The organism is Streptomyces polyasparticus (genome assembly GCF_014493765.1).
Taxonomy (GTDB): Bacteria; Actinomycetota; Actinomycetes; order Streptomycetales; family Streptomycetaceae; genus Streptomyces; species Streptomyces polyasparticus.
Map to the genome: position 1 here is coordinate 397,134 of NZ_JACTVJ010000011.1, position 55,887 is coordinate 453,020.

Consider the following 55,887-nt stretch of genomic DNA (forward strand, 5'->3'; position numbering starts at 1 on the left):
TCCTGCGCCGCGACGGGCGGATCGTCGAGTCCGGGCCGATCAAGGGCACGGGCCGCACCGAGGCGGACCTTCTGGAGAAGGACCACGCCGAGAACGTGATGATCGTCGATCTCGTCCGCAACGACCTCGGCCGCGTCTGCGCCACCGGCACGGTGACCGTGCCGGAACTGTGCGTGGTCGAGAAGCACCCGGGACTCGTACACCTCGTCTCCACCGTGCGCGGTGAACTGGCCGAGGGCGCCGGCTGGCCCGAGCTGTTCGCCGCCACCTTCCCGCCCGGATCGGTCACGGGGGCACCCAAGTCGAGTGCGCTCAGGATCATCGAGGAGCTGGAGACCGCGCCCCGCGGCCCGTACTGCGGAGGCATCGGCTGGGTGGACGCGGACCGGGGGACGGGCGAACTGGCCGTCGGGATCCGCACGTTCTGGATCGACCGCGCCGAAGGCGTCCTGCGCTTCGGCACCGGTGCGGGCATCACCTGGGGCTCCGACCCCGAGCGCGAGTGGCGGGAGACCGAGCTGAAGGCGTCCCGGCTGCTGGCCGTAGCATCGGGGACGTACGAGGCAAGCGGAGGGAACCACGCGTGAAGATCTGGCTCGACGGTGCACTGCAGGAGCATGACGAGGCACGGGTCTCGGTCCTCGACCACGGACTGACCGTCGGCGACGGCGTCTTCGAGACCGTGAAGGCGGTCGAGGGGGAGCCGTTCGCGTTGACCCGCCATCTCGACCGGCTCGCCCGCTCCGCCCGCGGCCTCGGCCTGCCCGAGCCCGACTTCGACGAGGTGCGCCGTGCGTGCGCCGCCGTGATCGAAGCCAACCCGATGGCGCTCGGCCGGCTGCGGATCACGTACACCGGCGGCATCTCGCCGCTCGGCTCGGACCGGGGCGACGTGGGCCAGACGCTCGTGGTCGCGCTCGGCGAGACCTCCCGGCGTCCCGACAGCACCGCGGTGATCACCGTGCCGTGGACCCGCAACGAGCGCGGCGCCCTCACGGGCCTCAAGACCACCTCGTACGCGGAGAACGTCGTCGCCCTGGCCCGCGCGCACGAACAGGGCGCCAGCGAGGCGCTGTTCGCGAACACCGTGGACCGGCTGTGCGAGGGCACGGGCTCCAATGTGTTCGTCGTCCTCGACGGTGAGATCCACACCCCGCCGGTCGCCTCAGGCTGTCTCGCCGGCATCACCCGGGCCCTCGCCGTCGAGTGGACCGGCGCCAAGGAGACCGATCTGCCCTTCGACGTGCTCGCCGAGGCCGACGAGATCTTCCTGACCTCGACGCTGCGCGACATCCAGGCCGTCCACCGCGTCGACGGCCGTGAACTGGTGCCCGGGCCCGTGACGGCCAAGGCGATGCGCGTATTCGACGAGCGCGCGGCCGACGACCTGGACCCGTGAACCAGGGCATTGCTCGCTGAAGCGGCGCGGCGGAGAGCGGCCGGGGGATGACGCAGCGCCCCGGTCATGGGTAGAACTCCTGTGATGACCACGACCCTGCGGCCCACCGCGCCGCTCCACCGCAGCGCCGACGGCGCCCGTTCCCGTCCGTATCAGGTCTGCGTGAACAGCCGTCCCGTGGGCGCCATCGAGCTCGCCGCCGATCCCGCGAAGGGGCCGGGCGTGGGCCAGATCCGTTCGCTGTACATAGAGGAGCCCGACCGCAGGCGCGGGCGCGGCACCGTGGCCGCGCTCGCGGCCGAGGAGGTGCTGCGCAGCTGGCGCTGTACGCAGGTGGAGGCGCAGATACCGGCAGGCACGGACGCGGACACAGCACGCCGTCTGGCCACCGCCCTCGGCTATGTCGAGCGCAACCGCGCGATGGCCAAGGATCTGGCCGGCCCCGCGCCCACGCTGCCCGAGGGGTGCAGCGCGCGTCCGATGGCCGAGGAGGAGTACCCGGCCTGGCTCGAGGACACCAAGGCCAAATACGTCAGGATGTGGATCGAGCGCGGTCTGTCCGAGGAGGAGGCGTACGCCAAGTCGGAGCAGGACCACGCACAGCTCCTGCCGGACGGCCTCGGCACCCCGGACATGTGGATCACCTGCCTCCTGGACGGCGGGGAGGTGGCGGGCACGATCTGGGTCGCCGGCCAGGAGGGCAGCCGATATGTGTACTGGGTGCAGGTGACGGAGGAGTTCCGCGGCCGCGGCCACGGCCGCACCCTGATGAACCTCGCGGAACGCGACGCACGCGCCGCAGGCGTCGGACGCCTGGCGCTGAACGTCTACACGCACAACACCTCGGCCGTGCGGCTGTACGAGTCCCTCGGCTATCAGCCGGTCTCGTACACCGTGTGCAAGCCGCTCTGACGGACGGGCACCCGGTCGGAGCTCCCGACGGGTGCCCGGTCAGGCAGTCTCGAACGGCGCCCGGTCAGGCAGCCTCGGCCAGGAGCCGGTCCACGATCGTCTCGATGCGCTCGCGCAGCCCCTCTTGGCTCTGACCGCCGTCGAGCCGCTCGCCGTCGATGACATACGTGGGCGTGCCGGTCACGCCGATCGCCTTGCCCTCGGCCTGGTCGGCGTCGACGATCAGGGTGTGCCGGCCGTCGATCAGCGCGGTGTCGAACTCGTCGGCGTCCAGGCCCAGTTCACGCGCCACGTCGAGCAGCAGCTGCTCGCCGGCCGAGTCGAACTCCTCGACCCGGGCGAGCACGGCCGCCACGTACGGCCAGCCCTTCCCCTGGTCGACCGCTTCCTCGGCGGCCTGCGCGGCGGCGTACGCGTGCTTGTGCTTGTCCAGCGGGAAGTGCCGCAGACGCACCTCGAGCCGGTCGCCGTAGCGCTCGCGCAGGGCGCTGACATCGTCGAGGGCGGTGCGGCAGTCGGGGCACTGGAGCTCGCACCAGACGTCGAGCACGGGGCGGGCGGGGCTTGCGGGGGCGGAGTCGCTCATGGGGCCAGTCTCCCAGCCGCCGGCCCGCCGCCCCAACCCGGACCTGCGGAGGAGATGAACCCCGAGTTCTCCCTGAGGTCACTCCGGAACATGGCCCGAAGGCGCCGAAGCGGTGCACGATGGAGGACATACCGCCGAAGAACGCACCCATCGCTGGAGGGCCGGATGCTTGCCGAGACCATCTGTTCCGCCGTGTCCGCGGCAGGCCTGGGCATCGCCGCGATCACCGCGTACCGCAAGCGTTTCCTGGCCGCGACCAGAATCGCCGCCTACTCGCTCGTCCCGGTGGGCCTGGTGATGACGGGCGTGGTCGAGTGGGTCTCCGACCTGGTCTTCAAGCCGTCCACCTGGGTCGGCGTCGGCATCCTTGGCCTGTCCTGGGTGCTGTTCATGACCAGCCGCGCCGTCGAACGGCGCGCGGGCGTGGGCGGCCGCAAGGAGCGCAAGGCCGCGAAGCAGGGCCGCCGCGAGACGGCCGTCGAGCCCAAGGCCTCGGCGCCTTCGCTCGGCCAGGGCCGCACCGGCACGCAGCCGGCGGCCCGCCCGGGGGCCGCGCAGCCGGCGGAGGACTTCAGCGACATCGAGGCGATCCTCAAGAAGCACGGCATCTGACGCGTACGCCCCCGCTCGCTCCCCGCTTGCCCCCGTTCGCGCCGGACACGGGTGCGCGCCCAGGAGTACGCGAATCGGCGAACTCCCCACACAAAAGGGTGTGTTGGGCCACGCGCGCCCAGTGAGTGCGTCATCATCGCCCCGAGATGAACACCACCCAGGGCCAGGCCCCCGCACCACCCACGAACCCGCCGACGGCTCCCGCCCCCGCCTCGGAACAGCGCGGCTGTCTGTTCGCGCTCTCCCAGCCACCCCTGATGATCTTCCTGGGCGTGATCGGCTGTCTGCTCCTGGCCGCGGCCATGCACGACCTGTTCCTGCTCTGACCCCCGGCCCGTGGGCCGGGCCTCAGCCCGCCGCTTCCTTGCGCCGGGCACGGTAGGCGGCCACATGCAGGCGGTTCCCGCAGGTACGGCTGTCGCAGTAGCGCCGTGAGCGATTGCGGGACAGATCCACGAAGGCCCGCCGGCAGTCCGGCGCCTCGCAGCGCCGCAGCCGCTCCTGCTCGCCCGCGACCACGAAGAACGCCAGCGCCATGCCGCAGTCCGCCGCGAGATGGTCGGCGACCGAGGCGCCCGGCGCGAAGTAGTGCACGTGCCAGTCGAAGCCGTCGTGGTCGGTCAGCTGCGGAGTCGTGCCGGCCGAGGCGACCAGCTCGTTGATCAGCGCCGCCGCCCGTGCCGCGTCCTCGGCCGCGAACACCTCGCAGAACCGGTCCCTGATCCCTCGTACCGCCTCGAGATCCCGCTCGGTCAGCACACCCACGTCGCTGATGTCGTGCTCCCGCACGAACTCCTCGAGATCGGTCAGCAAGGACAGAGCGTCGACCCCGTCGGCGCCCTCGTCATCGGGTGCCGTGTTCACGAGATCGACCACGGCGTCCAGCGCGCACCGGGTGTCGTGGGTGATCAGCACATTCGCTCCCTGCACATGATGGCCGGACCGCTGCCCGCCAATTGCTGGCCGATGCTAGCGGCTGTCCCGCAGCGGGCCCCTGCCCACCTGCCCAGGCCCGCTCGAGACATGCACTGTGCCTGGATATCTCGAGACGTGCGCTGTGCCTGGACATGGGGGCTTGTGCCAACAAACAACGGTGCCGTCGCCGCGGAGGTTCCCGCGGCGACGGCACCGGTCACTGCCTGTATGCGGTTGTCTTGGCCCGGACCGTCTCCCCGAGTGGACGGCGCCGGGCTGCTCCCTGCTGGCTCAGTTCTCGGCCAGGATGTGCGAGAGCTCCGTATCGAGATCGAAGTGGCGGTGTTCGGTGCCCGGGGGCACAGCGGCGTCGGTCCTCTTCAGGAACGACTCCAGGGCCCGCGCCGGGGCCTCGAGCAATGCCTCTCCTTCCGGGGAGCTCAGGGCGATGCAGACGACGCCCTGTCCGTGGCTGCGGGACGGCCAGACACGGACGTCACCGGTGCCTGTGGGGCGGTGCAGCCCCTCGGCGAGAAGATCGCGGGCGAAGACCCACTCGACGGTCTCCTCCGCTCCGGTGTGGAAGGTTGCGTGCACGGCGTAGGGGTCGGCCGTGTCATACCGCAGTCCTGCGGGTACAGGCAGTGAGGACTCGCTCGACACAACGAGGCGCAGGTGCAGCTCGCAGCTGACCGTGGTGTTCATAAGCGCCAGGGCCTTTCGCTCAGTGTGCGCTCGGGGATTCGCACGTCGGCGAAATCGACATGCCACCTACGGTGCCGTTGTAAACCCCTCTGAGGGATTTGAGTCGGTTTTGGTAGCTCGTACAGCGGAGTCCGTCTTCGAGCGATAGAGCCATTCCGGTGAACGGTTTCTGTCCGGTAATGTTTGGCGGCATGAATACGGGGAGTAGCGGGCCGGACGAGACCGTCGGCACCGCGGCAGACAAGGACACCGAACACGAGGTGCTCGGGACGACCGTGACCGAGGAGGGGCTCGGTTCCAAGGCGCCGGAGTTCATCAAGGCGCGCAGGGTGCTGCACCTGAGCTGGCAGGTGGGCATCTTCATCGTGGGGCTCGCGGTGGTCGTGGTCGGCATCATCATGCTGCCGCTGCCGGGTCCCGGATGGGTCGTGATCTTCGGCGGCATGGCGATCTGGGCGACCGAGTTCGTCTGGGCGCAGCTGGTGATGCGCTGGACGAAGCGCAAGCTCACGGAGGCGGCGCAGCGTGCGCTCGACCCGAAGGTGCGCCGGCGCAACATCATCCTGACGAGCATCGGCCTGGTGATCATCGGCGTGCTGCTCGGTATCTATCTCTGGAAGTACGGCTTCGTGATGCCGTGGAAGATCGGCGAGTGAACCGCTGACCGCGGGGGTGGTCCGGGACGCCCCTGACGTGCGGTAAAGTTCTTCCTGCGCCCGGGCGATTAGCTCAGTGGGAGAGCGCTTCGTTCACACCGAAGAGGTCACTGGTTCGAACCCAGTATCGCCCACCCGGACAAGAAGTCCGCGAGATTCCGTATCTCGCGGACTTCTTGCTTTTGCGGGGTAGTTGGCGCTTTTCGCGCACATTCCGACGATGCCGGTGCACACAGTTCTCCTGTCAGTGCATACGGCCCACAAGTTCCCTTAGCCGACGGGCATTTCGCAGTCGTTGTTCGTAGGTCGCGCCGAGGGTGAGCAGCAGTATTGCGGCAGCGGCGGGCGGCAGCCAGCGGGGGAGTGCGCCGACCACCTGCACTGCGTACGGGGCGAGTTCGTGCAGGGCCACCAGGGCGAGCGTGACCCCGCCGAGCGTGAGCGGGGCCTGCAGGCGGTGGCGGGCGCCGAGCAAGGTGACGAGCAGAGCCGCCGAGCCGAGCAGGAGCGGGCGCAGCCAGTGCTCGTCGCCCCAGGCCGCGGCGAGGCTGGGCAGGAGCGTCACCGCGAGGCCGGGGCCGTATGCCGTCCAGGACGAGGCCTCCGCGTCGCGGCGGCGGCGAAGGAGTCCGATCGCGAGGGCGGGGACGGTCACCGGGAGGGTGTACGCCTCGGGGGTGGTGATCTCCGATGCCGCAAGGCGGACCCAGGTGGCGAGCAGGAAGAGGGCGCCGGCGGTGTAGGCCGCGAGCGGGCGGCGGTCGGCGCGCAGGGCCGTGCCGGAGGCGATGACGCCGGTGAGGGCGAGCGCCAGGGACAGGGCCGGGGTGTGCGTCGCGGTGAGGCCGAGAGCCAGGGGCGCCGTGGCCGCGCCGGCCAGTTCCACGGGCAGTGCGTACGGCTTCGCGCGCAGCCGGGCGCCGAGCACGGCGGTGGCCGCCGGGATGACCAGGAGCGCGAACGCGGCGCGGTGTGCGGGCAGTTCGAGCGCGAAGGGGAGGGCCAGGGCGAGGCCGGCCGCGGCGGCGACGGCGGTGACGGCGAGCGTCGACTGGCGTGCGCCGGTCGGGTGCAGGGCCGTGGCGGCGACGGTCAGGGCCAGGAGGACGCCGAGTGCGGTGAGCGTGGCGCCCTCCGTGGCCAGGGCGAGCAGTGAGGCCGTGAGTGCGGAGGCGTAGAAGCAGGCCAGGGCCGTGACGGAGACGGCGCGGGCGGTGCCCATCCGTGTGCCGGTCGCGGGGCCCGTCCCCGTGCCGGTGGCTGTCTTCGCGTCGGGCGGGGCCTGTGAGGCCTCCGGCTCCGGGCGCTCTCCGGTGTCCGTACGCGGTGTCCTGCGGGCCGCGTGGACGGCCACGGCGAGGGCGAGCGCGGCCACGGACAGGTGGGCGGCCAGCTCGGCCGGGCGGGAGAGGTGCAGAGACAGAGGGAGCACGGCGAGCGCGGCCCAGAGGGCGGCAGTGGTGCCGGCGGCGGCGTGTACGCGCCACGCGCGGCCCGCGCCCAGGCGGTACGCACCCCAGAGCGTCACGGCGACGATCAGGAGCGCCGTCATCACGGCGAAGCCGTCCGCACCCGGTGTGGCCTTGCGGCCGGCGGCGCCCGACCACACGGCGTGGAGCTGCTCGGCCGCACCGAGCACGGATGTGCCGATCGCGGGCAGCGTCCAGGCCAGGACCAGGGCGCCCGCCGCGGCGGAGGTCCCGGCAACGCCCAGCCGTACCGGTCGCGGCAGCGAGCTTCGTACGAGCGTCAAAAGCGCGGCGGCGCAGAGGAGTTCGGCCACCACGGACCAGTCGTCGGGCAGGGCGGCGCGCAGGACGCCGGCCGTCGCGACGAGGACGGCGAGCGCGGCCACCGCCGCCGCGCCGGTCGCGAGCTCGGTGCGCGGAGTGCGCCATGCCGGGTACAGGGCGATCGCGGCCGCGCACAGGAGGTGGGCGGCCGCCTCGGCGGCGGCCGCGGGCGTCTCGGCGGTGAAGGCCAGGCCGGTGGCCGTGAGCAGGCCGACCATTCCGGTCGTGGCGGCGCCCGCGCCGGCTGTCGCGCGGACGGCCAGTCGGGTCAGCCGCAGGGCGGCGGCCGTGGCGGCCGCGGAGGTGACGAGGAGGGCGGCGCTGAGGAGATGCGGGCCTGCGTCCGAGGCCGCCCACCACAGCAGAAGGGGGAGTTGGGCGGTGGCGACGCCGGCCGGCAGGGGGAGGTGCAGGTCCTGCAGGAACAGGCCGTACGCCGTCCAGAGCGCGGCGAGTACCGCACAGGCGACGGCCGCGTAGGAGATCGGGTCGGTGTCCGGCAGGGCGGCGGTGTGCAGGGCGTACGCGTCCAGGACCGTCAGGAGCAGTCCGACCGCCGCGATCGCCTCGGCCGTCGAGGACAGGCCGCGGCGCAGCAGGACGGCCGGCAGGGCCAGCGCGCCGAGCGTGATCGTGGCGAGCACCGCGCTGCGGCCGCCGATGCCCATGGAGCCCCAGCTCACGACGGTGAAGGCGATGGCGCCGATGGCGAGCAGGATGCCGCCGAGGACGAGCAGCACGTTCTGGACACCCAGGGGAGCCGTCTCGCGGGGCCGGGGTGTCGGTGCGGGGCCGTTCCAGGCCCGCGCGGCCGGGGGTGCGCTCTGCTGCAGGACGCTGACCAGCCAGGCCCTGCGGGCCAGCAACTGGGCGCGGCGGGCGTCCAGTCGGGCGAGTTCGTGGTCGATGAGGCGCAGCTCGTCGGCCGGTGGCGGAATGCTCGTCATGTCACGGAGTGTGGTCCGCGTCATACGGCGGCGGATGCGCGCACGTACTCATCTCCCGCTGAGTACGTCCTGGGGCGACACTTGGGGCATGGACTGGAGTCACTACCGCTTCCGGAGTGTCTGGGATCTGCCGGCCGCGCCGGATGCGGTGTTCCGGGTGCTCGAGGAGGTGGAGGCGTACCCCTCCTGGTGGCGGGAGATCCGCGAGACGATTCCGCACGACGAGGAGACCGGGGTGGTGCGGATCCGGTCCTTCCTGCCGTACGAGCTGCTGGTCACCGTCCGCTCCGTACGGCGTGATCCCGTCGCCGGAGTGCTCGAAGTGGCCGCGAGCGGGGACCTCCTGGGGTGGGCCCGGTGGACCGTCTCCTCGTACGACGGCGGCGCGCGGGCGCTGTACGAGCAGGAAGTGCGGGTGCAGCGGGGGCTGATGCGGCGGTTCGCGGTGCCGGGACGGCCGGTGTTCCTGCTCAACCACGCGCTGATGATGCGCAATGGGAGACGTGGGCTGCGGGCCCACCTGCAACGAGTTTGAACGAGACCCGCCTCGACCTGTATGGTTCAGTGCGTTCCCGGGCGATTAGCTCAGTGGGAGAGCGCTTCGTTCACACCGAAGAGGTCACTGGTTCGAACCCAGTATCGCCCACGCTACGGGAGTAGGGAGTCGTGTCCGCGGAAAGCGCGGACCGGCTCCCTTCGCCGTTTCTGCGCGGCTTCGCCGCGCGTAGCGGGGGCTTCGCCACCCGCACCCCCTCGCTGTAGCCGGGCGTGGCCGGAAAATCAGGCCGCGGCCGGGAGCTCCGGGCGCAGGGGCCAGGCCGGGTCGACCGCCTCCATGGTGCCGGTGCGGGCGAACCAGGCCTGCAGGCCGCGGGTCTGCGCCGCGTGCCAGACCGCCTGGAGCGAGTGCAGCTCGGCAGGGTTGAGACGTTCGAGACGGGCCGCGAAGCGGCGTCCGATCTGGCGGATCACATCGAGGGACGCCCGGGCGTCGGCGGCCGCGTCATGGGCGCCCGCCAGCTCCACGCCGTAGTGCTCGCACAGGTCCGTCAGGGTGCGGCGGCCCTTGCGGTAGCGGTCCAGGTGCTTGTCGAGGACGCGCGGGTCGAGCACGCACAGCGGGTTGTTCTCCAGATAGCGGCCCAGGGACGACGCGCGGTGGCGGCGTAACTCCCGGTCGAGCAGCGTCAGGTCGAACGGTGCGTTCATGACGACCAAGGGCCGTCCCGACGCGTTGAGTTCGGCCAGCTCGCGGGCTATCTCCTCCATCACGGGGGAGGGCCAGCGGCCGTTGCGCTGCAGATGGTCGTCGGTCAGGCCGTGTACTTCCGTGGCGCCCGCGGGCACCGGTATCCCCGGGTTGACCAGCCAGCGGATCGTCCGCGCCCGCGCTCCCGCGGAGTCCTGGACCACGATCGCGGCGGACACGATGCGGTCGGTTTCCACGTCCACGCCGGTGGTTTCGGTGTCGAATGCGGCCAGGGGTCCCTCGTACCAGCACGTCATAGTGATGCAACTCCCTGTTCATTCCTGGCAGATGATGCGCTACCCCTGCCCCGACCTGGTGATGCCCGGCCCGTTTGCGGCGTATGCCGACCGGTCACAACACAAGTGACGGAAACGGCAGTTGACCGCCCGTCACGGGAGAATCTTTACTTTTCGATCACCTCGGCCCGCCCTGCGGGGCCGGGGTTCGGTCCCACCGGAAGGCTCGTCGACCATGGCGCTCGCGCAGCCCGAAAACAGTGGGCTGCTGCCCGAGCGGACCGCACCGCTGCGCGGCACCCTTGCCACCACCGCCTGCATGGAGACCCTGCAGGTGGGATATCTGCACGCCGTCGCGGCCGCCGCCGGGTGCTCCCTGTCGCAGCCCTTTCCGGACAACGGGATCGACTGGCACGTCAGCCACAGCGCACCCGGGCACGCGATCGACGACGAGGTCACCATCAAGGTGCAGCTCAAGGCCACGTACCAGACGGCGCCCAACCCCCCGGGCTCCGCCTTCTCGTTCACGCTCGACAACGAGCATCTGGCGAAGCTGGCCCGTACTCCCGTATCGGTGCACAAGATCCTGGTGGTGATGCTCGTGCCGCGTTCGCGGGAGGACTGGCTCAGAGCGAGCCATGACCGGCTCGATCTGCGGCACTGCTGCTACTGGGTCAACCTCGCCGGACACCGGATCACCGGCCGGCGCCGGACCACCGTACGCATACCGACGGCACGGATATTCGACGACCGGGCGCTCTGCGAGATCATGACGCGGGTCGGGACGGGAGGCAGGCCGTGATGCAGCACCGACCGACCGACGAACCGTTGAGGCCGCACCCTGTCGACGGGTTCGAGGCCGCCCCCGCTACGCGGGTAGACCCCGCCGTGCTGCGGGAGTTGCTCGACCGGCACGGCTGGCGGCGGCGTGGTGGCGCCGCCGGGCGCTATGCGCGCTGGACGCCGCCGGGCGGTTCCTCGACCACGAGTCTGCTCGTGCCCGAGAGCCGCGCCTTCCCCGACAGCGAGGATCTGCTCGACGAGGCGCTGCTCGCGCTGTCCCGCAGCGCCGCGCCGTCCGCACGCGAGGTGCTCGTGGCGCTCGCGCTGCCGAGCGACGAGGTGCGCTGGTCGCGCGATGTGCCGGCCGGGCCCGCGGGCACCGCGCCCTGGGCGGTGGAGGAGGAACTGCGGGGCGCGGCAAGGAGGATGCTGATCGCCGGGGCGCTCGCGCTGCGCGGACGCGCCGGGTACTACGGGGCCCGGCACCGCCGCCCCGCCACCGGTTCGCTCCGGGAGCTTCTGGTCGGACCCGCGCCCGGCGGCCGCGAACTGACGGCGTTCGTGCCCGTCGAGACTGGCCGCTCTCTTGTCGTACGGCTGCATCATGCGCTGTACGCGGCCAGGGAGGCCATCGACTATCAGCGGGCCACCGGTGGGATGGAGGCCTTCGACACGGCGATCGAGGCCGGCGTCAGCCAGGAGCTGACCGAGGCGGTCGTCGCGCTGGTGCGCGGCACCGAGGGCGCGCGCGTCACCTTCGCCTGGGCGCCCGCGGCCGGGGTGCCCGAGGGGTGCGCGCCGCGGCCCGAGGCCGTGGAGTTCTCGCCCGGTGATCTTCCGGTGCTCCGGGAGGCGGGTGCGCGCTACCTGCGCGAGGAGCCCGCCCTTCCCGTACGGATCACCGGCACCGTCGTACGGATGCGGCGCAACGGGCCGCGGGGCATGGGCACGGTGCGGCTGAGGGTCATCGCGGGCGCGGACGTGCCGCATGTGCGCCTCAGCCTGGACGAGGAGGCGTACCGGATCGCGGGCAGCGCGCACCTGGTCGGGCTGCCGATCCGGGTCAGCGGGCGCCTGGAGAGCAGGGGCGGGTTCCGGCGGCTCACGGGGGCGTCGGATGTGGTCCCGGTGCAGGTGGATGAGGCGGTGCGGGATCGGATGATGAAGTCGCTGCAGGAGAACCTGGACTTCTTCGAGGAGGCCTGCGCCGGCGAGGACGGGGACTGAAGGGCTTCGAGGACGGGGACCGAGGGGGCGCGTGGGCGGGTGCCGGGCGGCCCGTGGCCGGGGGCTGCGGGGGGCCGGGTAACCGTTTCGCGATCGGTGGGGTCGGCTCGGTACGATTCGATCTGCGTGGCCATTCGTACGGCGACGCCACCCCTTCAGCTAGGAGAGACCCGTGTCTGACGTCCGTGTGATCATCCAACGCGATTCCGAGCGGGAAGAACGCGTGGTGACTACGGGCACTACGGCCGCGGAGCTCTTCGCCGGCGAGCGCACCATCGTCGCCGTCCGGGTCGCGGGCGAGCTCAAGGACCTCGCGTACGAGCCGGCCGACGGCGACGAGGTCGAGGCCGTCGAGGTCTCGTCCCAGGACGGTCTGAACATCCTGCGCCACTCCACCGCGCACGTCATGGCGCAGGCCGTGCAGGAGCTGTTCCCCGAGGCCAAGCTCGGTATCGGCCCGCCCATCAAGGACGGCTTCTACTACGACTTCGACGTCAAGGAGCCCTTCACCCCCGAGGACCTCAAGCGCATCGAGAAGAAGATGCAGGAGATCCAGAAGCGGGGGCAGCGCTTCTCGCGCCGTGTCACCACCGACGAGGACGCTCGCGTCGAGCTCGCCGACGAGCCGTACAAGCTGGAGCTCATCGGCCTCAAGGGCAATGCCGCGCAGGCTGCCGACGGCGCGGACGCCGAGGTGGGCGCCGGCGAGCTGACCATCTACGACAACCTGGACGCCAAGACCGGTGACCTGTGCTGGAAGGACCTCTGCCGCGGTCCCCACCTGCCCACCACCCGTGTCATCCCCGCGTTCAAGCTGATGCGCTCGGCCGCCGCGTACTGGCGCGGCAGCGAGAAGAACCCGCAGCTGCAGCGCATCTACGGCACCGCGTGGCCGTCGAAGGACGAGCTCAAGGCGTACCTGGACTTCCTGGCCGAGGCCGAGAAGCGCGACCACCGCAAGCTGGGCGCGGAGCTCGATCTGTTCTCCTTCCCGGAGGAGCTCGGCCCCGGTCTCGCGGTGTTCCACCCCAAGGGCGGTGTGATCCGCAAGGTCATGGAGGACTACTCGCGCAAGGCGCACGAGACCTCCGGCTACGAGTTCGTGAACACCCCGCACATCTCGAAGGAGAAGCTCTTCGAGATCTCGGGTCATCTGCCGCACTACTCGGACGGCATGTTCCCGCCCATCGAGTTCGACGAGCAGAACTACCGCCTCAAGGCGATGAACTGCCCGATGCACAACCTGATCTTCAAGTCCCGCGGCCGCTCGTACCGTGAACTGCCGCTGCGGCTCTTCGAGTTCGGCACCGTGTACCGGTACGAGAAGTCGGGCGTCGTGCACGGGCTGACCCGCTCGCGCGGCTTCACCCAGGACGACTCGCACATCTACTGCACCAAGGAGCAGATGCCGGACGAGCTCGACACGCTCCTGACCTTCGTGCTCGACCTGCTGCGCGACTACGGTCTGACCGAGTTCGAGCTGGAGCTGTCCACTCGCGACGACTCCGACAAGTTCATCGGCACCGACGAGGACTGGGCCGAGGCCACCGAGGCGCTGCGGCTCGCGGCCGAGAAGCAGAACCTGCCGCTGGTCGCCGACCCGGGTGGTGCCGCGTACTACGGGCCGAAGATCTCCGTGCAGGTCAAGGACGCGATCGGCCGGTCCTGGCAGATGTCGACCATCCAGGTCGACTTCAACCAGCCCAAGCGCTTCAACCTCGAGTACACCGCGGGCGACGGTTCGCGTCAGCAGCCGGTCATGATCCACCGCGCGCTGTTCGGTTCGATCGAGCGGTTCTTCGGTGTGCTCCTTGAGCACTACGCGGGTGCGTTCCCGGCGTGGCTGGCCCCCGTGCAGGCCGTCGGTATCCCGATCGGGGACGCGCACGTGGAGTACCTGGAGGAGTTCGCGTCCAAGGCGCGTGCGCAGGGTCTGCGGGTCGAGGTCGACTCCTCCTCGGACCGTATGCAGAAGAAGATCCGCAACCAGCAGAAGGCCAAGGTGCCCTTCATGGTCATCGCGGGCGACGAGGACATGAACGCCGGTTCGGTGTCCTTCCGCTACCGCGACGGCTCGCAGGAGAACGGCATCCCGGTCGACGAGGCCATCGCGAAGATCGCGAAGGTGGTCGAGGAGCGGGTGCAGATCTGATCTGCTGCGCGTTCCGTACGAGTTGGCTGTACGAGTTGTTCCGTACGAGGCCCCGGGCGTGCTGCCCGGGGCCTCGTGCCGTCGCGGGGGTCAGCGCCTGTTGCGGGCCCGGCGCTTGGCGTCCTCAAGCGTGAAGACCTGGATCAGCCAGGACGAGAACGAACCGGTCACCGCGCCGAGCAGGCCGAGGCCGCAGGCCATCAGGGCGACCGCGACGAGACGGCCCACGGGGGTGACGGGGGCCTTGTCGCCGTAGCCGACGGTCGAGAGCGTGCTGCAGGTCCACCAGACCGCGTCGCCGAAGGTGGTGATGTTCGCGCCGGGTGCGAGGCGTTCGTGGTGGTAGACGGCCAGGGCGCCGGCGAAGCCGAGCAGCAGAACCGAGAGACCGGCGTAGACCATGACGCGGGCGTACAGGCTCAGGCGGGGTTCGCCGTGCCGCATCTGGATGGCCTCGTAGAGGCGGACCACGCGCAGCGGGCGCAGGAGCGGCAGGAGCAGGACCAAGGTCTCCAGCCAGTGCGTGCGGATGTACTTCAGGCCGCGGCCGCTCATCCGCCAGCGCACCCCGTAGTCCACGGCGAACAGGGCCCAGGCGCCGAGGACCACGGCGAAACAGACGTGGCGCCAGACCTGGGGCATGTCGTGCACGAGGACCTGGGCGGCGTAGGCGCCGAGGAACAGCATCGAGCCGACCGCGAGCGGGATTTCGGTGCGCCTGCGCCAGCGCTCCTGCGGGCTGTCGTGATCCATCCGGTCAGCTTCGCCGCAGGGGTCGCCGGGAGGGCCCCGGCGACACGCTGCGAACGGGCGAAGCCATATGCTGCACAGCATGACGAGTGAGCCGGAGCAGCAGATCGGAGTGGGGACCAAGGACGCGTTCCAGCGCCTGTGGACGCCCCATCGGATGGCCTATATCCAGGGCGAGAACAAGCCCACGGGGCCGGGCGCCGACGACGGCTGCCCCTTCTGCTCGATCCCGGGCAAGTCCGACGAGGACGGCCTGGTCGTGGCACGCGGCGAGCAGGTGTACGCGGTGCTCAATCTGTATCCTTACAACGGCGGCCATCTGATGGTCGTGCCCTACCGGCACGTGGCGGACTACACCGAGCTGACCGGTCCCGAGACCGCCGAGCTGGGCGAGCTCACCAAGCAGGCGATGAGCGCGCTGCGCACCGCTTCGGGTGCGCACGGGTTCAACATCGGGATGAACCAGGGGACCGTGGCCGGCGCCGGGATCGCGGCCCATCTGCACCAGCACATCGTGCCGCGCTGGGGTGGCGACACCAACTTCATGCCGGTGGTCGGGCACACCAAGATCCTGCCGCAACTGCTCGCCGACACCCGCAAGATGCTGGCGGACGCCTGGGTCGTGGGCTGATCTCCGTCTCGGTCGTGGGCTGAACGGCATGAGAGGCGGGCCCGGTTGCCGATGCGCCGGGCCCGCACCCATGATCACGCGTCGTACACATCCGCCTTGCGCGGCGTCGGGTCCTGGACCAGGCCGCTGAGGATGAGCGAGCGGTTGTCCCAGCGCTCGGTGTCCACGCCGTTCTCCTTGAGGACCTTGAGCGTGGCGGCGTGCACCACCCGCAGCACCGGTGTCGCCGTGCGCAGGGCGTCGTCGGCCATGAAGCGGTGCCGCCAGGGCTTGTCGGCCCAGGCGTGCCGCAGTCCGAAGGGCTCGGGCAGGACCAGCTTGCCGCCGAGGAAGTCGAGGATCGGCGGATACCAGGTGAAGGGCGCGCGGGCCGCGAGCCGCACCACCTCGGAGGCGCTCACGAGCGGCTGGCTGACCTCCTTGACCTCCCAGAACCTGATGGTCTTGGCGACTTCCTTGACCTTGGGCTTCGGCTTCGTGGTGAACAGGGAGTGGACGGGGCCCAGCGCATGGCCGGTGACTTCGACCCGGAGCGTGTGGTGGAGGACCGTCACAGTGATCAGCATGGTGATCACCAACTGGCCGTCCCACAGCCGGAACTGCACACCCAGGTAGTGGCGGTCACCGCTGCCGAACTGCTGCTCATTGCAGATCCGCTGTATCTCGTGGCCCTTGATCTGATACGCCTCGACATCCGTGCCCTTGGGGCGCGCGACCTCCTTGGCGTTCTCGCCGACGGGCGTGACGATCCAGTGGCGTATCGAAGGGGTGGGGAAGCCGCCCGTGTGCAGCGGGCCGCGCTCCAGGAGCCGCAGCTGGTCGTGGACCGCGCGGATGACGTCCCAGCTGCGGAAGGGGTGGATCTCCGCGTCCGGGTCGCGTGCGGTCAGCTCCTCGGCGAGCTGCCAGCTGCCCCACCGCGTGCCCATGCCGAGGATGCCCTTGGGGCCCGCATAGAACACCGAGTTGGACTGCTGCTCGGCGGTGAGCCGGGCCAGGCCCTGGCGCAGCCGCTCGGCCGCCGTCTCGTTGGGGTTGGTGGGCACCGCCTCGGGGATCTTCGCGCCGATGCCGCCGCCGGCGAGCAGGCTCTCCCAGCGCAGGCGCAGATCCTTGGCGGTGCGCTCGCAGATCTGCTTGGCGAGCAGCCAGCCGATCACCGGGGCCACGATCATGGCGCGCAGATAGATGCCGGCGAGGCCGGTGAACGGCAGCCGGATCAGGAAGAGCAGCAGCAGACCGCCGCCGGCGACGAGGATCGCCGTGGACAGGGCCTGGGTGCGCTTGTCCTTCTGGTCGCCGATCCACTTGCGGGCCTGGAAGATCAGCAGCCAGATCAGCAGGCCGGGCAGGAAGAGGACCCCGAACACGCCCATCACCACGGTGAGTTGGGCGTCCCGCTGCTTGCGGATCCCGGTCGCGGCGAGGCAGTGCTCGACCACGGCCTGCGGCTCGGTGCCGAACGACTGGATCAGCGGCTTGCGCGCACCGCCGAGCGTGCGCACCTGCACGGCGCGTGAGAAGGCCTCGCCCAGGTCCGGCTTGAAGAGCGACAACTTGCCCTTCTTTATCTCGGACTTGTGCCACTCGCTGTTGGCCTTGAGTATCTCGTCGACCTCGGTGTCCCGGTACGCGGCCGAGGCCAGGGCATGCGTCGCCGCGGTCTCGCCCGCGGCGCCCGAAAGCGGCACCTGGGCACCCGGCCTGAAATCGAAGCCCGAATCGAAATCGTTCGCCACTGCCGCCCCCATCGCCGCAACGTCGCTCCTGCGGCCTTTCCCGACTTCCGTACCCGGCACACCTTTTGGCTGGCTCTCAGCCCGCGGCCCGGGGGCCGGATGCGCAGATCGACAATGTATCGGGCGGCAGCGAGAGGCGTCCGGGCCTGTGGAAAACCGGTCGGGAAGGTTATCCACAGGCCCCGCATGCGCTAGCTCGAACTCCCCGCCTCCTCCCGCAACTTGGCGGCCTGCTGCGGCGGCATCGGCTCATGCCGCGCATAGCGCCTGCTGAAGCGTCCGGTGCCGTGCGAGAGCGAGCGCAGATCGACCGCGTACCGTCCGATCTCGATCTCCGGCACCTCGGCCCGTACGAGCGTGCGCCCGCCCGGCGACTGTTCGGTGCCGATCACGCGGCCGCGCCGCCCGGAAAGATCGCTCATCACGGCGCCCACATAGTCGTCCGCGACCAGGATCTGCACCTCGCTGACCGGCTCCAGGAGATGGATCGTCATCCCCGAGGCCGCCTCGCGCAGCGCAAGGGCGCCCGCCGTCTGGAACGCGGCGTCGGAGGAGTCCACCGAGTGCGCCTTGCCGTCGAGCAGCGTGACGCGCACGTCCACCAGCGGATACCCCAGCGCGACGCCGCGCGTGGCCTGTGCCCGTACACCCTTCTCGACCGACGGGATGAACTGCCGCGGCACCGCACCGCCGACGACCTTGTCGACGAACTCGATACCCGCGCCGCCCGGCAGCGGCTCCACCTCGATCTCGCAGATCGCGAACTGGCCGTGCCCGCCGGACTGCTTCACATGCCGGCCGCGCGCCGCCGCCTTGCCCGCGAACGTCTCGCGCAGCGACACCTTGTGCGGGACGACGTCGACCTGCACCCCGAACCGGTTGCGCAGGCGCTCCAGAGCCACATCGGCATGGGCCTCGCCCAGGCACCACAGGACCACCTGATGGGTGTCCTGGTTCTGCTCAAGCCGCATCGTCGGATCCTCGGCGACCAGCCGCGACAGGCCCTGCGAGAGCTTGTCCTCGTCCGGCTTGCTGTGCGCCTGGATGGCCAGCGGCAGCAGCGGGTCGGGCATGGTCCACGGCCGCATCAGGAGCGGATCGTCCTTGGCGGACAGCGTGTCCCCGGTCTCGGCCCGGCTCAGCTTCGCCACACAGGCCAGGTCTCCCGCGATGGCCTTGGTGAGGGTGCGCTGCTGCTTGCCGAACGGTGAGGACAGGGCCCCGATCCGCTCGTCCACGTCGTGGTCCTCGTGTCCGCGGTCGGCCAGACCGTGGCCCGACACATGCACGGTCTCGTCCGGACGCAAGGTCCCCGAGAAGATCCGTACGAGAGAAATCCGCCCCACGTACGGATCTGAGGAGGTCTTCACGACCTCGGCGACCAGCGGTCCCTCCGGATCGCACGCGGCCACCTCGCGCGGTGCGCCGGACGGGGTGGTGACCTCGGGTGCCGGGCGTTCCAGGGGAGTGGGAAAGCCGCCCGTGATCAGTTCGAGGAGTTCCACCGTGCCCAGGCCCTGCTTGGAGCCCTCGGCGGCGGGCGCCGCGGCGAGCACCGGGTGGAAGATGCCGCGGGCCACCGCGGTCTCCAGATCGCCCACGAGGGTCTTGAAGTCCAGTTCCTCGCCGCCCAGATAGCGGTCCATGAGGGACTCGTCCTCGCTCTCGGCGATGATCCCCTCGATGAGCCGGTTGCGGGCCTCCTCGATCAGCGGCAGCTCCTCGCCGGACGGCGGGCGCTCCTTGCGCTCGCCGGAGGAGTAGTCGAAGACCTTCTGCGAGAGCAGCCCGATCAGACCGTGCACCGGCGCGTGCCCGTCGGCCCCTGCCTCGCCGTGCAGCGGCAGGTACAGCGGCAGTACGGCATCGGGGTCGTCCCCGCCGAAGGTCTCGGCGCAGGCCCGGGTCATCTGCTCGAAGTCGGCCCGTGCCGCTTCCAGGTGCGTGACCACGATGGCCCGCGGCATGCCGACCGCCGCGCACTCGTCCCACACCATGCGGGTGGCGCCCGAGATGCCCTCTGTGCCCTCGGCCGCCGAGACAACGAAAAGGGCCGCGTCCGCTGCTCGCAGACCGGCCCGCAGTTCCCCGACGAAATCCGCGTATCCCGGAGTGTCGAGGAGGTTGATCTTGATCCCGCCCCATTCGACGGGGACGAGGGACAGCTGGACCGAGCGTTGCTGGCGATGCTCGATCTCGTCGTAGTCGGAGACGGTGCCGCCGTCCTCCACACGGCCCGCCCTGTTCACCGCCCCCGCGGTGAGTGCGAGGGCCTCCACCAGAGTCGTCTTGCCGCAGCCGCTGTGGCCGACCAGCACCACATTCCGTACGGACGCGGGATGGTCGGCCGTCAGAGCCCTGCCGGCGGCCCCAGGGTGTGCATTTGCCTTGTCGCCCATGCCTTGCCTCCCGGTTTCATGCGCGGTGAGGAGTAGGGCGCGGACACGCGGAAACCGCGTGCTGGGATCAGGCTCGAAATGGGCCGGCGGCTTCGGCGACGCCCGCGGTCATTCGAGCTTTCCACTCAGGTCCCTCCCCGTCCATACGTCGTACGGGATCGCCCGGCCGCACGTACGGGATCGCCCGCCCGCGCGTACGGGATCGCCCGGCTGCACCCGCGGACAGGGGCTGAGCGGGTGGACCCGACTGCTCCGTGGCTACGATGGGCCCGCCGGTGGCCGCTGGGGCCGCGCGGCCCGCCACCCCCCTTGGGAAGAGGCTCGAAGGCCATGCTGAACAAGTACGCGCGTGCGTTCTTCACGCGTGTTCTCACGCCGTTCGCCGCGTTTCTGCTCCGCCGGGGGGTCAGCCCCGACGCGGTCACCCTGATCGGGACGGCCGGTGTGGTGGCGGGTGCGCTGTACTTCTTCCCGCGCGGGGAGTTCTTCTGGGGCACCATCGTCATCACCCTGTTCGTGTTCTCCGACCTCGTGGACGGGAACATGGCGCGCCAGGCCGGGATCTCCAGCCGCTGGGGCGCCTTCCTCGACTCGACGCTGGACCGGGTCGCCGACGGAGCGATCTTCGGCGGCTTCGCGCTCTGGTACGCGGGCAAGGGCGACGACAACATCCTGTGCGCGGTCGCCATCTTCTGTCTGGCGAGCGGCCAGGTCGTCTCGTACACGAAGGCACGTGGCGAATCGATCGGCCTGCCCGTCGCGGTGAACGGTCTGATCGAGCGCGCCGAGCGCCTGGTGATCTCGCTGGTCGCGGCCGGTCTCGCGGGCCTGCACACGTTCGGGGTGCCCGGTATCGACGTCCTGCTGCCGATCGCGCTGTGGATCGTGGCCGTGGGCTCCCTGGTCACCCTTGGCCAGCGGGTCGTGACGGTGCGCCGGGAGTCGGCCGAGGCGGACGCGGAAGCCGCTGCCGCCGCAGCCGCCACGGAGCAGGGGAGCGCGGCGACCGACAACGAGAGTGCGGCACGGGGGAGCGAGACGGCCTGATGAGCAAGACAACGGAGAAGCTGACGGACGCGCTGTACGGACTCGGCTGGGGGACGGTCAAGAAGCTCCCCGAGCCGGTCGCGGTCCGCCTCGGCCGGACCATCGCCGACATCGCGTGGAAGAAGCGCGGCAAGGGCGTGCAGCGTCTGGAGGCCAACTACGCACGGGTCGTTCCTGACGCGAGCCCCGAGCGGCTCGCGGAGCTGTCCAAGGCGGGCATGCGCTCGTACATGCGCTACTGGATGGAGTCCTTCCGGCTGCCGGCCTGGTCCGAGGACCGCATCCGCAAGGGCCTGGTCATCAAGGACGTCCACCGCCTGACCGACGCCCTCGCCTCCGACAAGGGCGTGGTCCTCGCGCTGCCGCACCTGGCCAACTGGGATCTGGCCGGCGCCTGGCTCACCACCGAGATGAAGACGCCGTTCACCACGGTGCAGGAACGGCTCAAGCCGGAATCCCTGTACGACCGGTTCGTGGCGTACCGCAGCAGCCTCGGCATGGAGGTCCTGCCGCACACCGGAGGGTCCGCCTTCGGGATCCTCGCCCGGCGCCTGCGCGCGGGGGGTGCGGTGTGCCTGGTGGCGGACCGTGATCTGTCCTCCTCCGGTGTCGAGGTGAAGTTCTTCGGCGAGACCACCCGGATGCCCGCGGGCCCCGCGATGCTGGCCCAGCAGACGGGGGCGGTGCTGCTTCCGGTCACCCTTTGGTACGACGACACCTCGGTGATGAAGGGCCGTATCCACGCGCCCGTCGAAATCCCCGAGACAGGTACCCGGCCCGAGAAGACGTCCTCGATGACGCAGGCCCTGGCGGACGCCTTCGCCACGGGCATCGCCGATCACCCGGAGGACTGGCACATGCTGCAGCGGCTGTGGCTCGCGGACCTTGATCCCGAAAAGGCCCCACGCCCCCAGAAGGGGACGCAGTGAAGATCGGCATCGTCTGCCCGTACTCCTGGGACGTGCCGGGCGGCGTCCAGTTCCACATCCGCGACCTCGCCGAGCACCTGATCCGGCTCGGCCACGAGGTGTCCGTGCTCGCCCCGGCCGACGACGACACCCCGCTGCCGCCGTACGTGGTGTCGGCGGGCCGCGCCGTTCCCGTGCCGTACAACGGGTCGGTCGCGCGTCTGAGCTTCGGGTTCCTCTCGGCGGCGCGCGTACGGCGCTGGCTGCACGACGGCACCTTCGACGTGATCCACATCCATGAGCCGGCCTCGCCCTCGCTGGGTCTGCTGACCTGCTGGGCCGCGCAGGGCCCGATCGTCGCCACCTTCCACACCTCGACCGCACGGTCGCGGGCGATGGTCGCCGCGTATCCGATCCTGCAGCACGCCCTGGAGAAGATCAGCGCGCGGATCGCGGTCAGCGAGTACGCGCGCCGCACGTTGGTCGAGCACCTCGGCGGCGACGCCGTGGTCATCCCCAACGGTGTCGACGTGGACTTCTTCGCGCGGGCCGAGCCCAAGGCCGAATGGCAGGGGAACACCCTCGGCTTCATCGGCCGGATCGACGAGCCCCGCAAGGGACTTCCCGTCCTGATGAAGGCGCTGCCGAAGATCCTCGCGGAGCGCCCCGAGACCCGGCTGCTCGTCGCGGGCCGCGGCGACGAGGAGGAAGCCGTCGCGTCGCTGCCCTCCGAGATGCGCTCGCGCGTCGAGTTCCTCGGCATGGTCAGCGACGAGGACAAGGCGCGGCTCCTGCGCAGTGTCGATGTGTACGTGGCACCCAACACCGGCGGCGAGAGCTTCGGCATCATCCTCGTCGAGGCCCTGTCCGCGGGCGCACCCGTGCTCGCCTCGGACCTGGACGCGTTCGCCCAGGTACTCGACCAAGGCGCGGCCGGCGACCTGTTCGCGAACGAGGACGCCGACGACCTGGCCGCCTCCGCCCTGCGCCTGCTCGGCGACGCCGACCGCCGCGCGGGGCTCAGCGAACGGGGCAGCGCCCATGTGCGCCGCTTCGACTGGTCGACGGTCGGCGCGGACATTCTGGCCGTGTACGAGACGGTGACGGACGGCACGACCTCGGTCGCGGCGGACGAACGGGCCACGGGGCTGCGGGCGCGGTTCGCGCGGGCGCGGGACTGAGGGCGGTGGGCTGAGGGCGCGGGACCGAGAGCCCAGGACCGACCGCTCGCGAACGAGGGGCCGGTCCTCCCCGGACCCGTCTACCTGGGCGTGAGCAGCGGCCACACCTCCCCGTCGGCTTGCTCTCCCCAGACCGGATCCCCATGCGCGTACCCCGGTACGACCTGGAAGGTGACGTGCCGGTTGCCGCCCCGGCGGATCAGCTCCGCGCCCAGCGGGAAGCCGCCGCGGCCGAGCTCCATGTTGACCCAGACGACCTCGGCGCCGATCCGGTCCCAGGCGATGACGTCGTCGCCGGCCCAGACGGCGCACAGGTCCCGCAGCAGGGCATGCGGAATCAGCCCGCTGCCCAGGGCCGCCGTGGCCTCGCCCCACACCGCCAGCGGGCTGTGCGCCAGCGTGAAGCGGTCCTCTGCGGGGGAGGCGCCGAAGGTGTACGTGCCCGCGGCGTGGCCCTGGCGGTAGATCCAGTTGGCCGGCCCCGGCAGGGTGGCGGTGCGGATCAGGGCGTAGTGCGCGAGGCCCGCATGCGTGAACCGGGTCGCCGGATCGACCGGCCGCGGCACCGGGCTTGCGCCGTCCGGATCGGACAGCGCACGGGCGAGCAGCCCCTTCAAGCCCGGGTCGTTGACGTACGAGCCCTGGTCGATCAGCGCCTGGAACGCATCGCGTGCCTGCCCCGCGCGCACCGCCAGGTCCCCCTCGTACGGGCCGGTGGTGTCGAGCACGACGACCCGCTCAAGTCGCTTTCCGACGCCGTGACTTGCGAGGTCGAGCGCGAGCGCGGCGCCCGCCGAGTGGCCGATGAGCCGGTACGGGAGACCTAGCGCGGCGTCCACGGCGTCGATCACGCGGCGGGCATCCGCACGGTGCGCGGCCAGGCCCCGGTCGGCGGTGATGTCGGCGGCCGTCGCGAGGTCCTCGCGGGGCGTGATGCCGATGACGAGGTGGCCGAGCCGGCGCAGATGGTGGGCGAGGTTGCGCTCGCGCGGAGTGAAGAAGTTCGCCGTGAAGTTCAGGCCGCCGCCAGGGAGCAGGTAGGCGACGGACTGCGGCCGCTGTGCCGTGTCGGCGAGGACGTCCACCGCATAGGGCACACCGCCGTCCTCGACCAGGAACCTGGTGCGCGTCCAGCCGATGCCCCGGTCCACCGGAGTGGCTGTTGCGCCCAGCGCACCGGCCAACTCCCCGAGTGCGCCCGCCGATCGACCGGCCGCCGCCGCCCCGCCTCCCAGCGCCGCCGTCGCGACCCCCGCCGCGCCCGCGGCGAGTACCCGCCGTCTGTCCATGATTCCCCCCTGAGGTCGGCCGGGCCGCGGACGTGAAGGCGCGACGCCCAGGTCCCGGTAGCCTTTCCGCCCGTGACCGTAACGCTGATCTGGATCGCCGTAGCCCTGTTCGCCATCGGCTTGTATCTGAGCTGGACCGCCGGACGCCTCGACCGGCTGCACGCCCGGATCGACGCGGCGCGGGCGGCACTTGACGCCCAGCTCCTGCGCCGGGCCTCGGTCGCACAGGAGCTGGCCACGTCGAATGTGCTCGATCCGGCGGCTTCGATCGTGCTCTACGAGGCGGCGCACGCCGCGCGTCAGGCCGAGGAGGAGCAGCGCGAGGTCGTCGAGAGCGACCTGAGCCAGGCGCTGCGCGCGGTGTTCGGGGACGCCGACCAGGTCGAGGCCGTACGCGAGGCGCCCGGTGGCGCGGAGGCCGCGGAGGAGCTGGCGCAGGCGGTCCGCCGCGTGCCGATGGCGCGGCGCTTCCACAACGACGCTGTCCGGGCGGCGCGGGCGCTGCGGCGCCATCGCAAGGTGCGGCTGTTCCGGCTCGCGGGGCACGCGCCCTTCCCGATGGCCTTCGAGATGGACGACGAACCGCCGGCCGCGCTGGCCGACAGGCCTGGCACCTAGGCGGACCGGCCCGGCGGCGTAAGCCCCTGACCAGGCGGTACGGCACCCCCGTACCGGAAAATGAGCCACCGGCTACACATTGGCCCTTGTTGTGGACTGCTCCGGGGAAGAGGCTCGGAGCATCACAGTCTTCATTCACTTCAGTGAGGTCATCCGTGGCTAGCACCAACACCCCCGAAACCCCCGCGACCGGCACCGCACGCGTCAAGCGCGGCATGGCCGAGCAGCTCAAGGGCGGCGTCATCATGGACGTCGTCAACGCCGAGCAGGCGAAGATCGCCGAGGACGCGGGCGCGGTGGCCGTCATGGCCCTGGAGCGCGTGCCGGCCGACATCCGCAAGGACGGCGGCGTGGCCCGGATGTCCGACCCCAACATGATCGAAGAGATCATCGAGGCCGTCTCCATCCCGGTCATGGCCAAGTCCCGGATCGGCCACTTCGTCGAGGCGCAGGTCCTGCAGTCCCTGGGTGTCGACTACATCGACGAGTCCGAGGTCCTCACCCCGGCCGACGAGGTCAACCACAGCGACAAGTTCGCGTTCACGACCCCGTTCGTCTGCGGCGCCACCAACCTGGGCGAGGCCCTGCGCCGTATCGCCGAGGGCGCGGCCATGATCCGCTCCAAGGGCGAGGCCGGCACCGGCAACGTCGTCGAGGCCGTCCGCCACATGCGCCAGATCAAGAACGAGATCGCGCGCCTTCGCGGCTACGACAACAACGAGCTGTACGCCGCCGCCAAGGAACTGCGCGCCCCGTACGAGCTCGTCAAGGAAGTCGCCGAGCTCGGCAAGCTCCCCGTCGTGCTGTTCTCCGCCGGTGGCGTGGCCACCCCGGCCGACGCCGCCCTGATGCGCCAGCTCGGCGCCGAGGGTGTCTTCGTCGGCTCCGGCATCTTCAAGTCGGGCGACCCGGCCAAGCGCGCCGCCGCCATCGTGAAGGCCACCACCTTCTACGACGACCCCAAGATCATCGCGGACGCCTCCCGCAACCTGGGCGAGGCCATGGTCGGCATCAACTGCGACACCCTGCCCGAGACCGAGCGTTACGCGAACCGGGGCTGGTAATGCCCACTCCCGTGATCGGAGTGCTCGCACTCCAAGGTGATGTACGGGAGCACCTCATCGCCCTGGCCGCGGCGGACGCCGTGGCCAGGCCGGTGCGGCGCCCCGAGGAGCTCGCCGAGGTCGACGCCCTGGTCATCCCCGGCGGCGAGTCCACCACGATCTCCAAGCTGGCCGTCCTCTTCGGCCTGCTCGAGCCCCTGCGTGAGCGCGTACGCGCCGGAATGCCGGTCTACGGCACCTGCGCGGGACTGATCCTGCTCGCCGACAAGATCCTCGACCCGCGTTCGGGTCAGGAGACGATCGGCGGCATCGACATGATCGTGCGCCGCAACGCGTTCGGACGGCAGAACGAGTCGTTCGAGGCGTCGGCGGACATCAAGGGACTCGGCCCTGTCGAGGGCGTGTTCATCCGCGCCCCGTGGGTGGAGTCCGTCGGCGCCGAGGTCGAGGTGCTCGCGGAGCACGGCGGCCACATCGTCGCCGTACGCCAGGGACATGTGCTCGCGACGTCGTTCCATCCGGAGCTCACGGGCGACCACAGGGTGCACGGGCTGTTCGCCGAGATGGTCCGGGAGAAGGCTGCTGCCGGATCCCGGTAGGATCTCTGTCGTTCGTACAGAGATTGGTTACGCGAAGGAGACAGGCAGATGTCCGGCCACTCTAAATGGGCCACGACTAAGCACAAGAAGGCCGTGATCGATGCCAAGCGCGGCAAGCTCTTCGCGAAGCTGATCAAGAACATCGAGGTCGCCGCGCGTACGGGCGGCGCCGATGTCAGCGGCAATCCGACGCTCGAAGACGCCATCCAGAAGGCGAAGAAGAGCTCGGTCCCGAACAAGAACATCGACTCCGCGGTCAAGCGCGGCGCGGGCCTCGAGGCCGGCGGCGCCGACTACGAGACGATCATGTACGAGGGTTACGGCCCGAACGGTGTCGCGGTGCTCATCGAGTGCCTCACCGACAACCGCAACCGTGCCGCCTCGGACGTCCGCGTCGCCATGACGCGCAACGGCGGCTCGATGGCCGACCCGGGCTCCGTCTCGTACCTCTTCAACCGCAAGGGCGTCGTGATCGTCCCCAAGGGCGAGCTGTCCGAGGACGACGTGCTCGGCGCGGTGCTCGACGCGGGCGCCGAAGAGGTCAACGACCTGGGTGAGTCCTTCGAGGTGCTCTCCGAGGCCACCGACCTGGTCGCGGTGCGCACCGCGCTCCAGGAGGCCGGCATCGACTACGACTCGGCCGACGCCAACTTCGTCCCGACCATGCAGGTCGAGCTGGACGAAGAGGGCGCGCGCAAGATCTTCAAGCTGATCGACGCGCTCGAGGACAGCGACGACGTGCAGAACGTCTTCGCGAACTTCGACGTCTCCGACGAGATCATGGAGAAGGTCGACGCCTGATCCGTACCGAAGCGGCGGGCCGACGGGACACGTTCCGTCGGCCCGCCGCTTTGTCGGTGCCACGGGATAGCCTGCACGAACAGGCGAACTAAGGGGTGGTGGCGGTGCGGGTCTTGGGAGTTGACCCAGGGTTGACCCGGTGCGGTGTCGGCGTCGTCGACGGTGTGGCGGGCCGGCCGCTCACCATGGTCGGCGTCGGTGTCGTACGGACGCCCGCCGACGCCGAGTTGGGCTCGCGGCTCGTCGCCATCGAGCAGGGCATCGAGCAGTGGTTGGACGAGCACCGGCCCGAATTCGTCGCAGTGGAGCGGGTGTTCAGCCAGCACAACGTACGGACGGTGATGGGCACCGCCCAGGCCAGCGCCGTCGCCATGCTCTGCGCCGCACGCCGCGGCATCCCGGTCGCCCTGCACACACCGAGCGAGGTCAAGGCCGCCGTCACGGGCAGCGGACGGGCCGACAAGGCCCAGGTCGGCGCCATGGTGACGCGGCTGCTGCGGCTCGACGCACCGCCCAAGCCCGCGGACGCCGCCGACGCCCTGGCCCTCGCCATCTGCCACATCTGGCGCGGCCCCGCCAATAACCGCCTGCAGGAAGCGGCCGCCGCCCAGACCCGCCTCCAGCAGGCCGCGGCCGAAAGCCGTCCGCTCAATCGCCTCCAGCAAGCCGCAGCACTGCACGCATCGAAAGGCCGTACCTCATGATCGCCTTCGTCAGCGGCCCCGTCGCCGCCCTCGCCCCTGACGCCGCCGTGGTCGAGGTCGGCGGCATCGGCATGGCGGTGCAGTGCACGCCGAACACCCTGTCCGGCCTGCGCCTGGGCCAGCAGACCAAGCTCGCGACGTCCTTGGTCGTACGGGAGGACTCGCTCACGCTGTACGGCTTCGCGGACGACGACGAGCGGCAGACGTTCGAGCTCCTGCAGACCGCGAGCGGCGTCGGACCGCGCCTGGCGCAGGCGATGCTCGCGGTGCACTCGCCGGACGCCCTGCGCCGAGCCGTCTCGACCGCCGACGAGAAGGCCCTGACCGCGGTGCCGGGCATCGGCAAGAAGGGAGCGCAGAAGCTGCTCCTCGAACTGAAGGACCGCCTCGGCGCCCCGCTCGGCACGGCTCCCACGGTCGGCGCCCAGGCCACAGCATCCTGGCGCGACCAGCTGCACGCCGCCCTGATCGGCCTCGGATACGCCACCCGCGAGGCGGACGAGGCCGTCACCGCGGTCGCCCCGCAGGCCGAGGCCATGGACGGCACCCCGCAGGTCGGCCCGCTGCTCAAGGCCGCGCTGCAGACGCTGAACCGCACGCGCTGATCCCCGTACATCTGTCATCACGAACGAACTGGCGAGGCACTCCACCGTGAACTGGGACGACACCGCACAGCCGGCCGACGACACCACGGGCCGGCTCGTCGGATCCGCCGCGGACGGCGAGGACCAGGCCGTCGAGGCGGCCCTGCGCCCCAAGTCGCTGGCCGAATTCGTCGGCCAGGAGCGGGTGCGCGAACAGCTCGACCTGGTGCTCAGGGCGGCCCGCCAGCGCGGCGCCACCGCCGACCACGTGCTCCTGTCCGGCGCTCCCGGCCTCGGCAAGACCACGCTCTCGATGATCATCGCGGCCGAGATGGAAGCCCCGATCCGCATCACCAGCGGCCCCGCCATCCAGCACGCCGGAGACCTGGCCGCGATCCTCTCCTCCCTCCAGGAGGGCGAGGTCCTCTTCCTCGACGAGATCCACCGGATGTCGCGGCCCGCCGAGGAGATGCTCTACATGGCGATGGAGGACTTCCGCGTCGACGTGATCGTCGGCAAGGGTCCCGGCGCCACCGCCATCCCGCTCGAACTCCCGCCGTTCACCCTGGTCGGCGCCACCACCCGCGCGGGCCTGCTGCCGCCGCCGCTGCGCGACCGCTTCGGCTTCACCGCCCATATGGAGTTCTACGAGCCGGCCGAGCTGGAGCGCGTCATCCACCGCTCCGCCGATCTGCTCGACGTCACCATCGACACCGCGGGCGCCGCCGAGATCGCCGGCCGCTCGCGCGGCACGCCACGTATCGCCAACCGCCTTCTTCGCCGCGTACGGGACTATGCGCAGGTAAAGGCCGACGGCCTGATCACCCAGGAGATCGCCGCGGCCGCGCTCGGTGTGTACGAGGTGGACGCGCGCGGTCTCGACCGGCTCGACCGCGCCGTTCTGGAGGCGCTGCTCAAGCTGTTCGGCGGTGGACCCGTCGGCTTGTCGACTCTCTCGGTGGCCGTGGGGGAGGAGCGCGAGACCGTCGAGGAGGTGGCCGAGCCCTTCCTCGTACGGGAAGGACTCCTGGCCCGCACGCCGCGCGGCCGTGTCGCCACTCCCGCGGCCTGGGCGCATCTGGGATTGACGGCGCCGCAGAGTTTCGGAGGCGGCGGATCCGGACAAGGTGACCTGTTCGGGGCGTGACGGCCAGGGTGCTCGCTCAGCGTGGAACCCCGGTGCCATGCTGAGCGTTGTTCCATCCGTGCGGACTCGCTTAGACTCCGCCGATGCCGCCCTTGTGGGCGGTGTGCCCACCCCCATCCAACAGGCCGCCTCATCTGGGCGGCTGTGCGAAGGAAACCCGTCCCGTGAATATCTTGAGCCTCCTTCCGTTCATCTTGATCATCGGGGTCATGTTCCTGATGACCCGTTCTGCCAAGAAGAAGCAGCAGCAGGCGGCCGAGATGCGCAACCAGATGCAGCCCGGCACGGGTGTCCGCACGATCGGGGGCATGTACGCGGTCGTCAAGGAAGTAGCCGACGACGCCGTCACTCTCGAGGTGGCTCCGGGCGTGCACGCGATCTACGCGAAGAACGCGATCGGCGCCGTCCTCGACGACGACGAGTACAACCGCATCGTCCACGGCATCACCCCCGAGGACGTCGACGCCCCGGACGTTCCGGACGACGCCTCCTCCCTGACCCAGGCCGACGAGCCCGCCGACGCTGACGTGTCGGTCGATTCGCCCATCGACCTCGGCAAGAAGGACGCCGACGGCGACGCCGCGCCGAAGAAGACCGAGGGCGAGGGCGACGCGAAGTAGCCACGACCGGGGACCGCGGCGCGCCCAGGCGCGGCGCGGTCCCCGGAACGTGTGACTTCGCGTGGCCTCCCGACACCACTTCATGGCCGCCGAGGGTCCGCTGACCGGCTTCGCGCCGGCTGCCCAGGCGGTTGGACAGGGAGAAACGAGAAGGTGGCAGCACCGAAGAAGGCCAGGAGGCAGAGCGGCCAGCCCAAGCCGGGACGCGCTCTGGCCCTGATCGTGATCATCATGGTGGCGCTCACCGGGGGCATGTTCCTGTCCGGGCACACCACCCCGCGACTGGGCATCGACCTCGCGGGCGGCACGAGCATCACGCTCGAGGCCAGGCCCGAGCCGGGCGGCGAGAACGCTGTCAACCCGACCAACATGAACACCGCGGTCAGCATCATCGAGCGCCGTGTCAATGGTCTGGGCGTCTCCGAAGCCGAGGTTCAGACTCAGGGCGACAAGAACATCATCGTCAACATCCCCAAGGGGACTGACGAGGAGCAGGCGCGCGAGCAGGTCGGCACGACCGCTCAGCTCTACTTCCGCCCGGTGCTCAACCTCGCGGCCGGAGACCCGAAGGCCGACCCGGCCGGCACCCCGTCGGCCACGCCTTCCGCCTCCGAGAGCGGCAAGAAGGACGACAAGGACGCAAAGGACAAGGACGAGAAGGCCAGCCCTTCCGCCAGCTCCAGCTCCACCCCGCAGGGCCGTGCTGTCACGGACGCCCTGAAGGACACCACTCCTTCGCCCAGCGCGAGCGAGTCCGGCGACCCGAAGGCTTCCCCGAGCCCCAGCGCCAGCGAGTCCGTGGACCCCGCGACGAAGGATCTGCAGACCAAGTTCGCCGCGCTGAACTGCACGGACGAGAAGCAGCGCACGGACGTCGCCAAGGGCACCAAGCCCACGGACACCATCGTGGCCTGCGGCAAGAACAACCTGGACCAGTGGGAGAAGTACATCCTCGGTCCGGCGGCCGTCGCCGGTAAGGACGTCAAGGACGCCAACGCGGAGATCGACCCCCAGACGGGCGCCTGGAAGGTCACGATGGACTTCACGGGCGGCGGCTCGGACAAGTTCGCGAAGATCACCGGTGAACTGTCCAAGCAGCAGCAGCCGCTGAACCAGTTCGCGATCGTCCTCGACAACAACGTCGTCTCCGCGCCGACCGTCAACCAGACGCTGAGCAGCAACGCCGAGATCACTGGTTCCTTCAACCAGGACTCGGCCAACGAGCTGGCGAACATGCTGAAGTACGGTTCGCTGCCGCTGACCTTCCACGAGCAGAGCGTCGACACCGTCACCGCCGCGCTCGGCGGCGACCAGCTGGAGGCCGGTCTGATCGCCGGCGCCATCGGTCTCGCCCTCGTCGTGATCTACCTGGTGGTCTACTACCGGGGTCTGTCGCTGATCGCGCTCCTGTCGCTCGCAGCCTCCGCGATCCTCACGTACACGCTGATGTCCCTGCTCGGCCCGACGATCGGCTTCGCGCTGAACCTGCCGGCCGTCTGTGGTGCGATCGTGGCGATCGGTATCACCGCGGACTCGTTCATCGTGTTCTTCGAGCGCATCCGGGACGAGGTGCGCGAGGGCCGTACGATCCAGCCGGCCGTCGAGCGTGCCTGGCCGCGTGCGCGGCGCACGATCCTCGTGTCCGACTTCGTGTCGTTCCTGGCCGCCGCGGTGCTGTTCATCGTGACTGTCGGCAAGGTGCAGGGCTTCGCTTTCACGCTGGGTCTGACCACGCTGCTCGACGTCGTCGTGGTGTTCCTGTTCACCAAGCCGCTGATGACGCTCCTGGCGCGCAAGAAGTTCTTCCGCAGCGGTCACCCGTGGTCCGGGCTCGACCCCAAGCGTCTGGGCGCCAAGCCCCCGCTGCGCCGCTCCCGTCGTGCCACCGCTCCTGCCGCGGGCACCGTCGACCCGAAGGAGGCGTGAGATGTCGAAGCTCGGCAACCTCGGCGCCAGGCTGTACCGCGGCGAAGTCGGCTATGACTTCATCGGCAAGCGGTTCATCTGGTACGGCGTCTCGGTCCTGATCACCATCACGGCCGTCGTGGCCCTGGCGGTGCAGGGCCTCAACATGGGCATCGAGTTCAAGGGCGGCGCGGTCTTCACGACGCCGAAGACCTCGGCCTCGGTCCAGGAGCTCACGGACGTGGCCGAGGAGGCCTCGGGCCACCAGGCCATCGTCCAGAAGCTCGGCAACGGCACGGCCCGCATCCAGATCGCCGGGGTGGACGTCAAGAAGTCCGCCGAGATCAAGCAGGCGATCGCGGAGGACATCGACGTCCCCGCCAAGCAGATCAACGCGGAGCTGGTCGGCCCGAGTTGGGGCGAGCAGATCGCCAACAAGGCATGGACCGGCTGCATCGTGTTCATGATCCTGTGCGTGATCTATCTGGCGATCGCGTTCGAGTGGCGGATGGCGGTCGCGGCCCTCGTGGCCCTGATCCACGACATCACGATCACCGTCGGGATCTACTCCCTCGTGGGCTTCGAGGTCACCCCGGGCACGGTGATCGGTCTGCTCACGATCCTCGGTTACTCGCTCTACGACACGGTCGTCGTCTTCGACTCCCTCAAGGAGGGGTCGAAGGACATCACGAAGCAGACGCGCTACACGTACAGCGAGATCGCCAACAAGTCGATCAACTCCACGCTGGTCCGCTCCATCAACACCACCGTCGTGGCGCTGCTCCCGGTCGCGGGTCTGCTGTTCATCGGTGGTGGCGTCCTGGGCGCCGGCATGCTGAACGACATCTCGCTCTCGCTGTTCGTGGGTCTCGCCGCCGGTGCGTACTCCTCGATCTTCATCGCCACCCCGCTCGTCGCCGACCTCAAGGAGCGCGAGCCGGCGATGAAGGCCCTGAAGAAGCGGGTGCTCGCCAAGCGCGCGGCCGCGGCCGCCAAGGGCGACTCCACGGGTGAGCCGGTGGACGCCGACGAGTTCGAGGACGAGGTGCCCGCCGACGCGGCCCCCGCCGTGGTCGGCCCGCGTGGCGGTGCCTCCCGTCCGCAGCCCTCCGCGCGCTCGCGCGGCAAGGGCCGTCCCTCGGGGAAGCGCCGATGACCGGGGCCGCTGAGCTGCTGCTCAGCCGCATCCGGGACGTGCAGGACTATCCGAAGCCCGGAGTGGTGTTCAAGGACATCACGCCGCTGCTCGCGGACCCGGCTGCGTTCACCGTCCTCACGGACGAGCTCGCGGAGCTCTGCGTACGGCACGGCGCGACCAAGATCGTCGGCCTGGAGGCGCGGGGCTTCATCCTCGCGGCTCCGGTCGCGGTCCGCGCGGGCCTCGGCTTCATCCCCGTACGCAAGGCGGGCAAGCTCCCCGGAGCGACGCTCAAGCAGGCGTACGACCTGGAGTACGGCAGCGCCGAGATCGAGGTGCACGCCGAGGACCTGGCCGCGGGCGACCGCGTCATGGTCATCGACGACGTCCTCGCCACCGGCGGTACGGCCGAGGCCTCGCTGCACCTGGTGCGGCGGGCGGGAGCCGAGGTCGCCGGTGTGGCCGTCCTGATGGAGCTCGGTTTCCTGGGCGGCCGGGCCCGCCTCGAGCCGGCTCTGAAGGGCGCCCCGCTGGACGCGGTGCTCGTCGTCTGACCCAGCTGCTTCAGTCCCTGCGAGGGCGGTTTCCGGAGACTTCCGGGACCCGCCCTCGCGGCGTTTTCACCAGGCGCCCGTTGCGTTCTCGCCCGGTGTGGGGAACGTGCGACGGACCACAGCGTGAACGGTCGGGCACGAGCGGAAGCCCCAGGGTCGATACCATGGCAGTCCGGACCTGATCGGGGGGCCGGATTCTGCATGAGGAGCGCTCTTGCCAGACGAGGCCCGACAGCCACTCACCGCCGCGAAGTCCCAGGCCGACCAGCCTGCCGACCCCAAGGCCGCGGCGGCCGCTGCCCTGCCCGCCAAGAGTGACCCGGCGGCCGAAAAGCACCACCCGAAGCCGGCGCCCGTCGAGCGCCCCGCTGCTCCGCCGATGCGCCCGGCCGGCGCCGCGCCCGCGCGTACGGGCTCGACCGCGGCCTCCGGCGGCTCCCGCTCGAATTCCTCGTCGAATCGCGTACGGGCCCGTCTCGCCCGCCTCGGCGTACAGCGGTCCAACCCGTACAACCCGGTGCTCGAGCCCCTGCTGCGGATAGTGCGCAGCAACGATCCCAAGATCGAGACCTCCACGCTGCGCCAGATCGAGCGCGCGTACCAGGTCGCCGAGCGCTGGCACCGGGGTCAGAAGCGCAAGAGCGGCGACCCGTACATCACGCACCCGCTCGCGGTCACCACCATCCTGGCCGAGCTCGGCATGGACCCGGCCACGCTGATGGCGGGACTGCTGCACGACACGGTCGAGGACACCGAGTACGGCCTGGACACGCTGCGCCGTGACTTCGGCGACCAGGTCGCCCTGCTCGTCGACGGCGTGACCAAGCTGGACAAGGTCAAGTTCGGCGAGGCCGCGCAGGCCGAGACCGTGCGCAAGATGGTCGTCGCGATGGCCAAGGACCCGCGCGTCTTGGTCATCAAGCTCGCCGACCGCCTGCACAACATGCGCACGATGCGCTACCTCAAGCGCGAGAAGCAGGAGAAGAAGGCCCGCGAGACGCTGGAGATCTACGCTCCGCTGGCGCACCGCCTGGGCATGAACACCATCAAGTGGGAGCTGGAGGACCTCGCGTTCGCGATCCTCTACCCCAAGATGTACGACGAGATCGTGCGCCTCGTCGCCGAGCGTGCCCCCAAGCGTGACGAGTATCTGGCCATAGTGACCGACGAGGTCCAGGCGGATCTACGGGCGGCCCGCATCAAGGCCACGGTCACCGGCCGGCCGAAGCACTACTACAGCGTCTACCAGAAGATGATCGTCCGCGGCCGTGACTTCGCGGAGATCTACGACCTGGTGGGCATCAGGGTCCTGGTCGACACCGTCCGGGACTGCTACGCGGCGCTCGGCACGGTGCACGCGCGATGGAATCCGGTCCCCGGCCGGTTCAAGGACTACATCGCGATGCCCAAGTTCAACATGTACCAGTCGCTGCACACGACGGTGATCGGCCCCAGCGGCAAGCCGGTCGAGCTGCAGATCCGTACGTTCGACATGCACCGCCGCGCAGAGTACGGCATCGCCGCGCACTGGAAGTACAAGCAGGAGGCCGTCGCCGGCGCCTCCAAGGTGCGCAGCGATGTACCGAAGAAGACCGGCAAGGACGACCACCTCAACGACATGGCGTGGCTGCGCCAGTTGCTCGACTGGCAGAAGGAGACCGAGGACCCCAGCGAGTTCCTGGAGTCCCTGCGCTTCGACCTCTCGCGCAACGAGGTCTTCGTCTTCACGCCGAAGGGCGACGTCATAGCGCTTCCGGCGGGAGCGACCCCGGTCGACTTCTCGTACGCCGTGCACACCGAGGTCGGCCACCGGACCATAGGAGCACGGGTCAACGGGCGGCTCGTGCCGCTCGAATCCACCCTGGACAACGGCGACTTGGTGGAGGTCTTCACCTCCAAGGCGGCCGGCGCGGGCCCGTCCCGCGACTGGCTCGGCTTCGTCAAGTCGCCGCGGGCGCGCAACAAGATCCGCGCGTGGTTCTCCAAGGAGCGCCGCGACGAGGCGATCGAGCAGGGCAAGGAAGCCATCGTCCGCGCGATGCGCAAGCAGAATCTGCCCATCCAGCGGATCCTGACCGGCGACTCGCTCGTGACGCTCGCGCACGAGATGCGCTACCCGGACATCTCCTCGCTGTACGCGGCGATCGGCGAGGGCCATGTGGCCGCGCAGAACGTCGTACAGAAGCTGGTCCAGGCGCTCGGCGGCGAGGACGCGGCCAACGAGGACATCGCCGAGACAGCGCCGCCGACCCGCGGTCGCTCCAAGCGCCGTTCCAGCGCCGACCCCGGTGTGGTCGTCAAGGGCGTGGACGACGTCTGGGTGAAGCTGGCGCGCTGCTGCACCCCGGTGCCCGGCGACCCGATCATGGGCTTCGTGACGCGTGGCAGCGGTGTCTCCGTACACCGCAAGGACTGCGTCAACGTGGACTCGCTCTCGCAGCAGCCCGAGCGGATCCTCGAGGTCGAATGGGCGCCCACCCAGTCCTCGGTCTTCCTGGTCGCCATCCAGGTCGAGGCTCTCGACCGCTCGCGCCTGCTCTCGGACGTCACGCGCGTGCTGTCCGACCAGCACGTCAACATCCTGTCCGCGGCGGTGCAGACCTCCCGCGACCGGGTGGCCACCTCGCGCTTCACCTTCGAGATGGGCGACCCCAAGCACCTGGGTCACGTCCTGAAGGCGGTACGGGGTGTGGAGGGTGTGTACGACGTGTACCGCGTGACATCGGCGCGGCGCCCCTGAACTAGCCTGGTGGAACGGGCAGTTCAGGGGGAGGGCGCGTGAAGCACGGCGAACTCATCGCGGGGCGCTACCAGTTGTTACGGCTCCTCGGCCGCGGCGGCATGGGCGAGGTCCACGAGGCGGAGGACCTCAGCCTCGGGCGGCGCGTCGCGGTCAAGGCGCTGACCTCCGTCGGCGGAATGGCGCCCGGGAACAGGGCGTTCGACCGGTTCATGCGGGAGGCCCGCGCGCTGGCGCGGGTCGAACACCCCTGTGTCGTCACGCTCTACGACACGGGGGAGCACGAGGGCACCCCATATCTCGTCATGCAGGTGCTCGACGGGCGGAACCTCTCCCAGCTGGTGCAGTTCACGGGACCGCTGCCCGTGCCCGCCGTGTGCTGGGTGATGCGCAGCATGGCCGAGGCGCTCGCCACCGCCCACGCCGCCGGTGTGCTGCACCGCGACGTCAAGCCGTCCAATGTGAGCGTGACCAAGGACGGGCGGGTCGTCCTGCAGGACTTCGGCCTTGCCAGGCTGATGGGCGAGGGCGCCCTCACCACCGCCGGGGTGGCTCATGGTTCGCCCCACTTCATGCCGCCGGAAGTGATCCGCGGCGGCCTCGCGGAAGCCGCCGCCGACCTCTACGGGCTCGGTGCCTGCGCCTACTTCATGCTCACCGGCGAGAGCCCGCTCGGTAAGGTCTTCGACATCGGGGCGGTGGTGGAGCGCGCGCTCGGCAGTGGAATCCCGCGCCTGACCGCCATCCCCTCGGCGCTCCCGAAGGAACTTGCGGAGCTGGTCGACCGGCTGTGCGCACAGGACGCGGCCGACCGTCCCCAGGACGCGGCCGAGGTGGCGGAGGTACTCGTACCGATGTCCGCCGGCGGGCAGGCCTCGGTCGCGCGGCTGCTGGGCGGGGTGCTGCGGGAACAAGCCGTACGGCAGACCTTCCCCGCCCCGGCGGATCTGCATACGGGCGCACAGCGGGTCCACCATGACACCCCCGGCGGGTCGCCCGACGCCGAAGGGCCGGAGTACGACTGGGCGGAGCTGCGCCAGTCCGGCCCGGCCCTCGACGACCCGGCGCGGCTCTGGGCACCCCGCGCGCCCGTGCTCAGCGATGTCACCCGGCGCCTCGTGCTCAGCAGCATGTCCCACCAGACCGCGCTGTCCCGCCAGCGCGAGGCGGTCAATCTGGTCCAGCGCGGTGAACTGGAGGAAGCCGCAAGGATGTTGGCGGCCGTCGCGCCGGTCTGCCTGGCCCGCCTCGGTCCCGACCATCCGACCACGCTGACCATCCAGTACTGGCAAGCTGTATGTCTGGCACGGATGGGCGCGGGGGCCGAGGCCGTGGAGCTGCTGTCCCGCGTGAACAGATTTCTCGACCGGCACGGGGGGAACGGCAAGTGAGGGAAGTACTAGTCGAGTTGGCCGATCCCGGCCACGAAGCCGACCCGGAGGAAACCCTCCGCTCCCTGCTGCGGTGGGTACGTGACGACGAGTCCCTCACCGCGACCGTACGTGCGGACTTCGCCGCGGGTGCCCGGACCGCGCCGGGGCAGATGGGCGGCGGCGCCTTCGACCTGGTGCAGTTCGCCGTCACCGGCGGCCTGTCCACCGCCTCGCTCGTGCTGTCCGTACTCCAGTGGCAGGTCGCACGCCGCAGGGCACCCGCACTCGTCCTGCGGCGCGGCGAGCTCACGGTCGAGGTCACCCCGGAAGGGGCACGGGACGAGGAAACGGTGCGCAAGGTGATCGCGCTCCTCGATCAGCAGCACACCGCGGCCGCGGTCACCGGCGGAGACGGTGATGGCGGCGCTGCCTGACCCGGACCGTTCGCGCGCCGTCCTCATCGGCACCAGTTCGTACCGACATCTGCCCCAACTGCCCGCCGTCGAGACCAACCTGGTCGATCTCGCGGCCGAATTCTGCGATCCCACCGTGTGGGGCCTGCCCGTCGAGCACTGCACGATCGTCGCGGATCCGGTCGGCGTGCCCGCACTGCTCGACCCCGTGCATCAGGCGGGCAACGAGGCCACGGACACGTTCCTGGTGTACTACGCAGGCCACGGCATGCGGGACACGGACTCGGCGGACCTGTATCTGGGCCTGAGCGAGTCCCGCGACAACATGGGCTACACCGCCGTCGCGTACCAGCATCTGCGCGCTGCGGTCCGCGCCTCGCGGGCCCGCCGCAAGATCGTGATCCTCGACTGCTGCTTCAGCGGACGCGCCGCGAGCGCGCTGGGCGGTCAGGCGATCCTTGCCGCCGAAGCCGCGGTGGACGGCGCGTACGTCCTGACGGCCTCGCCCCGCGACCGGGTGGCCCTTGCACCCGACGGCGAACGGCACACGGCCTTCACCGGCGAACTCCTCGGCATCCTGCGCGAAGGCGTGCCCGACGGCCCCGACCTGATCGACCTGGAGACGCTCTACCGGGCCCTCGACGAGCGCTTGCGCGCCAAGAACCGCCCCCTGCCGCAGCGGTCGCAGGAAAACGAGATCGGCCGGCTGCCGCTCGCCCGCAACCGGGCCCGCTCCCAGGCCGGCTCACCGGCGGGCCCCGTGCTCCCGGCCGACATACGGGCCGCACTCGTCGGCACCGGGCTCAAGCTGGCGCGGCTGCTGCGCGCCGACGGGGCGATCAAGGACGCGCTGCCGGTGCTCCGGCTCGCGCTGGCCGAGCAGGCGACCGAGGGTTCCGCCGAACTCCTCGCCGTACAGCTCGAGTTGTCCGAACTGCTCGCCGAGACCGGGCAGAACGCGGAGGCGATCGAGGTACTCGAATCGGCCTTCCAGCGGGTCCACAAGATGTACGGGCCCGAGGCGGTGCTCGTCTGCCGCCGCCTGGCCGAACTGCTGCAGGAGGCCGGCAACCACATCGAGGCCTGCGAGGTGCTCAAGCACGCCTTGGACATCGCGGAGAACGAGCGGGTGCCCGCGCCTTAGTGCCGTGAAAGGCGTCCGGCCCCAGACACGCGTCGGCCCGGACCGCAGCGAGCGGTCCGGGCCGACGACAGGTGACGGGCGGGGTCAGCCGCCGAACTCCTCAAGGCCCTTCAGGGCCTGGTCGAGCAGCGCCTGGCGGCCGTCGAGCTCACGCTGGAGCTTGTCCGCCTTGGCGTTGTTGCCCGACGCACGGGCCGCCTCGACCTGACCGCGCAGCTTGTCCACGGCGGCCTGCAGCTGACCGGTCAGACCCGCGGCACGCGCACGCGCCTCCGGGTTGGTCCGGCGCCACTCGGTCTCCTCGGCGTCCTGCAGCGCGCGCTCGACCGCGTGCATCCGGCCCTCGACCTTGGGCCGGGCGTCCCGCGGCACGTGGCCGATGGCCTCCCAGCGCTCGTTGATCGCGCGGAACGCGGCACGGGCCGCCTTCAGGTCCGTGATCGGCAGAAGCTTCTCGGCCTCGTCGGCCAGCTCCTCCTTGAGCTTGAGGTTCTCGCCCTGCTCCGCGTCGCGCTCGGCGAAGACCGAGCTGCGGGCAGAGAAGAACACGTCCTGGGCGCCGCGGAAGCGGTTCCACAGGTCGTCCTCGTGCTCGCGCTGTGCGCGGCCCGCGGCCTTCCACTCGGTCATCAGCTCGCGGTAACGGGCCGCGGTGGGGCCCCAGTCCTGCGAGTTGGACAGCGACTCGGCCTCGGCGACCAGCTTCTCCTTGGCCTTGCGGGCCTCCTCGCGCTGCGCGTCGAGCGCGGCGAAGTGGGCCTTGCGGCGCTTGGAGAAGGCGGAGCGGGCATGCGAGAAGCGGTGCCACAGCTCGTCGTCGGACTTGCGGTCGAGCCGGGGCAGGCCCTTCCACGTGTCCACCAGGGCGCGCAGCCGCTCGCCTGCATGCCGCCACTGCTCGCTCCGGGCCAGCTCCTCGGCCTCGATGACCAGGGCTTCCTTGGCGTGCCGCGCCTCGTCGGTCTGCTTGGCCTTCTGCGCCTTGCGTTCCTCGCGGCGCGATTCGACGGACTCGACCAGCTTGTCCAGACGCTTCGTCAGAGCCTCGAGGTCACCCACGGCGTGCGCGTCGGTGACCTGCTCCCGCAGATGCTCGATGGCCGTCGACGCGTCCTTGGCCGACAGATCCGTCGTCTGCACCCGGCGCTCGAGGAGGCCGATCTCGACGACGAGACCGTCGTACTTGCGCTTGAAGTAGGCCAGCGCCTCATCCGGAGAGCCTGCCTGCCACGATCCGACGACTCGTTCACCGCCGTCGGCCGTACGCACGTACACGGTCCCCGCCTCGTCGACGCGTCCCCACGGGTCGCTGCTCACAGCGCCTCCTCCACATGATGCTCTCGCGGGCACGCGGCCCGGGGCATCGTCCACAGTTTCCTCAGGGCAGCCGCACACGGCGCCCTGCACAACGCCAACATAGGCGACGAGCAGGGCGGCTGTCCGCATCCAGCGCTACAGAATCCCCGGCGATCAGCTCTTCTTTACCGTTGCCTTTTCGATGGTGACGGCCTTCTTCGGGGCACCGTCGCCCGGGCTCTGGCTGCCCTCGGCGACGCCGGCCTTGCCGACCGTCTCCACGATCTTGAGCCCGGCCTTGTCCATCTCGCCGAACGGCGTGTACGCGGGCGGCAGCTTGGATTCCTTGTACACCAGGAAGAACTGGCTGCCGCCGGTGTTCGGGCCCGCGTTGGCCATCGCGACCGTGCCCGCCGGGTACGTCACCGAACCGTCGGCGCCGGGCTTGCCCAGACCCTCGAGGTTCTCGTCCGGGATCGAGTAGCCGGGGCCGCCCGCGCCGGTGCCCTCGGGGTCACCGCACTGCAGGACGTAGATGCCCTGGGTGGTGAGGCGGTGGCACTTCGTACCGTCGAAGAAACCCTTGTCGGCGAGGTGCTTGAACGAGTTGACGGTCTGCGGCGTCTTCGCCGCGTCCATCGCGATGGAGATGTCGCCCTCGTTGGTCTTGATGTCGAAGGTGTACTTCGCCTTCTTGTCGATGGCCATCTTCGGGGCCGGCGACTCCTCGGGCGTGGGCGAGGAGGAGGGCGTGGAGCCCGAGGTGACGTCCTTGCTGCCGTCGCTCTTGAACGCTCCGGCCGCCCAGGCGCCCCCGCCCGCCGCGAGCACCACCACGAGGGTGGACGCGATGATCGCGTTGCGCTGCTTCGCCTTGCGCCGTGCCGACTCGCGCCGCTGCTGCTGACGCAAGAACTTCTCCCGCGCGAGCTGCTTCCGCCGCTGTTCGCTGCTGACCACCGGGTCTCTCCTCGTACGTGTAGATCTGCCAGTCCGAAGTCTGCCCGTACCGTATATGGGTTCGCTGTGTGCCGAGCCGCGCCGGTACGCTTTGATCCGCAGCCGTTGTACCCCGTTGACCTGCGGCTGCTGGAATCAACCGGTTTTTTCGGAATTCTGGTTCTTTCCGCTTCTTCCGTCGGACCGAAGGTAAGGACGATCGTGCTGATTGCCGGGTTCCCCGCCGGGGCCTGGGGGACCAACTGTTATCTGGTCGCCCCCGCCGCAGGCGAGGAGTGCGTGATCATCGACCCGGGCCACCAGGCCACCGAAGGTGTCGAGGAAGCGCTGAAGAAGCATCGGCTCAAGCCCGTCGCCGTCGTCCTCACCCATGGCCACATCGACCACGTCGCCTCGGTCGTCCCGGTGTGCGGAGCCCATGACGTACCGGCCTGGATCCACCCCGAGGACCGCTACATGATGAGCGATCCCGAGAAGGCGCTCGGCCGCTCGATCGGGATGCCGCTGATGGGCGAGCTGACCGTGGGGGAGCCCGACGACGTCAAGGAGCTGGCCGACGGCGCCACCCTGGACCTCGCGGGTCTGGAGTTCTCCGTCTCGCATGCCCCCGGGCATACGAAGGGGTCGGTGACCTTCCGGATGCCCGAGAGCGCCGACATTCCGTCGGTGTTCTTCTCGGGCGACCTGCTGTTCGCCGGCTCCATCGGGCGCACCGACCTGCCGGGCGGCGACATGGACGACATGCTCGCCTCCCTCGCGCGGGTCTGCCTGCCCCTCGACGATTCCACCGTGGTCCTTTCCGGACACGGCGGCCAGACGACCATCGGCCAGGAACGCGCCACCAACCCGTATCTGCGGCAGGTGGCCGCCGGGCTCGGGAGCCCCGACGCTCCCCGACGAGGAATGTGACGAGAGTTTCCGTGAGCACTTTTCAGGCCCCCAAGGGCACGTACGACCTGCTTCCGCCGAGCTCCGCGACGTATCTGGCGGTACGTGACGCGATCTCGGCGCCGCTGAAGAACTCCGGCTACGGGTATGTCGAGACCCCCGGCTTCGAGAACGTCGAGCTGTTCGCGCGCGGTGTCGGTGAGTCCACCGACATCGTGACCAAGGAGATGTACGCCTTCGAGACCAAGGGCGGCGACAAGCTCGCACTGCGTCCCGAGGGCACCGCCTCCGTGCTGCGCGCCGCCCTGGAGGCCAACCTGCACAAGGCGGGCAACCTGCCGGTCAAGCTCTGGTACTCGGGCTCGTACTACCGCTACGAGCGTCCGCAGAAGGGCCGCTACCGCCACTTCTCGCAGGTCGGTGCCGAGGCGATCGGCGCCGAGGACCCGGCGCTCGACGCCGAGCTGATCATCCTGGCCGACCAGGCCTACCGCTCGCTCGGTCTGCGGAACTTCCGCATCCTGCTGAACTCGCTCGGCGACAAGGAGTGCCGTCCCGTCTACCGGGCCGCGCTCCAGGACTTCCTGCGCGCGCTCGACCTCGACGAGGAGACCCTGCGCCGCGCCGAGATCAACCCGCTGCGGGTGCTCGACGACAAGCGCGCCGATGTGCAGAAGCAGCTCGCGGACGCACCGCTGATGCCGGACTACCTGTGCGAGGCCTGCAAGGCCTACCACAAGGAAGTACGCGAGCTCCTGGACGCCGCCGGCGTGGTCTACGAGGACGACGCGAAGCTCGTGCGCGGCCTGGACTACTACACCCGCACCACCTTCGAGTTCGTGCACGACGGCCTCGGCTCGCAGTCCGCGGTGGGCGGCGGCGGCCGCTATGACGGTCTGTCCGAGATGATCGGCGGCCCCTCGCTGCCGTCCGTCGGCTGGGCGCTCGGCGTGGACCGTACGGTGCTCGCCCTGGAGGCGGAGGGCGTGGACCTCGAACTGCCCGCCACCACCAGCGTGTTCGCGGTGCCGCTCGGCGAGGAGGCGCGCCGGGTGCTCTTCGGCAAGGTCGTCGAGCTGCGCAAGGCCGGGATCGCCACGGACTTCTCGTACGGCGGGAAGGGCCTCAAGGGCGCGATGAAGAACGCCAACCGTTCGGGTGCGCGCTTCACGCTGGTCGCCGGTGAGCGCGATCTCGCCGACGGGGTCGTCCAGCTCAAGGACATGGAGTCCGGCGAGCAGGGGCCGGTGGCGCTGGACGCGATCCTGGAGACGCTGAAGGCCAAGCTCGGCTGAGTGCTGTTCGTACGGTGAAGGCCCCGGGGGTACGCCTCCGGGGCCTTCGTCAGCTTTCGAGCAGGCCGAGGCGCATCGCGCTGGTGACCGCCGACGTACGGTCGTCCACGCCCAACTTGCCGAACGTACGCAGCAGATGGGTCTTCACCGTCGACTCGCCGATGTGCAGCCGGCGTCCGATCTCCGCGTTGGTGCAGCCGTCGGCGACCAGCCGCAGGACCGCGGTCTCGCGCTCGGACAGGCGGGGCCGGTCGGGCTTCGTGCGCAGCTGGTCGACCAGGCGGGCCGCCACCGAGGGAGCGAGCACGGTCTCGCCGCGGGCCGCAGCCCTCACGGCATCGGCGAGTTCACCGCGCGCCAGGTCCTTCAGGAGATAGCCCGCCGCCCCCGCCTCGACCGCCCGCAGGATGTCCCGGTCCGTCTCGTACGTGGTGAGCACGATGATCCGGCAGGTCAGACCCGCCGCGGCCATCCGCTCGATGGACTCCACGCCGCCACCGCCGGGCATCCGCAGGTCCATCAGGACGATGTCCGGGGCCAGTTGGGCGGCGAGCGCCTCGGCCTGCGGGCCGCTGGTGGCCTCGGCGACGACGTCCAGGTCCGGCTCGGCGCTCAGCATGGCCCGAAGGCCCTCGCGGACGACGGGGTGGTCGTCCGCCAGCAGGACGCGGATCATTCGGGGCTCCTTGACGTGCGGGGGAGTGTGCTCGGCGCCGACGGGCGGGACCCGGGCTCGGATACGTCGTCCAGTCGGCAGATGGCGACAGGCGTCGGTTCTCGCGGCACAGCCCCCACCCCGGGAAGCGGCAAGCGCACCGTCGCCGTGGTCCCCTCGCCGGGCCGTCCCTCGATCTCGGCCGTGCCCTGCACCTCGGCCGCCCGGGCGCGCAGCCCGCGCAATCCGTACCCCTGATGGGGTGCGCCGGTGTCGAAGCCGAGGCCGTCGTCCCGTACCGCCACCGTCAGTTCCTCGTCCGTGTAGGAGAGCAGCACCTCGGCCTCGGCACCCGGACCTGCGTGTTTACGTACGTTGCTGAGCGCCTCCTGGCACGCCCGCAGGGCGACCACCTCCAGGCCGGGCGGCAGGGGCCGGGCCTCGCCCGTGACGAGGAGACGTGCCTGGTGGCGCTCGGCCAGCCGGCGCAGCGCGTCCGGCAGTGAGGCGCCGCCGTCCAGGTCCGCGGGCGCACGGCCCGCGACCAGGGCGCGCGCCTCGGCCAGGTTCTGCCGGGCGGTCTGCTCCATCAGCGCCAAGTGCCGCCGTGCGCCCGGCAGATCGTGCTCCAGTTCCGAGTCCACGGCCTGCACCAGCATCAGGAGGCTGGTGAACCCCTGGGCAAGCGTGTCGTGGATCTCGCGCGACATCCGCTCGCGCTCGGCGAGCGCCCCGCGCTCCGCGGAGAGCCGGGCGACCTCCTCGCGGCTGGCGTCCAACTCGGCGATCAGCGCACCCCGTTCCTTGCTCTGCTCGATCACCTTGATGATCCAGCTGCCGAATACGAGCGAGAAGACCAGGGTCACGACCGCCGACACCGCGTTGAAGTACAGCTCCGCGCCATCCGGCCGCCAGATCGCGGCCCAGCCCACGATGGGCAGGACGTTGAGCAGTGAGACGGCGGTCATCGCGTACGGGTAGCGGAGCACCATGAAGCACTGCGGTACCAGCGCGAAGGTGGCCAGACGGCTCTCCGGAAGGAGCCAGGTGGTGGCCGTGAACAGCGTCGACGCCACGATCACATAGCGCAGCGCCGCAGGCTCGTCCGCACCGTCCGTGCGCAGCGCGGGCCGGCCCTGCCACAGGTACCAGGGCGCGAGCAGCGCGAACAGGCCGCACGCGGTCAGCCGTACGGCGAGCGGGGTGAGGGACGCGCCGCCGAGCACGAACAGCACGGTCCCCACCCACACCACCGCGAAGTAGACGTCCCAGCCGAGCCAGCCCCGGCTGTGGACGTCCACGTCGCTGCCGCGCGGGCCGGCGTTCCCGCTCAGCTGTCGCGCCGGTTCTTCCACCGGAAGGTCCCCAGACACAGCAGCAATCCTCCGATGCACCATGCGCCCAGCACCAGAGCGATGCGCCCGTACTCCCAACTGTCCGCGACCTCAAGGACCTTGGCCGACTCGGGCAGGAACACCCCGCGCAGCCCCTGGCACATCCACTTGAGCGGGAAGAGCGCGCCGAGGTTGAGCATCCACTCCGGCAGCGTGTCGATCGCGATGTAGACCCCGGAGATGAACTGCAGGACCAGGAAGGGCAGGACGACCACGGAGGTGGCGCTGCGCCCGGACTTCGGCACGCTGCTGATCGCGATGCCGAGCAGGGCGCAGCCGGTCAGTCCGAGCAGGAACACCCAGCCGAAGGTGAGCCAGCCGGCCGCGTCGCCGGGCAGGTCCACGTCGTAGAAGACCGTGCCCACGATCAGCAGGGCGATGGTCTCGAGTCCTCCGGTGACGAGGACCAGCCAGATCTTGCCGAGGAAGTACACGCTCGGCGGCATCGGCGTGCCGCGCAGCCGGCGCAGCACCTTCTCGTCGCGTTCGATCGCGATGGAGATGCCGAGGGACTGGAAGCTCGTGGACATGATGCCCGCGGCGATCATCGCCGGTACGTAGAGCTGCGAGGCGGTGATGCCCGCGCCCTGCACGTCGTCGCTGAAGATCGACGCGAACAGGAAGAGGAACACGATCGGGAAGGCGAAGGTGAACACCACCTGTTCGCGCTGGCGGAAGAACTGCCGTAATTCCAGGGCGCCTTGGTGGAGTCCCAGGTTCCAGGCCCGGGGCAGCCGCTCTTCGGCGGTCTTGCGCGTGGCGACGGCCGTGGTGGTCATCGGACGCTCTCCTGTCCGGTCAGCCGGAGGTAGACGTCCTCCAGGGTGGGACGGCTGATGCGCAGCCCGGGGATCTCGCCGTCGAAGCGCCCGATGAGCTCGGCGACCGTGCGCGTGGGCGTCTGCGTGTGCTCGGTGCGCGGTGAGCCGTCCGCCTCGGTCCACTCGACGGTGGCCTCGCTGCTGTGCGCCCGCCGCAGGTCCACCGGGGTGCCTTCGGCGGCGATCCGGCCGTTCGCGATGATCGCGAGCCGGTCGGCGAGCGCCTCGGCCTCCTCCAGGTAGTGGGTGGTGAGCAGGATCGTGGTGCCCTCGGCGGCGAGCTGCCGGATCAGGCTCCAGAACTGGCGCCGGGCCGCCGGGTCGAACCCGGTCGTGGGCTCGTCCAGGAGCAGCAGCTCCGGGCCGCCGATCACACCGAGGGCGACATCGAGGCGGCGCCGCTGGCCGCCGGAGAGCGCCTTGATCCGGCTGCCGGCCTTCTCCTCGAGACCCACCAGGGCGATCACTTCGTCGGGATCACGAGGCCGGGGGTAGTAGCGGGCGAAATGTCCCACCGTTTCCCGGACCGTCAACTCGGCGGGCGCCGACTCGTCCTGCCAGACGATGCCGACCTTGGCGCGCCAGGCACGCGAGGTGCTCGCCGGATCGCTGCCGAGCACCTCCACATCCCCGGCGTCGCGGGTGCGGTGGCCCTGCAGGATCTCGACGGTGGTGGACTTGCCGGCGCCGTTGGGGCCGAGCAGGCCGAACACCTCCCCGGTCCGTATCGCGAGATCGATGCCGGCGACCGCATCGATGTCTCCGTAGCGTTTGCGCAACCCGGCGGTCCGTACCGCGAGTTCGGCTGTGGTGGTCGTCATGTCACTGAGCGTCGCCCCCGGGGGCGACGCTCCGGCACCACCGTCCGTACCGGTTCGTGTCCACCGAACGACGGACACCAAGGTTCGTGCGGCACAATGAGCCCACCGCAGACGGCCGAAAGCGATGGAAACGGTGCGATGAGCAAGACGACGACGGAACGCGACGACGCCATCGACGAGCACGAGGGTCCGCGGCCCGCACCGGCCGGGGAAGGCGTCGGCGGCAGCCGCGCCTACGCGATCCTCCTCGTGATCACCGGCCTCGCCGGACTGCTCGCCTCCTGGGTGATCACCCTCGACAAGTTTAAGCTGCTCGAGGACCCCAACTTCACCCCGGCCTGCAGCCTCAACCCCGTGGTGTCCTGCGGCAACATCATGAAGAGCGACCAGGCCTCCGCCTTCGGGTTCCCCAACCCGATGCTCGGCCTGGTCACGTACGCGATCATCGTCTGCGTCGGCGTGAGCCTTCTTGCCCGGGCCCGCTTCCCGCGCTGGTACTGGCTGACGATGAACGCCGGGATGCTCTTCGGCGTCGGCTTCTGCACCTGGCTGATGTACCAGTCGCTCTACAACATCAACTCGCTGTGCCTGTGGTGCTGCCTGGCCTGGGTCGCCACGATCACCATGTTCTGGTACACGACCTCGCACAACATCCGGCACGGTCTGCTGCCCGCGCCGCGCGGCCTGCGCGGCTTCCTCGACGAGTTCACCTGGGTGCTGCCGGTGATGCACGTCGGCATCATCGGGATGCTCATCCTGACGCGCTGGTGGGACTTCTGGACGAGCTGAGCCCGCGTGCTACGCGAGGGCCAGGAACAGCTTCTCCAGCTCCTCCTCGGTGAGCGGTGCCTGCTCGCCGGACTCCGCGGCGCCCGCGCAGTCCCGCATCCCCGAGGCGATGATCTTGAACCCGGCCCGGTCGAGCGCACGCGAGACGGCGGCGAGCTGGGTGACCACGTCCTTGCAGTCCCGGCCGTCCTCGATCATCCCGATCACGCCGGCCAGTTGGCCCTGGGCACGGCGCAGCCGGTTGAGTACGGCGGTCCGGCTCTCTTCGTTGACCTGCATTGCGGATTCCTTACGGGTCAGGCGTTCTGCAGCGCTTCGCGTACGGGCGTGAGGGCGGTGGGACGCGGCCGGTTGAAGGGGAGCTTGCCGAGCATCACGGCCATCCCGCAGGTGTTGCTGACGCCCGAGTAGACCAGGCCGCCCGCGATACCGGCGGACAGCAGCGCCGCCCACGGCGTGACCAGCGATCCGGCAAGACCGACCAGGACCAGCGAACCTGCGGTGAACCGCACCTGCCGGTCCATCGCCCACACGTTCCGCTCCGGCACCGCGGCGGTCTCGACCGGCAGGCCCGCCGCCCGCCAGGCATCCGTGCCGCCGTCGAGCCCGCGCGCCTCGATCCCCGCCGCGGCGAGCTGAGCGCAGGCGGTCGCCGAGCGCATCCCGGCGGCGCACACGACGACCAGGTCGCGCTTGGCGGCCGCCGCCCGCAGCTCGGCGAGCAGCTGCGGCAGGCTGTCGAGCGGCAGGCTGAGCGCGCCGGGGACATGGCCGGCGGCGTACTCGCCAGGTCCACGGACGTCGATGACCAGCGTCCCGTCCGCGGCGGCGAGCTCGGCGGGGGTGAGGGTGGGGTTCATGGGGTGGGCTCTCTGCTCTCTGTTCGACGGGTCAGGACTTGCTGCGCCTGTACGGGGATCAGGCGCCGTCTCTTCGTACGAGTTCACGCGGCCGCGGCCTGTCCCGCGGCCCAGGTGGCGTATCCGCCGTCGAGGTTGACCACCTCGCGGCCGAGCCCGGTGAGCAGCCGCTGGGCGTTGTGCCCGCGAAGCCCCACCTGGCAGTGGACGATCAGCTTGCCCTCGGGCAGTTCGGCGGCGCGCTCGCGCAGTTCGTCCAGGGGGATGTTGACCGCGCCGGGGATGGCGCCGGCGGCGTGTTCGGCGGGGGAGCGGACGTCGACGAGCGCGCCTTCGGCGGCGTCGAGTTCATGCCACTGGACGGTGCGGGCGGTGCCATTGGTGAGGTTCTCGGCGATCAGACCGGCCATGTTCACCGGGTCCTTGGCCGAGCCGTACGGCGGGGCGTAGGCGAGCTCCAGATCGGCGAGGTCGCAGACGGTCAGACCGCCGGCCTTGGCGGTGGCGAGCACGTCGATCCGCTTGTCGACACCGTCCTTGCCGACCGCCTGCGCCCCGAGAATCCGCTGGTCGCGAGGGTCGAAGAGCACCTTGAGCGCGATCGGCGACGCCCCCGGGTAGTAACCGGCGTGCGAGCCCGGGTGCAGATGGATGGCCTGGTAGGGGAGGCCGGCGGCCCGCAGTCGCTTCTCGTTCCAGCCGGTGGCGGCCGCGGTGAGATCGAAGATCTGCACCACGGCGGTGGCCGTGGCGGCCCGCGCCCGCACCTCGCGCCCGGTGATCGCGTCGGCCACCAGACGGCCGTGGCGGTTGGCGAGGTTCGCGAGCGGCACGAGCACGGGCTCTCCGGTCAGGGCGTCCCGCTTCTCGGCGGCGTCGCCCACGGCGAAGATCTCGGGGTCGCTGGTCCGCTGCGCCTCGTCCACGGCGATGCCGCCGCGCGGCCCGAGTTCGAGTCCGGCCGCACGCGCCAGCGCGGTCTCGGGACGCACCCCGATGGACAGCAGCACGAGGTCGGCGGGCAGGGTCCGGCCGTCGGCGAGCTCCACGGAGGCGGGCAGCACCTTGGCGGCCTGGGCGCCCAGCTCCACGCGTACGCCATGGGCGCGCAGCCGGTCGGCCACCGGGGCGGCCATCTCGGGGTCGAGCGGAGTGAGGACCTGGTCGGCGAGTTCGACGAGCGTGACGTCGAGCCCGCGCTCGCGCAGGTTCTCGGCCGCCTCGACCCCGATGAAGCCGCCGCCGATGACGACCGCACTGCGCACGTCCTGCGCGAGGGCCTCGGCGATCCGGTCGGCATCGCTCACGTCCCGCAGCGTGTGGGCGCGCTCGATCCCCGGCACGTCGGGGACGAACGGGCGCGCGCCGGGGCTCAGGACGGCACGGTCGTACGGCTCGGTGTACTCGCGTCCGGACGCGGCCTCGCGGACCCGGACGGTACGGGCCTCGCGGTCGATCGCGACGGCTTCGCTGCGCACCCGTACGTCGATACGGAAGCGCGCGGCGAGCGACTCGGGGGTCTGCAGGAGCAAGGCGTCGCGTTCCTCGATGGTGCCGCCCAGGTAGTACGGCAGCCCGCAGTTCGCGTAACTGACGTGGGCGCCGCGCTCCAGGACGACGATCTCGGCCTGTTCGTCGAGCCGGCGCAGCCGGGTCGCCGCGGACATGCCGCCGGCGACTCCACCGATGACGATCACCTTCATTGCGGTCACTCCTGATGCCTTGCGCTTCTCTGATCCCCCTTGCCCCAATACCCCCCACCGTATCACGGGGTACCCCTGGGGGTATTTTCGAGCCCGGTCGGGCCGGGTTGTCAGACCGGTGACCTAGGGTTGGCGTCGTGGAGCCCGATCTGTTTACCGCTGCCGCCGAAGAGCGCCAGGCGAAGGACCCGGCCGGCAGTCCCCTTGCCGTGCGGATGCGTCCGCGCACCCTCGACGAAGTCGTGGGGCAGGGGCATCTGTTGAAGCCCGGCTCACCGCTGCGCCGCCTCGTCGGCGAGGGCAGCGGCGGTCCGGCGGGTCCCTCGTCGGTGTTCCTGTGGGGGCCGCCCGGGATCGGCAAGACGACGCTCGCCTATGTGGTCTCCAAGGCCACCAACAAGCGCTTCGTGGAGCTCTCGGCGATCACCGCGGGCGTCAAGGAAGTGCGGGCCGTCATCGAGGGCGCCCGCCGCGCGACCGGCGGCTATGGCAAGGAGACCGTCCTCTTCCTCGACGAGATCCACCGCTTCAGCAAGGCCCAGCAGGACTCCCTGCTGCCCGCCGTCGAGAACCGCTGGGTCACCCTCATCGCGGCCACCACGGAGAATCCGTACTTCTCGGTGATCTCCCCGCTCCTGTCCCGCTCCCTGCTGCTGACCCTCGAACCGCTCACCGATGACGACCTCAAGGGCCTGTTGCAGCGGGCGCTCACCGAGGAGCGCGGCCTGGGCGGCGCGGTCACACTGCCCGAGGACGCCGAGGCCCATTTGCTGCGCATCGCCGGCGGTGACGCGCGCCGCGCGCTCACCGCCCTGGAAGCGGGCGCGGGCGCGGCCCTCGCCAAGGGCGAGCAGGAGATCACCCTGCAGACCCTCGAGGAGTCCGTCGACCGGGCCGCGGTGAAGTACGACCGCGACGGCGACCAGCACTATGACGTGGCCAGCGCGCTGATCAAGTCCATCCGCGGCTCCGATGTGGACGCCGCGCTGCACTATCTCGCCCGCATGATCGAGGCCGGCGAGGACCCCCGCTTCATCGCGCGGCGCCTGATGATCTCCGCGAGCGAGGACATCGGTCTCGCCGACCCCACCGCGCTGCCCACCGCCGTCGCCGCCGCGCAGGCCGTCGCGATGATCGGCTTCCCGGAGGCCGCCCTCACCCTCAGCCACGCCACCATCGCGCTGGCCCTCGCCCCCAAGTCCAACGCCGCCACGCTCGCCATCGGCGCCGCGATGGCGGACGTACGGGCAGGTCTCGCCGGTCCCGTACCGCCGCATCTGCGCGACGGGCACTACAAGGGCGCGGCCAAGCTGGGGCATGCGCAGGGCTATGTCTATCCGCACGATGTGCCCGGCGGTATCGCCGCCCAGCAGTACGCGCCGGACGCGATCAAGGACAAGCGCTACTACCAGCCGACGCGTTACGGGGCCGAGGCCCGGTACGCGGACGTGGTCGACCGCGTCCGCGAGCGGCTCAGCGGTGAGAAGGGCACGGAGGGACCGGCCGACGGGCGCTAGCCGTCACCCCCGCCTACGCTCGGCGGCATGGCAGGCAGCACGGCAGGGCGACGCGCACGGCTCCGCGCGCTGCTGCTCGCCGCGTGCGCGGCGCTGACCGTGGCGGCGGGCTGCACCCCGCTCCAGGTGGAGCGCGCCGAGGGCCGCTTCAACACCGCGTCTCCTGGGGTGAAGCCGACCCCGGCGAAGCCGACACCCACGGCCACGCCCACCCAGACCCTCGCGAGCAAGGGCTTCCCGCCCGACGCCAAGACCGCCCGGGCCCAGCTGGCCAAGCTCCCGGTGGCGTGGGGCAAGAACTGGGAGACGTACAAGAGAGCCGAGTTCGGCGAGACCTGGTCGGACGCCGTCGACGTGCCCGGTGGCCGCAACGGCTGCGACACCCGCGACGACGTCCTGCGCCGCGACCTGAAGAACCTCAAGGAAGGCGACCGCAACCCGTGCGTCGTCGTCTCCGGCACCTTGGTGGACCCGTACACGGGCAAGGAACTCCCGTACTACTACCGCCGCGCGTCGCAGATCGAGACCGACCACATCGTGGCGCTCGGGGCGGCCTGGCGTGCGGGCGCCTGGGCCTGGACTCCGCAGCAGCGTCTCGACTATGCGAACGACCTCGACGTGCTCCTGGCGACGGACAAGGAAACCAACACCGCCAAGAGCAGCCAGACGCCCGACAAGTGGAAGCCGCCGCGGCAGGCGTACTGGTGCGAGTACGCCCGCCGCTGGACCGGCATCAAGGCGAAGTACAAGCTGACGGTCACGGCCCCGGAGAAGCTTGCGCTCCAGGACCTGCTCGCCACCTGCAAGTAGCGCCCGTCAGCGATACGGCCGGTGGCCGGGACCGGTCGGGTGCAGGCCCGTCACGCCCATGACGACGGAGTACAGGCTGGTCTCCGCGGTGATGAAGAGGCGGTTGCGCTTGGCGCCGCCCCAGGAGATGTTCGCGACGTCCTCGGGGACGACGAGCCGCCCGATGAGCGTGCCGTCCGGGTCGTAGCAGTGCACGCCGTCGCTCATCGCGGCGGCCCAGAGCCGGCCGCCGTCGTCGAAGCGCAGATTGTCGAACCGGGCGCCCGGCCGCGCCTCGGCGAACACCTTGCCGTCCGAGAGCGTGCCGTCCTCGTACACGTCGAAGACGCGGATGCAGCCGCCCTTCGTGTCGGAGACGAACAGCTGCCGCTCGTCGGCCGAGAAGACCAGCCCGTTCGGCGCCCCGAAGCAGTCGGCGACCAGGCGCACTTCGCCGGTGTCCGGATCGATCCGGTAGACGTTGTTGGCCCCGATCTCGCTCTCGGCCCGGTAGCCCTCGTAGTCGCTGGTGATGCCGAAGTCCGGGTCGGAGAACCAGACCGAGCCGTCGGACTTCACCGCCGCGTCGTTGGGGCTGTTCAGCCGCTTGCCCTGCCAGCGGTCGGCGAGGACGGTGACGGTCCCGTCGTGTTCCGTACGTGTCACCCGCCGGTTGCCCTGCTCGCAGGTGACGAGCCGGCCCTGGCGGTCGAGGGTGTTGCCGTTGGTGTGCCCGGCACCGCGCCGGAAGACGCTGACCGCCCCGGTCTCCTCGTCCCAGCGCAGCATCCGGTCGTTGGGGATGTCGCTCCAGATCACCTGACGCCAGGCGGGCACATAGATCGGCCCTTCCGCCCAGCGGCACCCAGTGAACAGGACCTCCAGATCGGCGTCCCCGTTCATGCACCGCCCCGTACGGAACCGGTCGTCGAACTTCTCGTACAGTGCGGGTCGCTCGTTGACAGTCATGGAACCCCTCCCGGTCCACACCGAACCGCTCTTCACTGAACGTCATTCGGCTCGATGGAGAGATTGCAGGATGAGCTATGGTCCCGGCAAGGAGATGCCGAAGGGAGAGTTGTGGATCACATCGACCGGGACTTGCTGGCGCAGCTGCAGCAGGACGCCACGCAGTCCTATGCCGCACTGGGCGAGGCCGTGGGCCTCTCCGCGGGCGCGGCGCACGAGCGGGTACGCAAGCTGCGGGCGCGGGGCGTCATCCGGCGCACCGTCGCGGACGTGGATCCCGCGCAGGTGGGAGCGGGTGTGCTCGCCTACGTCATGGTCGACTCGGCCGCATGGATGGGGGATTCGGGCGAGGACTTCGCCGCGATCCCCGAGATCCTGGAGGCGCACATCATCGCCGGCAGCGCCTCTGTACTGGTGAAGGTCAGGACCGCGACCACCGAGCAGCTCCAGGACGTGCTGCGCCGGATCTATGCGATCGACGGCGTCAGCGGGACGCAGGCCACGGTCGCCCTGGAGACGTTCTTCGAGCGCCCGGTCTCCCCGCACGCCCCGGACCTCAGCTCGCCGCGGCCGTGAACAGCTGATGCATCGCGCGGCGCAGATCGGTGACGTCCCGTACCGGCTCGGGGAAGTCGAAGCGCGCGTCGAAGCACTGCCCCTCGCCCGCGAACCTGATCCGCAGCCCGAACCGGTCGAGCGCCAGCGGCACGGCCTGCTCGGTGCGGGCGAGGCCGGCCCGTTCGCCGAGCAGCGAGCCGAGCAGCCCGACCTGTTCGCTGTGCGCCGTGTGCAGATGCTGCAGCAGCTCGGCCTCGTGCTCGGTGAGCGGATCGGCGAGGGCCTCTGCGAACGCCTCGGGCTCCACCTTGTCCGAGCCCCACAGGTCGTCGACCGAGATCTCGCCGACCTCGAGCCGCAGCATCATCCGCCCCGGCTCGGCCTGCCCGGGTACGCGCGTCAGCCACCCCGACACCCAGGCCCGTCCCCGGATACGGTGGGGGACGGCGACCGGGGCGACATCTGTGAGCTCCAGCACGGCCGAGAGCTCGTCGGCCTGCGCGTGCGTCGCCGCCCGCACCGGCGGCGCGTCCGCCGGGAACAGCAGGTGTACGTCGCCTTCGGGCGTGACCTCGCGGGTCAGCGGCATCAGCTGGTCCTGGGGTGCGCGGACAGCGCCCGGGACGAGCACCACCGCCGAGCATGTACTCTGTACGAGAGTTCGTGTGCGTTCGGCTGCTGACGGCAGTCGGGCGATCTCAAGCCCGCTGGGATGCGGCTGACCACGATCTGATCGGCCCGCCGTCATGTCGATGCCTTCGACGCCCTGATCCTGTGTGTGCACAGGACTGTCAGGTGCTGCATCGGCGTTCTTCGTGCTGTCCGTGATGGGTGTGGTTTTCCCTGGGCGAGACATGCGGTCTCCTTAAGTAAGGTGAGCCTAACCTAACCTATTTCGGAGGTCTGGAGAACGTGCCTAACCAGTCGCGTCCCAAGGTCAAGAAGTCCCGTGCGCTCGGCATTGCGCTGACGCCGAAGGCCGTCAAGTACTTCGAGGCCCGTCCGTACCCGCCGGGCGAGCACGGCCGTGGCCGCAAGCAGACCTCGGACTA

General features: G+C 70.4%; 56 protein-coding genes and 2 tRNA genes (2 of these 58 running past the window's edge). 38 read left to right on the plus strand and 20 right to left on the minus strand.

Features of this window, described 5'->3' with window-relative positions; translation table 11 throughout:
* The 3 genes from H9Y04_RS23895 to H9Y04_RS23905 form a co-directional block, all read left to right on the plus strand.
* A protein-coding gene (locus H9Y04_RS23895; protein WP_214661554.1) for a chorismate-binding protein crosses the window boundary here: on the plus strand, positions 1–587 show its 3' portion. Its footprint begins 433 nt before the window's first position; the window shows 587 of its 1,020 coding nt (coding positions 434–1,020); its start codon lies beyond the left edge, outside the window; its stop codon occupies positions 585–587.
* Positions 584–1,399, plus strand: a complete 816-nt coding sequence (locus H9Y04_RS23900; protein WP_187816034.1) for an aminotransferase class IV — start codon at positions 584–586, stop codon at positions 1,397–1,399. The genes H9Y04_RS23895 and H9Y04_RS23900 overlap by 4 nt, the downstream gene beginning before the upstream one ends.
* Positions 1,400–1,483: 84 nt before the next feature.
* The gene (locus H9Y04_RS23905) at positions 1,484–2,311 is read left to right on the plus strand and encodes a GNAT family N-acetyltransferase (protein WP_187816035.1); all 828 of its coding nucleotides are present in this window, start codon (positions 1,484–1,486) and stop codon (positions 2,309–2,311) included.
* A 64-nt stretch (positions 2,312–2,375) separates the two neighbouring features.
* Here H9Y04_RS23905 and H9Y04_RS23910 read toward each other — a convergent pair whose 3' ends face one another.
* Positions 2,376–2,897: a DsbA family protein gene (locus H9Y04_RS23910; protein WP_187816036.1), complete on the minus strand. Its 522-nt coding sequence runs from the start codon at positions 2,895–2,897 to the stop codon at positions 2,376–2,378.
* 165 nt (positions 2,898–3,062) lie between these two features.
* Here H9Y04_RS23910 and H9Y04_RS23915 point away from each other — a divergent pair, with 165 nt between their 5' ends.
* Positions 3,063–3,509 (plus strand): hypothetical protein, encoded by a 447-nt coding sequence (locus tag H9Y04_RS23915; protein WP_187816037.1) that lies wholly within the window; start codon positions 3,063–3,065, stop codon positions 3,507–3,509.
* 146 nt (positions 3,510–3,655) lie between these two features.
* A complete protein-coding gene (locus tag H9Y04_RS23920; protein WP_187816038.1) occupies positions 3,656–3,835 on the plus strand; it encodes a hypothetical protein in 180 nt (59 codons plus the stop codon).
* A 22-nt stretch (positions 3,836–3,857) separates the two neighbouring features.
* On the opposite strand, the gene H9Y04_RS23925 is transcribed toward H9Y04_RS23920, so the two are convergent.
* Together H9Y04_RS23925 and H9Y04_RS23930 are read right to left on the minus strand one after the other, a co-directional pair.
* Positions 3,858–4,424 (minus strand): CGNR zinc finger domain-containing protein, encoded by a 567-nt coding sequence (locus tag H9Y04_RS23925; protein ID WP_187816039.1) that lies wholly within the window; start codon positions 4,422–4,424, stop codon positions 3,858–3,860.
* Positions 4,425–4,715: 291 nt separating this feature from the next.
* Complete coding sequence (locus H9Y04_RS23930; protein WP_003987206.1) at positions 4,716–5,129, minus strand: SsgA family sporulation/cell division regulator; 414 nt, start codon at positions 5,127–5,129, stop codon at positions 4,716–4,718.
* Between the two features lie 191 nt (positions 5,130–5,320).
* Between H9Y04_RS23930 and H9Y04_RS23935 the strand changes: the two genes are divergently transcribed.
* A complete protein-coding gene (locus H9Y04_RS23935; protein WP_187816040.1) occupies positions 5,321–5,785 on the plus strand; it encodes a TIGR02611 family protein in 465 nt (154 codons plus the stop codon).
* A 62-nt stretch (positions 5,786–5,847) separates the two neighbouring features.
* Positions 5,848–5,919, plus strand: a tRNA-Val gene (locus H9Y04_RS23940).
* A 110-nt stretch (positions 5,920–6,029) separates the two neighbouring features.
* Here the strand turns inward: H9Y04_RS23940 and H9Y04_RS23945 are convergent.
* Complete coding sequence (locus tag H9Y04_RS23945) at positions 6,030–8,525, minus strand: SCO7613 C-terminal domain-containing membrane protein (RefSeq protein ID WP_236071261.1); 2,496 nt, start codon at positions 8,523–8,525, stop codon at positions 6,030–6,032.
* A gap of 88 nt (positions 8,526–8,613) precedes the next feature.
* Here H9Y04_RS23945 and H9Y04_RS23950 point away from each other — a divergent pair, with 88 nt between their 5' ends.
* On the plus strand, positions 8,614–9,060 hold the full coding sequence (locus H9Y04_RS23950; protein WP_187816042.1) for an SRPBCC family protein: 447 nt from the start codon (positions 8,614–8,616) through the stop codon (positions 9,058–9,060).
* A gap of 39 nt (positions 9,061–9,099) precedes the next feature.
* Positions 9,100–9,171: transfer RNA gene (locus H9Y04_RS23955), tRNA-Val, on the plus strand.
* A 134-nt stretch (positions 9,172–9,305) separates the two neighbouring features.
* Here H9Y04_RS23955 and H9Y04_RS23960 read toward each other — a convergent pair.
* Positions 9,306–10,031 (minus strand): 3'-5' exonuclease, encoded by a 726-nt coding sequence (locus H9Y04_RS23960; protein WP_187816043.1) that lies wholly within the window; start codon positions 10,029–10,031, stop codon positions 9,306–9,308.
* Positions 10,032–10,245: 214 nt separating this feature from the next.
* Here H9Y04_RS23960 and H9Y04_RS23965 point away from each other — a divergent pair, with 214 nt between their 5' ends.
* The 3 genes from H9Y04_RS23965 to thrS all read left to right on the plus strand — a co-directional run bounded on the left by H9Y04_RS23965 (position 10,246) and on the right by thrS (position 14,172).
* Entirely contained in the window at positions 10,246–10,812 is a 567-nt protein-coding gene (locus tag H9Y04_RS23965) for a DUF4365 domain-containing protein (RefSeq protein WP_187816044.1), read from the plus strand.
* Complete coding sequence (locus H9Y04_RS23970) at positions 10,812–12,020, plus strand: hypothetical protein (RefSeq protein WP_187816045.1); 1,209 nt, start codon at positions 10,812–10,814, stop codon at positions 12,018–12,020. The genes H9Y04_RS23965 and H9Y04_RS23970 overlap by 1 nt, the downstream gene beginning before the upstream one ends.
* Before the next feature lie 172 nt (positions 12,021–12,192).
* Positions 12,193–14,172, plus strand: a complete 1,980-nt coding sequence (thrS, locus tag H9Y04_RS23975) for a threonine--tRNA ligase (protein ID WP_187816046.1) — start codon at positions 12,193–12,195, stop codon at positions 14,170–14,172.
* Between the two features lie 90 nt (positions 14,173–14,262).
* Here the strand turns inward: thrS and H9Y04_RS23980 are convergent, their stop codons facing one another.
* Positions 14,263–14,925 (minus strand): potassium channel family protein, encoded by a 663-nt coding sequence (locus H9Y04_RS23980; RefSeq protein ID WP_187816047.1) that lies wholly within the window; start codon positions 14,923–14,925, stop codon positions 14,263–14,265.
* A 67-nt stretch (positions 14,926–14,992) separates the two neighbouring features.
* On the opposite strand from H9Y04_RS23980, the gene H9Y04_RS23985 reads away from it, so the two are divergent.
* Positions 14,993–15,553, plus strand: coding sequence for an HIT family protein (locus H9Y04_RS23985; protein WP_187816048.1), 561 nt, complete (start codon positions 14,993–14,995; stop codon positions 15,551–15,553).
* Between the two features lie 74 nt (positions 15,554–15,627).
* On the opposite strand, the gene H9Y04_RS23990 is transcribed toward H9Y04_RS23985, so the two are convergent.
* Both H9Y04_RS23990 and H9Y04_RS23995 read right to left on the minus strand, forming a co-directional pair.
* Complete coding sequence (locus H9Y04_RS23990; protein WP_187816049.1) at positions 15,628–17,304, minus strand: AbeC-like domain-containing protein; 1,677 nt, start codon at positions 17,302–17,304, stop codon at positions 15,628–15,630.
* Between the two features lie 179 nt (positions 17,305–17,483).
* Positions 17,484–19,691, minus strand: a complete 2,208-nt coding sequence (locus tag H9Y04_RS23995; protein ID WP_187816050.1) for an elongation factor G-like protein EF-G2 — start codon at positions 19,689–19,691, stop codon at positions 17,484–17,486.
* Between the two features lie 330 nt (positions 19,692–20,021).
* On the opposite strand from H9Y04_RS23995, the gene pgsA reads away from it, so the two are divergent.
* From pgsA to H9Y04_RS24010, 3 genes are read left to right on the plus strand one after another with little or no spacing between them, the layout of a single operon-like run.
* Complete coding sequence (gene pgsA / locus H9Y04_RS24000; RefSeq protein ID WP_187816051.1) at positions 20,022–20,738, plus strand: phosphatidylinositol phosphate synthase; 717 nt, start codon at positions 20,022–20,024, stop codon at positions 20,736–20,738.
* Positions 20,738–21,667, plus strand: coding sequence for a phosphatidylinositol mannoside acyltransferase (locus H9Y04_RS24005; protein WP_187816052.1), 930 nt, complete (start codon positions 20,738–20,740; stop codon positions 21,665–21,667). Before pgsA ends, H9Y04_RS24005 begins: the two co-directional genes overlap by 1 nt.
* Complete coding sequence (locus H9Y04_RS24010) at positions 21,664–22,827, plus strand: glycosyltransferase family 4 protein (protein ID WP_187816053.1); 1,164 nt, start codon at positions 21,664–21,666, stop codon at positions 22,825–22,827. Before H9Y04_RS24005 ends, H9Y04_RS24010 begins: the two co-directional genes overlap by 4 nt.
* An 80-nt stretch (positions 22,828–22,907) precedes the next feature.
* Here H9Y04_RS24010 and H9Y04_RS24015 read toward each other — a convergent pair whose 3' ends face one another.
* Complete coding sequence (locus H9Y04_RS24015) at positions 22,908–24,116, minus strand: hypothetical protein (protein WP_187816054.1); 1,209 nt, start codon at positions 24,114–24,116, stop codon at positions 22,908–22,910.
* Between the two features lie 72 nt (positions 24,117–24,188).
* Here H9Y04_RS24015 and H9Y04_RS24020 point away from each other — a divergent pair, with 72 nt between their 5' ends.
* From H9Y04_RS24020 to H9Y04_RS24090, 15 genes are all read left to right on the plus strand, one after another.
* Complete coding sequence (locus tag H9Y04_RS24020) at positions 24,189–24,734, plus strand: hypothetical protein (protein WP_187816055.1); 546 nt, start codon at positions 24,189–24,191, stop codon at positions 24,732–24,734.
* Between the two features lie 155 nt (positions 24,735–24,889).
* Entirely contained in the window at positions 24,890–25,798 is a 909-nt protein-coding gene (pdxS, locus tag H9Y04_RS24025) for a pyridoxal 5'-phosphate synthase lyase subunit PdxS (protein WP_308801077.1), read from the plus strand.
* A complete protein-coding gene (pdxT, locus tag H9Y04_RS24030) occupies positions 25,798–26,397 on the plus strand; it encodes a pyridoxal 5'-phosphate synthase glutaminase subunit PdxT (protein ID WP_187816057.1) in 600 nt (199 codons plus the stop codon). The genes pdxS and pdxT overlap by 1 nt, the downstream gene beginning before the upstream one ends.
* 48 nt (positions 26,398–26,445) lie before the next feature.
* Positions 26,446–27,198: a YebC/PmpR family DNA-binding transcriptional regulator gene (locus tag H9Y04_RS24035; protein ID WP_187816058.1), complete on the plus strand. Its 753-nt coding sequence runs from the start codon at positions 26,446–26,448 to the stop codon at positions 27,196–27,198.
* Between the two features lie 104 nt (positions 27,199–27,302).
* Positions 27,303–27,902: a crossover junction endodeoxyribonuclease RuvC gene (gene ruvC / locus H9Y04_RS24040; protein ID WP_187816059.1), complete on the plus strand. Its 600-nt coding sequence runs from the start codon at positions 27,303–27,305 to the stop codon at positions 27,900–27,902.
* A complete protein-coding gene (ruvA, locus tag H9Y04_RS24045) occupies positions 27,899–28,507 on the plus strand; it encodes a Holliday junction branch migration protein RuvA (protein ID WP_187816060.1) in 609 nt (202 codons plus the stop codon). The genes ruvC and ruvA overlap by 4 nt, the downstream gene beginning before the upstream one ends.
* 46 nt (positions 28,508–28,553) lie before the next feature.
* On the plus strand, positions 28,554–29,633 hold the full coding sequence (ruvB, locus tag H9Y04_RS24050; protein WP_187816061.1) for a Holliday junction branch migration DNA helicase RuvB: 1,080 nt from the start codon (positions 28,554–28,556) through the stop codon (positions 29,631–29,633).
* Positions 29,634–29,797: 164 nt separating this feature from the next.
* Positions 29,798–30,253 (plus strand): preprotein translocase subunit YajC, encoded by a 456-nt coding sequence (yajC, locus tag H9Y04_RS24055; RefSeq protein ID WP_187816062.1) that lies wholly within the window; start codon positions 29,798–29,800, stop codon positions 30,251–30,253.
* 153 nt (positions 30,254–30,406) lie between these two features.
* A complete protein-coding gene (gene secD / locus H9Y04_RS24060) occupies positions 30,407–32,179 on the plus strand; it encodes a protein translocase subunit SecD (protein ID WP_187816063.1) in 1,773 nt (590 codons plus the stop codon).
* Position 32,180: 1 nt separating this feature from the next.
* Complete coding sequence (gene secF, locus H9Y04_RS24065; protein ID WP_187816064.1) at positions 32,181–33,314, plus strand: protein translocase subunit SecF; 1,134 nt, start codon at positions 32,181–32,183, stop codon at positions 33,312–33,314.
* Positions 33,311–33,850, plus strand: coding sequence for an adenine phosphoribosyltransferase (locus H9Y04_RS24070; RefSeq protein WP_187816065.1), 540 nt, complete (start codon positions 33,311–33,313; stop codon positions 33,848–33,850). Before secF ends, H9Y04_RS24070 begins: the two co-directional genes overlap by 4 nt.
* A 214-nt stretch (positions 33,851–34,064) precedes the next feature.
* A complete protein-coding gene (locus H9Y04_RS24075) occupies positions 34,065–36,590 on the plus strand; it encodes a RelA/SpoT family protein (protein ID WP_187816066.1) in 2,526 nt (841 codons plus the stop codon).
* Positions 36,591–36,628: 38 nt separating this feature from the next.
* Positions 36,629–37,981, plus strand: a complete 1,353-nt coding sequence (locus H9Y04_RS24080; RefSeq protein ID WP_187816067.1) for a serine/threonine-protein kinase — start codon at positions 36,629–36,631, stop codon at positions 37,979–37,981.
* Positions 37,978–38,397 (plus strand): effector-associated constant component EACC1, encoded by a 420-nt coding sequence (locus H9Y04_RS24085; RefSeq protein ID WP_187816068.1) that lies wholly within the window; start codon positions 37,978–37,980, stop codon positions 38,395–38,397. Before H9Y04_RS24080 ends, H9Y04_RS24085 begins: the two co-directional genes overlap by 4 nt.
* Complete coding sequence (locus H9Y04_RS24090; protein ID WP_187816069.1) at positions 38,381–39,520, plus strand: caspase, EACC1-associated type; 1,140 nt, start codon at positions 38,381–38,383, stop codon at positions 39,518–39,520. The genes H9Y04_RS24085 and H9Y04_RS24090 overlap by 17 nt, the downstream gene beginning before the upstream one ends.
* 84 nt (positions 39,521–39,604) lie before the next feature.
* Here the strand turns inward: H9Y04_RS24090 and H9Y04_RS24095 are convergent, their stop codons facing one another.
* Together H9Y04_RS24095 and H9Y04_RS24100 are read right to left on the minus strand one after the other, a co-directional pair.
* Complete coding sequence (locus tag H9Y04_RS24095; protein ID WP_187816070.1) at positions 39,605–40,837, minus strand: DUF349 domain-containing protein; 1,233 nt, start codon at positions 40,835–40,837, stop codon at positions 39,605–39,607.
* A gap of 153 nt (positions 40,838–40,990) precedes the next feature.
* Positions 40,991–41,776, minus strand: coding sequence for a peptidylprolyl isomerase (locus H9Y04_RS24100; protein ID WP_187816071.1), 786 nt, complete (start codon positions 41,774–41,776; stop codon positions 40,991–40,993).
* Between the two features lie 201 nt (positions 41,777–41,977).
* Between H9Y04_RS24100 and H9Y04_RS24105 the strand changes: the two genes are divergently transcribed.
* Positions 41,978–42,685 (plus strand): MBL fold metallo-hydrolase, encoded by a 708-nt coding sequence (locus tag H9Y04_RS24105; RefSeq protein ID WP_187816072.1) that lies wholly within the window; start codon positions 41,978–41,980, stop codon positions 42,683–42,685.
* An 11-nt stretch (positions 42,686–42,696) separates the two neighbouring features.
* Positions 42,697–43,959 (plus strand): histidine--tRNA ligase, encoded by a 1,263-nt coding sequence (hisS, locus tag H9Y04_RS24110; RefSeq protein ID WP_187816073.1) that lies wholly within the window; start codon positions 42,697–42,699, stop codon positions 43,957–43,959.
* A gap of 49 nt (positions 43,960–44,008) precedes the next feature.
* On the opposite strand, the gene H9Y04_RS24115 is transcribed toward hisS, so the two are convergent.
* From H9Y04_RS24115 to H9Y04_RS24130, 4 genes are read right to left on the minus strand one after another with little or no spacing between them, the layout of a single operon-like run.
* Positions 44,009–44,635, minus strand: a complete 627-nt coding sequence (locus H9Y04_RS24115) for a response regulator (protein WP_187816074.1) — start codon at positions 44,633–44,635, stop codon at positions 44,009–44,011.
* Complete coding sequence (locus tag H9Y04_RS24120) at positions 44,632–45,969, minus strand: sensor histidine kinase (RefSeq protein WP_308801078.1); 1,338 nt, start codon at positions 45,967–45,969, stop codon at positions 44,632–44,634. Before H9Y04_RS24120 ends, H9Y04_RS24115 begins: the two co-directional genes overlap by 4 nt.
* Complete coding sequence (locus H9Y04_RS24125; protein WP_187816076.1) at positions 45,945–46,787, minus strand: ABC transporter permease; 843 nt, start codon at positions 46,785–46,787, stop codon at positions 45,945–45,947. The genes H9Y04_RS24120 and H9Y04_RS24125 overlap by 25 nt, the downstream gene beginning before the upstream one ends.
* Positions 46,784–47,650, minus strand: coding sequence for an ABC transporter ATP-binding protein (locus H9Y04_RS24130; RefSeq protein ID WP_187816077.1), 867 nt, complete (start codon positions 47,648–47,650; stop codon positions 46,784–46,786). Before H9Y04_RS24130 ends, H9Y04_RS24125 begins: the two co-directional genes overlap by 4 nt.
* A gap of 138 nt (positions 47,651–47,788) precedes the next feature.
* On the opposite strand from H9Y04_RS24130, the gene H9Y04_RS24135 reads away from it, so the two are divergent.
* Complete coding sequence (locus H9Y04_RS24135) at positions 47,789–48,439, plus strand: vitamin K epoxide reductase family protein (protein ID WP_187816078.1); 651 nt, start codon at positions 47,789–47,791, stop codon at positions 48,437–48,439.
* Between the two features lie 9 nt (positions 48,440–48,448).
* Here H9Y04_RS24135 and H9Y04_RS24140 read toward each other — a convergent pair whose 3' ends face one another.
* From H9Y04_RS24140 to H9Y04_RS24150, 3 genes are all read right to left on the minus strand, one after another.
* Positions 48,449–48,718, minus strand: coding sequence for a metal-sensitive transcriptional regulator (locus H9Y04_RS24140; RefSeq protein ID WP_187816079.1), 270 nt, complete (start codon positions 48,716–48,718; stop codon positions 48,449–48,451).
* 17 nt (positions 48,719–48,735) lie between these two features.
* The gene (locus H9Y04_RS24145; RefSeq protein ID WP_187816080.1) at positions 48,736–49,299 is read right to left on the minus strand and encodes a rhodanese-like domain-containing protein; all 564 of its coding nucleotides are present in this window, start codon (positions 49,297–49,299) and stop codon (positions 48,736–48,738) included.
* 83 nt (positions 49,300–49,382) lie between these two features.
* The gene (locus H9Y04_RS24150; protein ID WP_187816081.1) at positions 49,383–51,002 is read right to left on the minus strand and encodes an FAD-dependent oxidoreductase; all 1,620 of its coding nucleotides are present in this window, start codon (positions 51,000–51,002) and stop codon (positions 49,383–49,385) included.
* A gap of 137 nt (positions 51,003–51,139) precedes the next feature.
* On the opposite strand from H9Y04_RS24150, the gene H9Y04_RS24155 reads away from it, so the two are divergent.
* Positions 51,140–52,519 (plus strand): replication-associated recombination protein A, encoded by a 1,380-nt coding sequence (locus H9Y04_RS24155; RefSeq protein ID WP_187816082.1) that lies wholly within the window; start codon positions 51,140–51,142, stop codon positions 52,517–52,519.
* A gap of 27 nt (positions 52,520–52,546) precedes the next feature.
* A complete protein-coding gene (locus H9Y04_RS24160) occupies positions 52,547–53,329 on the plus strand; it encodes an HNH endonuclease family protein (RefSeq protein WP_187816083.1) in 783 nt (260 codons plus the stop codon).
* 6 nt (positions 53,330–53,335) lie between these two features.
* Here the strand turns inward: H9Y04_RS24160 and H9Y04_RS24165 are convergent, their stop codons facing one another.
* Positions 53,336–54,277 (minus strand): SMP-30/gluconolactonase/LRE family protein, encoded by a 942-nt coding sequence (locus tag H9Y04_RS24165; protein WP_187816084.1) that lies wholly within the window; start codon positions 54,275–54,277, stop codon positions 53,336–53,338.
* Positions 54,278–54,388: 111 nt separating this feature from the next.
* On the opposite strand from H9Y04_RS24165, the gene H9Y04_RS24170 reads away from it, so the two are divergent.
* Positions 54,389–54,853: an Lrp/AsnC family transcriptional regulator gene (locus tag H9Y04_RS24170; protein ID WP_187816085.1), complete on the plus strand. Its 465-nt coding sequence runs from the start codon at positions 54,389–54,391 to the stop codon at positions 54,851–54,853.
* Here the strand turns inward: H9Y04_RS24170 and H9Y04_RS24175 are convergent.
* Entirely contained in the window at positions 54,834–55,523 is a 690-nt protein-coding gene (locus H9Y04_RS24175) for a DUF2470 domain-containing protein (protein WP_187816182.1), read from the minus strand. The genes H9Y04_RS24170 and H9Y04_RS24175 overlap by 20 nt on opposite strands.
* A gap of 224 nt (positions 55,524–55,747) precedes the next feature.
* On the opposite strand from H9Y04_RS24175, the gene rpsD reads away from it, so the two are divergent.
* Positions 55,748–55,887: the 5' portion of a 30S ribosomal protein S4 gene (gene rpsD / locus H9Y04_RS24180; RefSeq protein WP_187816086.1), read on the plus strand. The gene runs 475 nt beyond the window's last position; the window shows 140 of its 615 coding nt (coding positions 1–140); its start codon is at positions 55,748–55,750; the stop codon falls past the right edge of the window.

Coding starts and splice junctions, on each gene's coding strand:
- H9Y04_RS23905 (WP_187816035.1), top strand. CDS start 1,484: ATGACCACGACCCTGCGGCCCACCGCGCCGCTCCACCGCAGCGCCGAC.
- H9Y04_RS23910 (WP_187816036.1), bottom strand. CDS start 2,897: ATGAGCGACTCCGCCCCCGCAAGCCCCGCCCGCCCCGTGCTCGACGTC.
- H9Y04_RS23915 (WP_187816037.1), top strand. CDS start 3,063: ATGCTTGCCGAGACCATCTGTTCCGCCGTGTCCGCGGCAGGCCTGGGC.
- H9Y04_RS23920 (WP_187816038.1), top strand. CDS start 3,656: ATGAACACCACCCAGGGCCAGGCCCCCGCACCACCCACGAACCCGCCG.
- H9Y04_RS23930 (WP_003987206.1), bottom strand. CDS start 5,129: ATGAACACCACGGTCAGCTGCGAGCTGCACCTGCGCCTCGTTGTGTCG.
- H9Y04_RS23935 (WP_187816040.1), top strand. CDS start 5,321: ATGAATACGGGGAGTAGCGGGCCGGACGAGACCGTCGGCACCGCGGCA.
- H9Y04_RS23945 (WP_236071261.1), bottom strand. CDS start 8,525: ATGACGAGCATTCCGCCACCGGCCGACGAGCTGCGCCTCATCGACCAC.
- H9Y04_RS23950 (WP_187816042.1), top strand. CDS start 8,614: ATGGACTGGAGTCACTACCGCTTCCGGAGTGTCTGGGATCTGCCGGCC.
- H9Y04_RS23960 (WP_187816043.1), bottom strand. CDS start 10,031: ATGACGTGCTGGTACGAGGGACCCCTGGCCGCATTCGACACCGAAACC.
- H9Y04_RS23965 (WP_187816044.1), top strand. CDS start 10,246: ATGGCGCTCGCGCAGCCCGAAAACAGTGGGCTGCTGCCCGAGCGGACC.
- H9Y04_RS23970 (WP_187816045.1), top strand. CDS start 10,812: ATGCAGCACCGACCGACCGACGAACCGTTGAGGCCGCACCCTGTCGAC.
- H9Y04_RS23980 (WP_187816047.1), bottom strand. CDS start 14,925: ATGGATCACGACAGCCCGCAGGAGCGCTGGCGCAGGCGCACCGAAATC.
- H9Y04_RS23985 (WP_187816048.1), top strand. CDS start 14,993: ATGCTGCACAGCATGACGAGTGAGCCGGAGCAGCAGATCGGAGTGGGG.
- H9Y04_RS23990 (WP_187816049.1), bottom strand. CDS start 17,304: ATGGGGGCGGCAGTGGCGAACGATTTCGATTCGGGCTTCGATTTCAGG.
- H9Y04_RS23995 (WP_187816050.1), bottom strand. CDS start 19,691: ATGGGCGACAAGGCAAATGCACACCCTGGGGCCGCCGGCAGGGCTCTG.
- pgsA (WP_187816051.1), top strand. CDS start 20,022: ATGCTGAACAAGTACGCGCGTGCGTTCTTCACGCGTGTTCTCACGCCG.
- H9Y04_RS24005 (WP_187816052.1), top strand. CDS start 20,738: ATGAGCAAGACAACGGAGAAGCTGACGGACGCGCTGTACGGACTCGGC.
- H9Y04_RS24015 (WP_187816054.1), bottom strand. CDS start 24,116: ATGGACAGACGGCGGGTACTCGCCGCGGGCGCGGCGGGGGTCGCGACG.
- pdxT (WP_187816057.1), top strand. CDS start 25,798: ATGCCCACTCCCGTGATCGGAGTGCTCGCACTCCAAGGTGATGTACGG.
- H9Y04_RS24035 (WP_187816058.1), top strand. CDS start 26,446: ATGTCCGGCCACTCTAAATGGGCCACGACTAAGCACAAGAAGGCCGTG.
- ruvA (WP_187816060.1), top strand. CDS start 27,899: ATGATCGCCTTCGTCAGCGGCCCCGTCGCCGCCCTCGCCCCTGACGCC.
- secF (WP_187816064.1), top strand. CDS start 32,181: ATGTCGAAGCTCGGCAACCTCGGCGCCAGGCTGTACCGCGGCGAAGTC.
- H9Y04_RS24070 (WP_187816065.1), top strand. CDS start 33,311: ATGACCGGGGCCGCTGAGCTGCTGCTCAGCCGCATCCGGGACGTGCAG.
- H9Y04_RS24090 (WP_187816069.1), top strand. CDS start 38,381: ATGGCGGCGCTGCCTGACCCGGACCGTTCGCGCGCCGTCCTCATCGGC.
- H9Y04_RS24115 (WP_187816074.1), bottom strand. CDS start 44,635: ATGATCCGCGTCCTGCTGGCGGACGACCACCCCGTCGTCCGCGAGGGC.
- H9Y04_RS24125 (WP_187816076.1), bottom strand. CDS start 46,787: ATGACCACCACGGCCGTCGCCACGCGCAAGACCGCCGAAGAGCGGCTG.
- H9Y04_RS24130 (WP_187816077.1), bottom strand. CDS start 47,650: ATGACGACCACCACAGCCGAACTCGCGGTACGGACCGCCGGGTTGCGC.
- H9Y04_RS24135 (WP_187816078.1), top strand. CDS start 47,789: ATGAGCAAGACGACGACGGAACGCGACGACGCCATCGACGAGCACGAG.
- H9Y04_RS24140 (WP_187816079.1), bottom strand. CDS start 48,718: ATGCAGGTCAACGAAGAGAGCCGGACCGCCGTACTCAACCGGCTGCGC.
- H9Y04_RS24145 (WP_187816080.1), bottom strand. CDS start 49,299: ATGAACCCCACCCTCACCCCCGCCGAGCTCGCCGCCGCGGACGGGACG.
- H9Y04_RS24150 (WP_187816081.1), bottom strand. CDS start 51,002: ATGAAGGTGATCGTCATCGGTGGAGTCGCCGGCGGCATGTCCGCGGCG.
- H9Y04_RS24160 (WP_187816083.1), top strand. CDS start 52,547: ATGGCAGGCAGCACGGCAGGGCGACGCGCACGGCTCCGCGCGCTGCTG.
- H9Y04_RS24165 (WP_187816084.1), bottom strand. CDS start 54,277: ATGACTGTCAACGAGCGACCCGCACTGTACGAGAAGTTCGACGACCGG.